This is a genomic window from Lactobacillus sp. UMNPBX19, from assembly GCF_002553805.1.
GTDB lineage: Bacteria > Bacillota > Bacilli > Lactobacillales > Lactobacillaceae > Lactobacillus.
Map to the genome: position 1 here is coordinate 1 of NZ_PCYR01000007.1, position 57,671 is coordinate 57,671.

A 57,671-nucleotide genomic window follows, 5' to 3' on the forward strand; every position below is an offset into this window, starting at 1 on the left:
AAAAAAATACCTCATAATTATTAGATTTTATGTCTAACAATTATGAGGCACTTCATTCATACAAACATTAACTATTATGCGCTTTTTGTTAAATTAATACAAAATAGATTAAAAATAAGCAAAACAAAAAGGAACTCGATTGAGCTCCTTTCAAGCATTAAGCACCATGGTATTTCACTAGTGAATATATGTCTAAATCTGGGAATTGTTCTCTTCCCTTAAGATCAGTTAATTCAATATAAAATGCTGCCCCTACTACTTCTCCGCCTAAGTTTTCGATTAATTCCTTAGCTGCGTGAAGAGTACCAGCAGTTGCCATCAAGTCATCACAGATTACAACTTTTTGACCTGGCTTAATTGCATCTTTATGCATTTCTAAGACATTAGAACCATATTCTAAATCATAAGAAGCACTTTCTACTTCGCGTGGCAACTTATGAGGCTTACGAGCTGGTACAAAACCAACTCCTAATTCTGTTGCAACAGGACAGCCAACAATAAATCCACGGGCTTCTGGTCCAACAATTACTTCTGCTCCACGACTTTTAGCATAATCAGCTAATTCATGAGTAGCAGCGCGATATAATTTCCCATCTTGCAAAATTGGGGTGATATCGCGAAAGACAATCCCCTTATTTGGAAAATCCTGTACACTTGCAATGTGTTCTTTAAAATCAATTGCCATTTAAAGAGAAACCTCCATTTTAGACTCTCATTGAAAAATTAGACCCAGCGGTCTTTGACTTGTATATTTTACCAAATTTTTGCTTTAAAATCAGGCTTAAACCGAACTTTTTAATAATTTATAACTAGTAATGATCACTTCAAATATTGTTTAACATAATTAATCAATTGATTTGATGGCATAGTTCTTAACTGATTAGTAAATTTTATCTGAGCGGCTATACTATTAAAATATTTTGAAGCAGTTAGTTTTTTACTTTCAGGGTTCTTATTTCCGATAATTTTTCCATCAGTAAATGAAACAAAATTCAATTCAAAAAATACACGTAAAATAAATAAAACAGCTTGATAATCTAAGCCAAGATAAGAAGATACAGCCTGGTAATCATCAATACTTAAGTTTGGATGTGTATAGATATATTTTAAAGTTGCACCAAAAGCATCCCTACTTGGCAAAGTATTGATTGGTAATTGATCAAATAAAAAGCGTAAATAAAGCTGCTGATACTTTTTCTCCAAAGCAATATTTAGCTCCATTTGATTGCGTGGTGTATCTAGTAAAGCCACTACTTCAGAATCTCCATTGTAATCTTTTGCTAGACTAATCTTTTCTTCTGGGATCCCTAATCCATTCCTAGCCCACGGAATAATCTTTTTATCAAAAATCAAATACTTATCAGCAAATCCCATCACATAGTCTTCTTGCCGCATATCAATTACTTGATCAAAAACAGCTAATTTTGGAGCTCCATATTCAATCCCCGCTAGCATCCCTTGAACATTCGAAATATTTTTCCAACTATTAAGAGAAAGAGTAACGTAAAGTTTTTTAATAAAAGGAAGTAATGTTTGATTTAAAAATCCCTTGTTAAAACCGACAATTGTAAGCTTCCCCGTATTTTTTTCTGCTGTAAACTTTACATGATTTTTATCTTTTCCCATTTTAAATAGACTCTTAATGTGGGGCTCACTAATACTAAAAATTGGTTCAGGATTACCTGTTCCAAATGGACCAACCAGATTAATCTCAGCTATGGTATCAGGCGTTATCTCTTTTAAGTTTAATTCGAAGTCAAAATCTTTTACTTCAAGATCAGTACTTGGTTTAAAACTATCCTCAAAGCGTACTCGTAATTCTTCGAGCTTGTCGGCTTTGAAAGATAAACCACAAGCAAAATCATGACCACCAAATTTATCTAAAAGATCCTCCTTCATTGGTTCTAACGCATTAAATAAATTAAATCCTTCGCTTGATCGGCCCGATCCCTTTAACTCACCAGCCTCATCCTTAGTAAGGACAAGAGTAGGTTTATGTAATTTTTCAACCACTTTATTTGCTACAAGCCCTAAAACACCTTCATGAAAATCGGGATTATAAATAACTAGAGTATTTCGATGCTGCCAGCCATTCTTTTCAACTTGAGCTAAACAATCCTCATAAACTTTACTTGTAAGTTCTTTTCTCTCATTATTTAATTCTTCAATCTTAGTAGCTATTTTTTCAGCTTGTTCCTCATCATCGCTTAAAAGTAATTCTACAGCCAAACTAGCATTTGACAAACGTCCCACAGCATTTAATCTTGGTGCAATATTAAAGCCAACATCTGTTGCCGTAATTTGTCCCATAATTAGACCCGCTTGTTTAATTAGAGCGCGTAATCCTGGTCGTTCAGTTTGGTTCAGAATATCTAATCCCCGTTTAACAACAATATGGCCTTCACCAGTAACTTTTACCATATCACCAATTGTTCCAATCATGGCTAAATCTAACAACTCAGGCATCGTATCTTGCATTAGTGCACGGCAAATTGTATATGCAACCCCTGCTCCACAATAATCATCAAATGGATATTTCTGGCCAGGATAATTACAGTGAACAGTACTGAAAGCTGCTGGTTTTTGATCTTGAAAAGTATGATGATCAGTTAAAATTACATCGACACCATGTTCTTGGGCGTACTTTATTTCTTCTACACCAGTTACACCATTGTCAACAGTAATAATTAATTTAGTTCCATCTTCTACTATCTCTTGATAGCGAGTCATGTTCGGTCCATAACCATCTTTAAATCTATCGGGAATAAAAAAATGAACATCGGCACCCAAAATTTCCAAAGTATCCATCATGATACTAGTTGCTGTGATCCCATCCGCATCATAATCACCATAGATGGTTATTTTTTCACCATTATCAATTGCTTGATTAATTCGATCAATTGTCTTTTCCATATCATGCATTAAAAAAGGATCAGCTAGGTCATTTTCATCTGCATTTAACCAAAAATCTATTTTTTCTGCAGTATTTATCCCTCTTAAAGCAAAAAGTTTAGCTTGAATATCAGTTAAACCATAATCCTTAATTAATCCTTCATCTAAATTATTTGCTTGTCTTTGTTGCCATTTCATTATTTTCTAGTTCACCTAAATCATCTATAAACATCTAAGTTTCTATTATAGCAAAAGTTAAAAAGGATTTACTTCCTTTCATTAAGAAGTAAATCCCTTTATTTAAGCTTGAAAACTTGAAGATTTTTGTCCGTTGCTGGTTTTTCTGCAATTAATTTTCCTCTAATTGCCCAACGATTAACCCCACCATCAGCACAGGTAATTAAAGTAACAATATTTTGCTTAGTATTATCCACTAGCCAAACTGCTGTTGGATCAACAATTTTTTTCATATATATTCGATAGACATAAATTTTATCTAGATTAGTCAAATATACTTTTTCGCCTATTTTAGTGTTTTCTAGTGGTGAAAATAATACTCCCTTAGCAGTCATATAGTGTCCAGCTAACGGATAGTTTCCCTTTCCCATCACTTGATCAGGTCTCATCGTTCCTCCACCAGTTGACATGGCATCGTCGCTTAACCCTTTCATAATTGGTAAGTACATGTTTACGCTGGGAACCGCAATCGCACCAATTGCATCCGCTGTATTATTGACACGCGATTTTGTTACTTGACCAAAGTCTATTTCCTCTACCTTAGAAAAATCAAACATTCCTTTTTTCTTTTGATTCTTTTTAACAGTTTCTTTATTCAACTTTTTTAAGGCAGTCGTTTGATTTTGTCTAACCATCATATCTCGGATCTGACTATTGAAAATCATCCCTAATCCGATAATTAATAAAATAATTGCAGCAATTCTAATGATCCAAGTTTTCTTGGAATTATTTTTCTTCGTTTGTGCCATTTTTCTATTCCTTAATTAATTGATACTGTTATAAATTCTAACACAAATTTAGAAAAAGAATATCAATTACCTTAGCGATAGATTTTACGTAGACTTTAGGTAGATTTATATTTTAATCAAAAAAAGACGCACCAAAAGCCTTGGTACGTCTATAAAGTCATGTTATTTATTTACCTTTAATGTCGTCATCGTTCATTTTTAAAACAGCCATAAATGCATCTTGAGGCACTTCTACTCTACCAACTGCTTTCATTCTCTTTTTACCACGACGCTGTTTCTCAAGCAATTTTGCACGTCGATCAGGGTCACCGGTATGAATCTTCCAAGTAACATCTTTACGATATGGTTTAATTGTTGCACGAGAAATAATTTTAGCTCCAATGGCCCCTTGAATATCAACTTCAAAGTTCTGACGCGGAATCAGTTTCTTAAGCATTGTCGTCATTTGACGAGCACGATTTTGTGCTTCTTCACGGTGTGCAATAAAGCTGAGGGCATCGATAGGTTCCTTATTAAGAAGCATATCAATCTTAACTAAGTCCGTTGCACGATAACCGGTTATTTCATAATCAAGGGATGCATAGCCCTTAGTTGAAGATTTTAATTCATCAAAGAAATCATAAATAATTTCGGCTAATGGCATATTGTAAATAACATTTACTCGATACTTATCTAAGTAATCCATAGTTACAAATTCGCCGCGCTTTCGCTGACATAATTCCATTACTGGTCCCACAAAATCATTTGGCACCATAATTTCTGCTTTAACATAAGGCTCTTGAACTTCCTTATATTCACCAGCATCAGGCAAATCAGCTGGGTTATCAATCAACTTAGTTGATCCGTCGTTCATAATAGCATGATAGTCTACACTTGGTGCGGTCATGATTAAATCCATGCCAAACTCCTGCTCGAGTCGTTCTTGAACAACGTCCATATGAAGCAATCCTAAAAATCCACACCGGAAACCAAAGCCCAAAGCTTGAGATGTTTCAGGTTCAAATTCTAAGGCAGCATCATTCAATTGTAACTTTTGAAGCGCTTCTTTCAAATCATCATACTTTTGATTGTCAACTGGATACATACCAGAGTAAACCATTGGTGGAATTTGACGATAACCTGGAAGTGGCTTTTCAGTTGGATTTTCAGCACTAGTAATGGTATCACCAACACGAGTTTCACGAACTGATTTGATGTTAGCAGTTAAATATCCTACGTCCCCAGCAATAAGCATATCTTTTTTAACTGGATGTGGGCTTGAAACACCTACTTCTGTTACTTCAAACTCTTTTCCAGTATTCATAATACGAATTTTATCGCCTGGTTTAACTGTTCCCTCTTCAATTCGAACAGATAAAACAACACCGCGATAATCATCATATTTTGAATCAAAAATCAAAGCCTTTAATGGGGCATTGAGGTCACCGTCAGGTGCAGGTACTTTTTTCACAATTTCTTCTAGTAATTCAGGAATACCTTGACCTGTTTTTCCTGACACTTCTACTGCATCCGAGGCATCAAGACCAATCATCTCTTCAATTTCGTTTTTACACATCTCGGGATCAGCTGATGGTAAATCGATCTTATTAATAACTGGTAAAATTTCCAAGTCATCATCAATAGCTAAATAAGTATTAGCCAAAGTTTGTGCTTGTACACCTTGAGTGGCATCCACTACTAACAGTGCCCCCTCACAGGCCGCTAAAGATCTTGAAACTTCATATGAAAAGTCTACGTGACCCGGGGTATCAATTAAGTGAAAGATATATGTTTCACCATCTTTAGCGTGGTATTTTACTTCTACAGAATTTAGCTTAATAGTTATACCACGTTGCCGTTCTAGTGGCATATCGTCAAGTAATTGATTTTTCATTTGACGTTCAGAAACAGTATCTGTTAATTCTAAAATACGATCTGCAATCGTTGATTTTCCATGATCAATATGGGCAACAATTGAAAAATTTCGAATATGTTTTTGATAATCTTGTAATTTTTTTATATCCATGTTCTCACCCTTTTCGCTTTATTAATTATATCAAAGGCCTACGACTAGATAAAATTCTTAATGCAACATTTTTATTGAAGTAATTATTTATTACAAAAATAAAACGCATACCTCAAGACTTATAGAGATATACGTTTTCACTTTTATTCTCCGTTTAACTTATCTTTTAAACGTTCGAAGAAATTCTTTTCTTGTGGGGAAATATTACCGCCACCAGCTTTAACGTAATCAACCAAAGCTTCCTTCTGCTTATCATTAATCTTCTTTGGAATAACTACTTTAACTGTTACTTCTTGGTCTCCATTGCCTGTACCATTTATCTTTGGTACACCTTGACCACGTAATTTAAAGTTAGTATTAGGTTGAGTTCCTGCCGGAATAGTTAAATCAACTGGACCATGAACTGTATTTACACGAATTTTATCCCCTAAAGCCGCTTGAGCAAATGAAATTGGAGCTTCAGTATAGATAGTTGTACCATTTCTTCTAAACTCTTTGCTTGGTTTAACTCTAAATACAATGTACAAGTCACCGTAAGGACCACCATTTTTTCCAGCTTCGCCTTGACCACTTAAACGAATCTGTTGTCCATTATCAATACCAGCTGGAACAGTAACTTGAAGAGTCTGCTTTTTGTCGACGGTGCCCTGACCATGGCAAGTTTGACATGGATGTTCAATAATTGTTCCGCGTCCTCCGCACTTGTCACAAGTAGTTTGTTGTTGAATAACACCAAGTGGTGTTTGACGAGTTACCGTCATTACTCCACTGCCATGACATTTATCACATGTAATTGGATGAGTACCTTTTTCAGCACCAGAGCCGTCACAAGTAGGACAAACTTCACTTCTAGTATAGGTAATATCTGTCTTTTTACCCTTGATTGCATCCATAAAGTCAATCGTCATTGTATAATCTAAATCTTGACCTTTTTGCGGTGCAGTTGGATCTACACGACTTCTGCCTCCGCCAAATGCTGAGCCAAAGATATCACCGAAAATATCGCCAAAATCACCAAAACCCTGGGATGAGTATCCACCTTGGCCACCAAAACCGCCAAAACCTTGACCACCAAAGCCACCTTGACCATTTACGCCTGCTTGGCCAAATTGATCATATTGAGCTCTTTTTTGTTTATCATGGAGAACCTCATATGCTTCGTTTACTTCTTTGTATTTTTCTTCAGCACCAGGTTCATGGTTTAAGTCTGGGTGATACTTTTTTGCTAGCTTACGATATGCCTTACTAATATCACTTTCACTAGCATTTTTATCAACACCCAGCACATCATAATAATCACGTTGTGCCATCTGAAAACTCCTTTATTCATAAAAGAAAAGAACCACAATCACGCAGTTCTTTTCTTGTTTGATTTAATTATAAAACTTTTTACTTATCAGGGTCTACCTTATGAAAGTCTCCATCAACAGTTGAACCACCTTGACCGTTGTCTGAGCCATTATCATTATTTGGTTGACCACCATTTTGTTGGCCTTGAGGGCCAGCTTGACCAGCTGCACCTTGAGCACCACCATTTTGTTGGTAAAGCTTAACAGCTAAATCTTGAGCAGCCTTTGATAAAGCTTCTTTCTTTTCTTTCATTTCATCCAAGTTATTGTCTTTTTGAGCCTTCTTCAAAGCATCTAAAGCATCTTGAACATTCTTAGTTTCAGTTTCAGGAACTTTACCCTTAGTTTCCTTTAAAGTCTTTTCAGTAGTAAAGATTAATTGATCTACTTCGTTACGTAAATCAACTTCTTCTTTACGCTTTTTATCTTCTTCAGCATGCTCTTCAGCATCCTTTTGCATCTTCTTGATTTCTTCATCTGATAAACCAGAAGAACTCTTAATAGTAATCTTCTGTTCCTTACCAGTACCCATATCCTTAGCAGATACGTTTACAATACCGTTCTTATCGATATCGAAAGTAACTTGAATTTGTGGAACACCACGTGGTGCTGGTGGAATATCAGTTAATTCAAAGCGTCCTAACGTCTTGTCATCAGCTGCCATTGGACGTTCACCTTGTAAAACATGAACATCTACTGCTGGTTGGTTATCAGCTGCAGTTGAGAAGATTTGGCTCTTTGAAGTTGGAATAGTAGTGTTTCTGTCAATTAACTTAGTGAAGACACCCCCCATAGTTTCAATACCAAGTGACAATGGGGTAACATCAAGTAAAACAATGTCCTTAACATCACCTGAGATAACACCACCTTGAATTGCTGCACCTAAAGCAACAGCTTCATCAGGGTTAATTGAGTGGTCAGGTTCTTTTCCAGCCCAATCCTTAACAGCCTTTTGAACTGCAGGAATACGAGTTGAACCACCATTTAAAATAACTTTATCAATATCATTTACAGTCAAACCTGCATCACTTAAAGCATTATCAAATGCTACCTTAGTCTTTTGAACTAAATCATCAGTTAATTCATCAAACTTAGCACGAGTTAAATCAGCTTCAAGGTGAAGTGGACCAGCTTCTCCAGCAGAAATAAATGGAAGTGAAATATGAGTTGAGGAAACACCAGATAAGTCTTTCTTAGCCTTTTCTGCAGCATCCTTTAAACGTTGTAATGCCATCTTATCGTTAGATAAGTCAACACCATTTTCTTCCTTAAAGTTTTGGATTAACCAATCCATAATTCTTTGGTCAAAGTCGTCACCACCAAGGTGAGTATCACCATTAGTTGACAATACTTGGAAGACTCCATCACCTAATTGCAAGATAGAAACATCGAAAGTACCACCACCAAGGTCGTATACTAATACTTTTTCATCATTTTCATCTTTATCAAGACCATATGCTAAAGCTGAAGCAGTTGGTTCATTGATAATTCTTTGAACATTTAAGCCAGCAATTTTACCAGCATCTTTAGTAGCTTGACGTTGTGCGTCATTGAAATAAGCAGGAACAGTAATAACCGCGTCAGTTACCTTTTCACCCAAATAATCTTCAGAGAACTTCTTAATGTATTGCAAAATGAAAGCTGAAATTTCTTGTGGAGTGTATTCCTTATCGCCAACTTTAACTTTGTAGCCTTCTTCACCCATATGACTCTTGATTGAAACAATAGTGTTAGGGTTAGTGATTGCTTGACGCTTAGCTACTTCTCCAACTTGAATTTCACCATTTTTAAAAGCAACTACAGAAGGAGTTGTACGGTTACCTTCTGGGTTAGTAATAATTTTAGGTTCTTTACCTTCAAGTACGGCAACAGCAGAGTTAGTCGTACCTAAGTCAATACCAATAACTTTTGACATATATGGAACTTCCTTTCTTATTGAGCCACTACAACCATTGCTGGTCTTAATGTTCTATCTTTATATTGATATCCTTTTTGTAAAACTTTAACTACGCGATCTTTTTGTTCATCATTTTCTGCTGCTACAGTTTGAACAGCTTGATGAAGAGAAGGATCAAAAGTTTCGCCCTCGGCTTTAATTTCAGTAATTCCTTGATCTTTCATTGATTTAACTAATGAATCAAGAGTCATCTGCACGCCCTTTTGGAGTTGCTTAGCAGCTTCATCATCGGCTTTAACAGCTAATGCTCGCTCCAAGTTATCCATTGCTGGCAAAACTTCTTTAGCTAAGCTTTGAGACTCATATTTTATTAACTGAGCACGTTCTTTTGCATAGCGTGCTTGCATATTTTGAATCTCAGCTTCACTACGTAAGTATTTATCTTCAAGATCCTTATTTTTAGCAGTTAATTCAGCAATTTCTTTTTCATAATTCTCTACTGGATTTTCCTTAACTTCCTCTTTCGGAGCTGCTTTTGGATCTTTTTTTGGTGCCTTATCTGGGGTCACCTCGTCCTTTAAATCTTTTTCATGCGGAAACTCTTCTTTACTCACAGCTAACCTCCTTACTTAAATCTACCATAATAATCTAACAATTTCTTTGCTAGTTCATTCCTAAAATACTCGAGTAATCCGATCATCTGCGAGTATGGCATGTTTGTTGGCCCTAGTAGTGCAATTGTTCCTTTACCATATTTACCAACACTATATTGTGCAGTTAACAAACTATAATTTTCAAGTAAATCAGATGGTAATTCTGAACCTAATTTAACCTGAACTTTAGAACTAGAATCATTTTTCAGTTCATCTTCAGGATTAAAACCAATTAAACTTGAAAGTGCATCATTTTGATCAATTAACTTATAAAGTGATTTTATCTTGGTTAAATCATCATTTTCATAATTACTCAAAAGATTAATTTGACCATCAACATACATTTGCTCACTAGCCGCATCTTTAATGACATCTTGTAAGAGATCTAATATTTCCGGTGCAGATCCTCGAGCAATAAGATGATCAGCAATTCGCTTGAGTAATACTTCATTAATTGAACTAAGTGATTTTCCAACTAATTGATCATTAATCAATCGAACAGCTTTTTCAATTTCTTCCCCGTTAGTGTGGTGAGGCAAAGTATAAATTTGATTCTTTACATTACCATCATCAGTTACTAAAATGGCCATTACTTGATGACTAGATAGAGGAACAATTCTAAAACCTGTAACTTTTACAGAATGGGTTTCAGGTCCTGCTGCAAAAGCTGTATAGTTAGTCAAATCAGATAAAATCTTTGCAGCTTCCTGCACAATTTCATTAACTTGTTGAAAGGGTTGGTCTAACTGGTAAACAATTCGATTATAGACAGATGCTGGTATTTTTACTGGATTAATTAAATGATCCAAGTAGTATCGATAGCCAGCAGTAGAAGGAATTCGTCCACTTGAAGAGTGTGTCTTTTCAAGTAGCCCTTTCTCTTCCAAAACCGCCATTTCATTTCGAACCGTTGCACTTGAGACCTTGACAGGCAGTTGATTCATCACGGTCTTGGAACCTACTGGCTCATGTGTCTGAGTAAAGTCCATAATAATAGTCTTTAAAATAAGTTCTTGCCGTTCAGTCAACATTTTCTCGCCCCCATCATTAGCACTCTTCTTTCTTCTGTGCTAACAATTTATATAATACCATATACTAGCAATTGTGCAAGTAGAGTGCTAAAACAATTTGATTTTTAACAAAAAAAGCAAGTACTAAGTACTTGCTCAAATTTATTTAATCGGTAGTCTGATTACAGTTTTTACACGATCTACTCTAGTTCTTCGCGGATCACTTAAATATATTTCATGATGATAGCGTGGATTTTTTATATCAATTTGATAATTTTCTGACTTAACAAATTTATGCATATTTTCAATTGTCATCGGTTCATCATCATAACTACCAATATGCATTTGCTGGACACATAGTCCTTCGTTATATTTGAAAAATTTTACTTTCGAGAAATCTTTTTTATTCTTTTCACTAGCGATTTTAACTGCCCAATCCAACTCTTTAGGAGTAACAAAGTCGGGTAAATGAATCATTGAAATCCAAGAAAAGTTTTCTTTATGAGAGTAGTCGATTTTGGAATCACCTTTCATCCACCAGAGACCTTCAAGAGGTGGAACAACAAAATCAAAATAACCTGGGATTTTGTGTTCTCCCTTTTTATTCATTTTAATTGTATAAGCGACACTATACAGCATTTCTAGAGCATTTTTATATGTTCCATCTTCTTTATTTGGATCCCCACTTCCTGAAACTGCTAGATAATTCATTTCAGGAACAGTTATTAATTCAGGTTTCTTTTTTGGGAAATATAAATCTTTATATTCTTTTTTATAATAAAATACCAGTTTTTTCCTTTAATTATTTTGCTTTTACATCTCCTAATTTTATTCGTTTATCTGCAACCTGACTAATAAAATACTTATCATGTTCAATTAAGAGCATGGCTGGTTGTTCTTTTCTTAACATGCTAATTAACTGATCCTGGTTAAACACGTCTAAATAATTAGCTGGCTCATCCCATAAATATATATCTGCTTCTTCCACCAATGATTTGGCAATCGCCACTCTTTTTTGCTGTCCCATACTCATTTCTTCAATTTTTGTGGCAAAGCTTTCTCTCGGAAAACCCATTTTTCTAAGAATATTTAATAGATTTTCATAAGATATTTTTTCTTTTTCTGCAAACTGAGATAAAGTACCAGAATATTCAATAAAATTTTGTGATAAATATGATATCTTTAAGCCTTTAACAATATCAAGTTTTCCTTGAGAAATCACATTTTTATCTGGTTTTAAAATATTTTTCAAAAATGTAGACTTTCCAGATCCATTTTTTCCTTCTAGCGCTACAATCCCATGATTTTTAATAGTTAAATTTAAATCTTCAAACAATTTCTTATTTTGAACTGTAAGATCTAAATGCTGCGCTTCTAATAGAGTTCCATGATAGTTGGGATGAAAGTTCATTTCTAATTCAGGAATAGACTCAATATTTGTCATTAAGCCTTTTTTATCTTGAATACTCTTATCCATTCTTCTTTCAAGATTCTTCGATCTTTTCATTATTTTAGCCGCTTTATGACCAAAGAATCCCTTATCAATATTTGCATGCATTTCATTTTTATGAGCGCTTGCTTTTTTATTGTTTTCTGATTGAAGAGAATATCCTTTTACTCGCTTTCTACTTTCGTTCAAACTTCTAATTTGACCTTGAAGTTTTTCATTCTTATCTTGATTAAACTTATCTCGCTTTGTCTTTGTATCTTCATAACTGGCAAAATTTCCTTGATACAAATGAATTTCGGTATTTTCAATTGCTAAGATATGATTTGTTACTTGATTTAAGAAAGCACGATCGTGACTCACCACAATGTAGCCATTAGAATGTTGTTGTAAATAAGCTATAACCTGCATTCTGGAATCTTCATCTAAATGATTAGTTGGCTCATCGATTAAAGGAAAACCATTTTTATTAATAAAAGATAGTGCCAACAAAATTTTAGTCTGTTCTCCGCCACTTAAAGAATCAAAAGGCTGCCAAATAAGTTCAGAATCAACTTTCATTAAATTTAATTCACGTTCAAGCTCCCACTGTTCAAATGAAATTTGTTCTTGCAGCGCATATAAAGTTAATTTTTTTTTATCATTAACAGTAAGCGGAAAATAGTTAAAATCAAGTTTAGCTTGTATCTTTCCTGTTCCCCTTAAATTACCTCGTAAAAGATTTAAGAAGGTTGTCTTTCCCCTTCCGTTTCTTCCTACTAAACCTAATTTCCAACTACTATCCAAGTCTAAATTTAAATTATTAAATATATTATCTGAGCTATCTGGATATCTAAAAGAAAGATTTGAAATATTAATATTACTCATATTAATCACCTCACGAAAAAAGCCTACACTTTTGACAAGTGTAGACTTTATCCTAGTTAGGCAAAAAAAGGAAGATCCCCGTCTACGTTCCATCTTGTCAAAAGTGCACAGTTGTTCTTATAAAAGAAAAATAATTATTAAAATTCAACTATGCTATTTTGCAAGATTAAAAACGCAATGGCGTAACCTTCTTTCAAATATTAAATTTCAATTGATAAAAATATTCTATCACATAGATTATATAAAAACAAGCCTAATATTAGTTTTCTAACTCATAAAAATATTGTTTAATATCACGCTTATCCTGATCTAATTGATGTGAAAGTTCTTCTATACCAGAAAACTTTTTATTTTTACGAATAAATTTATACCAGGCTAAAGTTAGCGGCTCACCATAGGCTTCTTCATCAAAATCAAAAATATTAGTTTCAATTGTCAAACCATGATTTGTTTTGAAAGTTTCATTATAGCCAACGCTAGTCATAGCATCATGCCATTTTCCATTTATCTTTGCTCTAGTTGCATAAACTCCCTCAGCTGGTAAAACTTTAGAGCCAGAGATTTCAAGATTAGCAGTTGGAAAGCCAATTTTATGTCCACGTCTGAAGCCGTGAACAATAACACCAGAAGTTTCATAAGGCTGGCCAAGTAACTCAGCTGCTAGTTCTACATTTCCATGCTGAATAGCTTTTCTAATATAAGTAGATCCCACTTTTATTTTATCTATTGCTTGTTTTGGCTCCACTACAATTTTAAATCTATCTTTAGCAAATTGAGGTAGATTTTCTACATTAGCAATATCTTTGGGGCCATAAGTATAATCAAAACCAACTACTACTGTATTAGCTTTGAGTTTTATTACCACCTGATCAACAAAATCTTGAGGTGTAAGCTGGCTAAATTCTTTAGTAAATTTAATAATCACTAAGTAATCTACTCCCAGCTTCTCCATTTTACGCTCTTTTTCTTGCTCAGTTTCTAAATAGACAAATTTATGATCGTTTTTATAAATTTCTTTAGGATGTTTATCAAAAGTCATTACCATTAATGGTAAGTTCTTTTGTTCCGCTATTAGTTTAGCATCTTTAATGAGTTTTTGATGTCCAATATGCACCCCATCAAAAAAACCTAGCGTTAAGATTACCTTTTTAGTCGTGATAGGTGCAGAAATAGGATAATCTAAGGTTATTACTTTCATTTTTTACTCTCACTATTCATTTTTTAAAAGCATCATTTCAGGACGATAAATTTTACCTTGTCGTTGATAAATAGCTTTTATATGTCCATTATAAACCAAAGCTACCTTAGCATAAGTGGTATTCAATTTAATGCTTGCTCCATTTGAAACTCTTTTAAACTGATCTGGTGATATTTGAAGTTGGGGTAAATCTACGAAAAAGCTATCAATTGGTTGAAGCCATTTTTCAGGATAATCTATTTCTTTTTCAATAGTTTCTAGATTCACCGCTTGACTTAAATCAAAACCTGAACTGCTAGTTCTAGTAAGACTGGTCATTACAGCTGGCACTCCCAATTCCTCTCCCAAATCATTTACTAGGGATCGTACATAGGTTCCTTTAGAACAGCGAATAGCAAAATTAAAACTTTCAGTTTTTTCTAGTGGATCATATTCTGGATCTTGAGTTAATTCATAACTATAAATGTTTACTTTTCTTTTCGGACGTTCTACTGGGATATTTTCTCGAGCATATTCATAAAGTCTTTTACCATTAACACGGACCGCAGAATATATTGGAGGAACTTGATCAATCATTCCAGTAAGTTTCTTCATTCCACTAATAATTTCATCACTTGTAAATGGAGTAACTATCTTTTCTTCTGCAGTGGTTGTTCCATCTAAATCATAGCTATCAGTTGCTTTACCAAACATTCCACTTCCAATATATGACTTTGGTTTTTCATGCATCAATTCAATTAGCTTTGTGGCTTGGCCAATTGCAATCGGTAATACCCCATTTACTTCTGGATCCAGCGTACCTGCATGTCCAATTTTTCTAATTTGTAAAATTTTTCGTAATTTATAAACACAGTCACTACTGGTTACTCCGCGTGGCTTATTTACTACTACAATTCCATTTAGCATTATTTAATCTCCAAAATAAAAGACGCCTTTCGGCGTCTTTTTCATTTATTTATTTTTATTCTCGCGTTCTTGATCTTGCTTCTTGACTTGATTAATTAACTTATCAATCTTAGAACCATAAGCAACAGAAGTATCACGCTTAAAAATCAACTCAGGAACCTTGTAAACAGTTAAAGTTTGACCAAGCAAGTGACGCATCATACCTTTTGCTTTATCAAGTCCTTCAGCTACTTCTTTTTCCTTTGCTGGATCATCTGTCAACATACTGTAGTAAACAGTCGCATATGATAAATCATTTGTACATTCTACAGCTGTGATAGTGACATCATTTAAACGTGGATCACGAATATCTTTACGTAATATCTTTGTCAATTCACGTAAAATTTCGCCTTCTACACGACCAATTCTATGTTTCATAATTAAGCTCCTTTTTGTGAAAAAAGATGCCTATTTAACAGGTACCTCTTGCATCTCGTAGGCCTCAAGTTGATCGTCAACTTTAATGTCATTAAAGTTTTCAATTGTGATACCACAATCAAATCCTTGCTTAACTTCCTTAACGTCATCCTTGAAACGCTTTAGAGACGCAACTTTTCCATCATATTTAACAATACCATCACGAATTACACGAATACCTGAATCTCTAGTAACATATCCGTTATCAACAAAGGCACCAGCAATTGTACCAATCTTAGATACCTTCCAAGTTTCACGAACAGTTAAGTTACCAGTAACTTTTTCTTCGTATGTAGGTTCAAGCATACCCTTCATTGCAGCTTCTACATCATCCATAACCTTGTAAATAATGTTATATAGACGAATATCTACACCTTCAGAATCTGCTTGACTCTTAGCAGTATTAGTTGGTCGAACATTGAAACCAACAATAAATGCATTTGAAGCACCAGCTAAAGTAACATCAGATTCATTAATGGCACCAACACCAGAGTGAATAATGTTAACTCTTACACCTTCAACTTCGATCTTTTCAAGAGATTGTTGCAATGCTTCTGCTGAACCTTGAACGTCAGCCTTAAGAACAATGTCAACTTCCTTCATGTTCTCTTTCTTCATTGTATCAAACAAGTTGTCTAAAGTAACATGTTGGACATTTTCACGTTGTTTTTCTAAGGCATTCTTAGCACGTTGTTCACCAACGCTTCTAGCAGTCTTTTCATCATCAAAGACAACCAATTTATCAGCTGCTTCTGGAACATCATTTAAACCGGTAATTTCTACAGGAGTAGATGGGGTAGCCTCCTTCACTCTACGGCCCTTATCATTAGTCATAACACGAACACGGCCAAATGTATCACCAACAACAATTGGATCTCCAACCTTTAATGTACCTTGTTGAACTAAAATATCTGCTACTGAACCACGGCCCTTATCAAGACGAGCTTCAACTACAGTACCAATTGCCTTTTGATCTGGATCAGCCTTAAGTTCCATGACATCAGCTTGAAGTAAAATCATTTGCAAGAGCTCTTCAACATTTTTCCCAGTCTTAGCAGAGATCTTAACAAAGATTGTATCTCCACCCCAATCTTCAGGAACTAAACCATATTTCATCAGTTGTTCCATAACATGATCAGGATTTGCGCCTGGCTTATCAATCTTATTTACAGCAACAATAATCGGAACACCGGCACTCTTAGCATGGTCAATAGCTTCAACTGTTTGTGGCATTACACCATCATCAGCTGCCACTACTAAAATAACGATGTCAGTAATTTCAGCACCACGTGCACGCATATTTGAGAAAGCGGCATGTCCTGGAGTATCTAAGAAAGTAATTAAACGATCATCGATTCTTACTTGATAAGCACCTATTCTCTGAGTAATACCACCGGCTTCGTGTTCAGAAACGTTAGTGTGACGTAATCTATCAAGTAAAGTAGTCTTACCGTGGTCAACGTGACCCATAATTGTTACAACTGGTGGACGTTTTTCTTGATGCTTAGAAGCTTTAGATTCTTCCATTTCCTTAGTGTATAAAGTATCAATATCAGAGATATCTTCATGCACTTTTTCTTCAGCTTCAATACCATATTCAGCTGCTAAAAGCTCAATAGTATCCTTATCTAAAGATTGGTTTTGGTTAGTCATAACGCCTAACATAAATAGCTTCTTAACAATTTCTGCAGGCTCTCTATGAAGAAGTTTTCCTAAATCTTGAGCATTCATGCCTTCTTCATAAACTAATGTTTCTGGCAATGGACGTTCCTTTCTTTGAGTTGGTTGCTTCTTGACCTCTTTACTCTGATTGATACGCTTGTTCTTTTTATTTCTACGACGACGTGCTTTATCTGAATGTTCGCTTCTTTCACGTTCATAATCTGGCACTTCACGTTTCTTACGAGTAAAGTCTTTCTTACGAGTTGGCTTTGTTTCTTCTTTTTGAGGAGCAGGTACAACTGGAGCGATAGGTTCTACCTTTTTTACAGTAGGTCTCTTAGCCTTATTTCTAGCCGGCGATGGTTTAATAATCTTTGGACCAACTGGTTTTTGTGAAGCTTGAACACGAGCTTTTACAGCTGCAGCTCCTTCGAGTTTTTCTTCTTTTGGCTTACGAGTATTTTCCACTTTTTTAACCTTTGATCTCTGAGGATTTTGTTCTTGATGCCATTTACGGCGGGAAGCCTCAGTCTGAGCATTTAATTCACTAGCTTCGGCTCTTTGTTTTTTCTTAAATTTATTTAATAAATCACGTGCTGCTGGTTTAGCAGAAGTTGTCTTTTTATCTTCATTCTCACGTCGATTATTTTGTTGTTTTTTAAAGTTATTATTTCTGTGCTTATTATTTCCGTGACGATTATCATGTTCATTTTTATTATCACGACGACGAATTGCACCCACAGAAACTTTTATTTTAGATTTTTCTTTACGACTTGAATTTTTAGAATCCTTTTCAGTAGATGGCGTAGTATTAGTAGACTTCAAACTATCTACTAACTTAGAAACTTGCTTATCATCTAGGGAGGACATGTGGCTCTTTACATCAAAACCCAAATCTTGTGCCTTTTTTACAACAATTTTGTTTTCAATGTCTAATTCTTTCGCTACTTCATAAATACGTTTTTTAGCCATCAAATCACACTCCTTCGTTTAAATTCTTTATCATTGCTTTGCTGAAACCGGAATCCGTAACAGAAACTAATTTTCTTTCTTTTCCAAGGGCCTGTGTTATCTCAGCACTAGAAAAAGTGTCTACTAGTTTGACATCTTTTTTTCTTATAAGGAAATTCAGTTTATCTTTAGTATTTTGACTTACATCATTTCCAATAAAAATTAATTTTGCTTGATTTTTGCTTAAAGATATTTTTACTGCATCAAATCCCGTTGCTAACTTTCCAGCTTTTTGCGCTAATCCAAGTAAATTTAAAGTTTTTTGTTTGTTTTGCAAAATTACTTATCACCAAACAATTCTTTTCTTGCTTTTTGATGATCAACATATGCATAAAGATCATCATAAAAATCAGCTGAAACTTTAACACCTAAGCTTTTTTCTAAAACTTGATTTTTTTGTGCTTCAGCAATTTTATCAGGTTCTAAGGATACATATGCACCTCTACCTGATTTCTTTCCAGTCGGATCAACCGAAATATTTTTATCCTTATCAACAACTACTCGCACCAATTCCTTTTTTGGTTGCATAGTATTTGTTAACAAGTCTTTACGCATTGGAATTTTTCTTTTCTTCAAAGAAAGTCACCTATTCCTCATCTTTATCTGCATCATCAGTTAATGCTTAATTAACGTCTTCTCCATTTGGAAACTTATCGCTTGGATCGTCTTCAATTTGTTCAGCAATAGATTCTGGTGTTTCTTCATTTGAGACATTATCATTTGTAGTCTCTTGATCTGCTTCAACATCATCACCTTCAGAATCAACAAATTCAACTTGTGATTCAGGTTTAATGTCAATCTTATAGCCAGTTAAGCGAGCAGCAAGGCGTACATTTTGACCACGTTTACCAATGGCCAGTGACAATTGGTAATCAGGTACAATTACCAAAGCATTCTTATCATCTTCATCCCCGCTAAATTGAACTGCAATTACTTCTGCTGGATTCAAAGCATTGGCAATAAAATCAGATGGATTATCTTCATATTTTACAACATCAATATTTTCTCCACCCAATTCATTAACGATGTTTTGAACACGAGCTCCCTTTGGTCCTACTAAGGTACCGACTGGATCGATATCAGAATCATTACTCTTAACTGCAATCTTGGTTCTATCGCCTGCTTCACGAGCAATGGATACAATCTCAACAGTTCCATCATAAACTTCTGGTACTTCTTGTTCAAAAAGACGTTTTACTAAATCAGGTGCTGTTCTAGAAACTGTTATTTGTGCTCCCTTTGAATCAGACCCTACTCTAGTCACCAAGACACGAACTTTATCTTGAGGATTGTAAGTTTCACCTGGTAGTTGATCATTATGCGGCATTACAGCCTCTACATTTCCAATCTTCACATAAACGAAGCGATTGTCACGTCTTTCAACTGTACCAGTAACAATTTCATCTTTATATTGAGAGTACTCACTAATAATATGTTCTCTTTCAGCTTCGCGTAAACGTTGCATAATAACTTGCTTAGCAGTTTGAGCAGCTAAACGTCCGAAGTCTTTAGGAGTTACTTCAAAACGAATTTCGTCACCAACTTCGTAAGCACGGTTAATTTCAAGAGCATCTTTCAAACTTACTTCGAGACGACTATCTTGAACTTCATCAACTACAGTCTTAATTGCATTAACTTTGAAGTTGCCTTTCTTTTCATCAAAAACAACTTCTACATTTTGAGCTTGGTTATAATTTTTCTTATATGCAGCTACTAAAGCAGCCTTAATCGCATCAACAATAACTTCTTGTTTAATGCCTTTTTCTTTTTCTAAGGTTGCAAAGGCTTCCACCATTTCTTTAGACATAAGTTTTTGATCATCCTTTCTAAAATTCAACTGCAAAGCGACTAGAAGCAATCACCTTTCTAGGGATTGTGATGTCTTTGCGTCGTGTTTTGATCTTTACTTCTAAGACGATCTGATCTTGATTGAGATCTTTTAAAGTACCTTCAAAAGTCTTTTCACCATCAATTTTTTGATAAAGACTAACATGAATGTAGGATCCCTTGGCACGTTCCCAATCTTTTTCATTCTTAATTGGACGCTCTAAACCAGGAGATGAAAGCTCTAAAATATACGGTTCAGGAAAAGGATCAGGATCTAATTTATCTAGTTTTTCTGATACCAATTCACTTAAATTTGCGATCTCTTCAATATCAATTCCGCCTGGGCGACGATCAACATAAATGCGAAGATAATATTGCTTCTTTTCCTTTACATATTCAACATCGACCAGTTCATCGCCTCTTGCTTCGGCTAAAGGCGTAACTACGTCTGCCACCAATTCGGTAACTTTTGTCAAATCTCTTCCTCCGTAATAAAAAGAGTGAGCATTACTGCTCACTCGAATTTGCTATTCGAACTCCGTTTTTAGAATAGCATATTTACTGCAATTTGTAAATTATCCCACTAAAATAGTGACAATTGATTCTGATCAGGCATTCCTTCAAGAACACCATTATTTTCAAAATACTCCATAATTGTTTGTGATACTTTGCCGCGAGTGGCAAGATCTTCTTTTGAAAGAAATTTCTGTTCCGCACGTGCAGCTACAATTTGCTTTGCAGCATTGTCACCTAACCCAGGAACAGCATTAAATGGTGCTAAAATTGTATGGTCATCAATAATCTTAAAGTCTGTGGCTTCAGATTCGTTTACATCTACCATCTTAATCTTTATTCCACGCTCTAAACATTCATTTGCAATTTCAAGTACAGTAAGTAATGACTTATCTTTTGCAGAAACATCCATTCCCTTATCCTGAATTTCTTTCATTGCAGCTTTAACTGTATTCTTGCCGTGACTCATTGCTACCAAATCAAACAAATCAGCACGAACAGAGAAGTAAGAAGCATAATAAATTACTGGATAATATACTTTAAACCAAGCAATTCTAAGTGCCATCAGGATATAGGCTGTAGCATGGGCTTTAGGGAACATATACTTAATCTTAAGACATGAAGGAATGTACCAATCAGGAATCTTATCGTTCTTTTTCAAGATTTCCATATTTTCATCGCTAATTCCTCTACCATGTCGTACAGATTCCATTGTAAAGAAAGCAACTTCTGGTTTTACACCCCAGTGAATCAAGTCCATCATGATATTGTCACGACAACCAATTACATTCTTCAACTTACAAGTCCCATTATTAATTAAGTCTTCTGCATTTCCTAACCATACATCAGTACCGTGAGATAAACCTGAAATTTGCAATAATTCTGAGAAAGTAGTTGGTTTTGTTTCTTCAAGCATCCCTCTAACAAACTTTGTACCGAATTCTGGTACACCAAGTGTTCCCGTTTTTGATTGGATTTGTTCAGGGGTAACACCTAAAATTTCAGGACTTGAGAAGAGAGACATTACTCCCGGATCATCAGGAGGAATAGTTAACGGATCAACTCCGGATAGATCCTGTAGCATTCTGATCATGGTAGGATCATCGTGACCCAGAATATCAAATTTCAAAATATTATCATGGATAGAATGGAAATCAAAGTGAGTTGTAAGCCAAGCTGCACTTAAATCATCTGCTGGATATTGGACTGGAGTAAAGTCATAAATATCCATGTCATCGGGTACTACAACAATACCTGCTGGGTGTTGTCCAGTTGTTCTTTTTACTCCAGAAGCACCGGCTGCTAGACGATCAAGCTCGGCATTTCTTAAATGTAGTTCATTTTCATCTTCATAATGCTTAACATACCCATAAGCAGTCTTATCAGCAACGGTCGCAATCGTCCCCGCTCTAAATGAATTGTCTGGACCAAACATAACTCGAATGTAGTTATGAGCTACTGGTTGATAGTCTCCAGAGAAGTTTAAATCGATATCCGGCACCTTATCTCCATGGAATCCTAAGAAAGTAGCAAACGGAATATCTTGCCCATCTTTAACTAATAGAGTTCCACATTTTGGACACTCTTTGTCAGGTAAATCATAGCCTGACCCATATTCTCCATTCTCAAAGAATTTAGAATACTTACAATTCGGACAACGATAGTGAGGAGCCAAAGGATTTACTTCAGTAATTCCAGACATCGTCGCTACTAAACTAGAACCAACTGACCCACGTGACCCTACTAAATATCCGTCTTTATTTGATTTGGCAACAAGCCTTTGAGAAATTAAGTAAATAACTGCATATCCGTTTGAAATAATAGAATTCAATTCAAGCTCAATTCTATCTTCTACAATCTTTGGTAAAGGTTTTCCGTATAATTCGTAAGCTTTATTATAGGTTAAATCCTTCATTTCTTGATCCGCATTTTCAATATGCGGTGGATATAGTCCACTTTTAATCGGAGCAATTTCCTCAATTTGATCGGCTAATTTATTGGTATTATCAATTACAATTTCTTTAGCTACATCTTCACCCAAAAAGCTAAATGCATCAAGCATTTCCTGCGTTGAATAAAAATGTAAATCCGGTAAATTCTTATTGCGATTAGGATTTCCCTTTTGAGCCGCTAATAAAATTTTACGATAAATTGCTTCATGCGGTTCAACATAGTGCGAGTCACTAGTAGCTACGACTGGTTTATTTAGCTCTTTACCTAATTTATAAATATTTTGAATAATTTCATGCAGCTCGTCTTCATCTTTAATTAGATCATCTTCAATTAAGGTTTGATAAGCTGCTGGCGGTTGGACTTCAAGATAATCATAAAAACGTGCTTTTTCACGAGCTTCATCATATCCTTTTTGCATCATTGAAATGAATACATCGCCTTGCCAGCATCCACTACCAAATAATAAACCTTTATGATATTTTCTTAATTCCGACTTTGGAGTACGTGGAATACGATAGAAATATTTAGTACTTGCAAGCGATACAAGCTTGTACATATTTTTTAGCCCTTCTTGATTTAGAGCAAGAACACTCATATGACTTGGCTTAGCTCGCTTATAAACTTGCCCATATTTAGCATAGTCATTCATTTTGCCTAAATCTGCTTCATGAAAACGTTCATTAAAAGCATCTAGCAATTTAAACATTAAATATCCTGTAGCTTCGGCATCTTGATTAGCGCGGTGGTGATGTTCAAGAACAACATTGTATTTCTTAGCTAAAGAATCAAGAGTGTGGCGAGTTTGTTCAGGATGCAAAAGTCTTGAAACTTCAAGCGTGTCAACAACAGGTTGCGTAATTTCTTCTAGACCTGCACGGCGTAAAGCCGCATTTACAAACCCAACATCAAATTGAACATTATGTCCACAGAGAGGACAATCACCATAAAATTCTTTAAATTTCTTAATTACATCTTTTTCATCATCAGCTGCACCAACCATTTCATCAGTAATTGATGTTAAGTTAATCGTTGTATCACTTAAGGGATGGTGGGGATTGATAAACTCATCGAATCTTTCCAGTACTTCTCCATTTTTCATTTTTACCGCACCGATTTCAATAATGGTGTCGTAAACAGAAGATAGTCCTGTTGTTTCAACGTCGAAAATCACATATTCACGATCTCGATAATCCATTTCAGTAGGATTAAGGACAAGCAAAGCATGATCATCAATCATATTGGCCTCATAGCCATATAAAATTTTCATTTTTTCGCTTGCACCAGTATGATAAGCTTCTGGGAAAGATTGCACATCTGCATGATCCGTAATTGCAATTGCCTTTTGACCAAATTTTTTGGCAGTTTTGATAAAGTCACTAGCCGTACTAGTTGCGTCCAATTGACTCATATTTGTATGAAGATGCAATTCTACACGCTTTTTCTCTCCTTCATACTTTTCTTCTCGACCCTTATGTTCAATTAATTCTAGGTTTCGAATATTAAAAACAACGTCATGTTGATATTGATCATCAGCTGCATAACCTTGCATTCTAGCCCAAACACCAGGTTTAATTCCCTTTAGATAATCAATTTGATCTTTGTCAGAAACAAATTTTTTAAAGCTAATTGAATCTGTATAGTCAGTAATCTCACCAGTAAAAATTATACTTCCAGATTTTAATTCATGAATATCAGTATTAAAAATATGGCCTTCAATAGCTACGTTTCCACTGCCATCTTCCAAGTCTTTAATTTGAATAAATTTAGCTTTTTTATCGACCTTTTTGTTGCCCATTCTTGTGCTCTTAACAGGCATTTTTTTCTTAGGTTCTGCCGGTTGTTTTTCATAGAATTCTTGCATAGCAGACTCATGCTGAGCCTGCTCTTGTTCTAGACTTCTTAAATTTTCATCAATATTAGTTTCATCAACTTTCGTTGTAAACTTAATATTGAAGAAACCATAGCGTCTGAATTCTTTATTTAGTTCTGCTAAAACTTGTTCTGAAAGCAAGCCATTTACTACTTGGTTTTGAGTTGGAATTAGCCATTTTTCTTTTTCTAAATGAGGAGCTTGTCCTTGTAAAAATTCCCGAACAGCTGGTTTTAGGTTAGTTGAATTCTGAATGGCATAAGTCCAATAGGCCGGTAGTTTTTTACTACTTCCATCGCGTGTTTGAACTAATAATTCAACATTCACAAATGGTTCAAAAGTCTCATGAATAAGTTCATTAAGAGAGCGATAAGTTTCAAAATCTAATGGTGTATCAAAAAAAACGTGGATTTTCCACTTTCTTTCATTAGCGTATACATCCACGTTTTCAATTTCACCATTTTGGACAATATCGTTATCTTCAAACTTATCAGGAAACTTGATTTGATCTAATAGTTTTTTGAAAAGTTCGTTCTTTTTTGTCACAAAAATTATCCTAACTCTTTTGTAATCACAGCATCCAAATCAGAAATATTAACTTCAGTAGCCTTTTCATCCATTGGACGCTTTACTTCTACAATACCATCTTTTGCTTTTCGACCGATTGTAATTCTTAATGGTGCTCCGACTAAATCAGCATCATTAAATTTAACACCTGGTCGTTCATTTCTATCATCGTATAAAACATCATACTTGGCTGAAAGTTCTTTTTCAAGTTTTTCAGCTAATTCAGTTTGAGTTTCATCCTTCATTTTCATTTGAATTAAATGAATGGCAAATGGAGCAATTTCTTTTGGCCATGCGATTCCATTTTCAGTTAAGTGTTGTTCAACTGCAGCTGACAGCATTCTGGTTACCCCAATTCCATAGGAGCCCATGATTACTGGCTTAGCTTTACCATTATTATCTAAGAAATCAGCACCCATAGTATCAGTATAGTAAGTACCTAATTTAAAGATATGACCAACTTCAATACTAGTAGTAAATTTCAATGGTAAATGATCAACTGGATCTGGTTCTCCTTCGTTTGCCGTACGAATATCCGCAAATTCGTCAACTTTAAAGTCGCGATCTAAATTAGCATTTTGATATTGATAGTCGGTTTCATTTGCACCTACAACTACATTGTACAAATCTTTAACTGTTTCATCCGCAATAATCTTATCAGCCCAGTCAGCATTGATTGGTCCAACGCCGCCCTTTTCTGAACCAGTAATTTCTACTAATTCATCAGCATTTGCAGTTCTAACTTCATCTGCATCTAAGATATGACCTAATTTAACTTCGTTAATTTCCTTATCACCACGGATAAGAACTAAGACCTTTTGGTCATCTGCAATGTATAAGATACTCTTAACAATTCTAGTTGAAGGAACTTTAAGAAAATCAGCTAACTTTTCAATTGTATCCATTCCTGGAGTAGCTACTTTAGCCAGGTCTTTTGCTTCTTCTGGTTCTTGTTTAAAAGTATCAATACTTTTAGCCATTTCAAGATTAGCAGCGTAAGTGCCTTTTTCATTAGTAGCAATTGTATCTTCACCAATTGCAGCAGGAGCTTGAAATTCAGTTGAGTTCTTTCCACCCATTGTACCTGAATCTGCAATAACCGGGTGAACAGTAACACCAGCACGATTAAAGATCTTTAAATATGCGGATTTTTGATCATCGAATTGTTCATCTAATTGTTCACGAGTTGCTGCAAAGCTGTAGCCATCTAACATGACAAATTCTCTACCACGAAGCAAACCGAAACGTGGACGATTTTCATCACGGAATTTAGTTTGAATTTGATATAGAGCAAGTGGCATTTGCTTGTAACTCTTTAAGTTCTTAGCAACAATTTCAGTGAAGGTTTCCTCATGTGTTGGTCCAAGCAAACTTTCACGTCCATGTCGGTCTTGAAGCTTAAACATTTCTGCGCCATATTTTTTATAACGACCAGATTCTTGCCAAAGGGTTGCAGGCAAGAGATGAGGCATGATCATTTCAGGTACATTAATATTATCCATTTCTTCTTCAATAATATTTTCCGCCTTACGTAGGACGCGGTAACCCAAAGGTAAGTATGCATAAACCCCGGCAGTTACTTGACGGATATAGCCACCTCTAAGCATTAATTGGTGACTTTTTGCTACAGCATCAGAAGGTGCCTCTTTTAACGTTGGCATAAAAAATTTTGATTGACGCATTTATTCCTCCAAAAATTTACTTAATAAAATAGCGATAAATATCATTTCCAGTTACTGCAACGATTAACAGTAAGAGAATGACAAAACCGATTACATCTACAATTGCTTCCTTATCTTCAGGAATTGGTTTTCGAATAATGAGCTGAATCAGGTTAAGTAATAATTTTCCACCATCTAATCCAGGGATTGGAATCAAATTTACAATTCCCAAATTAATAGAAATCATTGCTAAAAATGCTAGCAAGTATGTAAAGCCCATGTTTGAAACTTGAACGGTTTGCGAATAAATCCCTACCGGTCCAGAAAGTTTGTTCAAACTAAAATGTCTAAACAAATTGCCTACGGCATTAAAGATTAAACCAGTTGTACTAATACTTGTATTCCATCCACGGCTAATTTTTGCACCAAGACTATTATCAGGCTTTCCATAAAAACCAAGTTGATAGACTTTTTGACCATCTATCTTATTAACTTTAGGCTTTATGGAGAAATTTTTAACCTTATTATCTCTTTTTACCTTTACTTCAACAGTCTTACCTTTACTTTCAGCCAGTTCAGCAGCAATTTGATTGAAATTACTAATTTTTTTATTATTAATCGCGATAATTTCATCATTAGATTTGATCCCAGCTACTTGAGCAGGTTGATGAGCAATAGTGCTACCTACCGTTGTAGTCGGTGCACCAGGAGCTGCTAATGACCAAATAATAAATACAACAAATCCTAAGACAATATTCATGAATGGACCAGCAAAATTAGTAACTAGTTTTTTACCAACACTGGCCTCTTGAAATTGTGTATCCCGGGGTGCAATTAACAATTCAGTTCCATTTTGTTCAATGATTGTGGCATCATGATCAACAGAATAAGTTTTTAGTTGATCTTCATCACCATTTTCATATCCTTGAATAGTTAATGCATCTACTAAATCAGCGGCATTGACTTGTACTGGAATTCCTTCAATTGGCATTTGAGATCCTGAGGCATCAATTCGTTTAACTTTATTTTGATCATCTAACTGCAATACTACTGTAGTACCAGGATCAATCTTTGCGGCATCATCAGGTCCCGCTAAGCGCACATATCCCCCTAAAGGAAGCCATCTAATAGTATATGTGGTTTTAGCACGCATCTTTTGAAACAATTTTGGCCCCATACCAATTGAAAATTCACGAACTAAAATACCGCACTTTTTTGCAATAATAAAATGTCCAAATTCATGAACAAAAACAAGTATCCCAAAAACAACTAGAAAGATTAAAATACCTTTCATTCAGTAGCTCTCCTATAAAATACCCATAAATGCAACAACAGGCAAAACGAAAAGCATGCTATCAAATCGATCTAAAATTCCTCCATGACCAGGCAAGATCTTACCTGAATCTTTCACACCATAAAAGCGTTTATAAGCTGATTCAACTAAATCTCCCATCTGACCAACAATTGATAAGAAGAAGGCTAGAACAATCATCATAGCATTATTCCGACCAGTAGGAACTAAGGTAACATAAATTGCTGCGATAATTACTGCACAAATTACTGCTCCAATAGATCCTTCCCATGTTTTATTAGGACTAATAACTGGCCATAATTTATGCTTTCCAATCTTACGTCCCACCATATACGCTGCAATATCAGTTGACCAAACAACTGCAAATACATAGCCTAAAATTGCTAATCCAAGATGGGCATTTCTAATAGCGGCCATGAAGTGAAAGCCAGTTCCGATGTATAAAGCAGCCAAAGTATAAACTCCGGCATCATCAAATGTAACCTTATTCTTAGACAAAACCGTTCTTACGAGCATCAACATTACGAAGATATAAAAAATATCATACTTATTTAAAAACGCAGGTAAAAATTTAAAGAATGAATCAGGAACTGCCATAGTCAAGGTTGCTAATAAGGCCAAGATAAAATCCCAAGAAACAATAATTTGCTTCTTCATAATAAAAATTTCGCTAATTCCAACTGCTGCAAACGCACAAACTAGGACATCAATCCAAATGCCGCCCATTAAAACAATCGGAATAAATAAAATTAAAGCTACAATAGCTGTTATTACACGTTGTTTCATTTAAAATTCTACAGTTCTAATTAAAATTATACTTTTCCAAAACGACGATTACGTCCTTGATAATCTTTAACTAATTCTTCTAAATCAGTTTTATCAAAATCTGGCCATAATTTATCTGAAAAACTAAATTCAGTATAGGCCATTTGCCACAATAAGAAATTTGATAAACGTTCTTCTCCAGACGTTCTAATTAATAAATCAGGGTCTTCATATGGAGCTAAAGAATGAGTCAGCAAATGATCTGAGACCATTTTTTCACTAATATCATCAATATCAATTTCTCCGACTTTTACCTTACGGGCAATTTCTTGTACTCCAGCCGTTATTTCTCTACGCGATCCATAGTTAAAGGCAAAATTCAATACCATCCCTGTATTATTAGCTGTTTCTGCCATGGCTTTTTGGGTTACTAAATATGTCTTCTCAGGTAATTCGTCTACAAATCCCATGATATTAACCCGAACGTTATTTTCCATTAGTTCCGGCATAAACTTATCAAAAAAGTCAATTGGTAAACGCATCAAATAGTTTACTTCGTCAGTCGGACGAGCCCAATTTTCAGTTGAAAAAGCATAAAGTGTTAAAACTTTTATTCCTAATTTATTGGCGGCAAGAGCAATATTTCGAATATTATCCATACCATGACGATGTCCGACAAAACGTGGTAAATGTCTTTTTTTTGCCCATCTACCATTTCCATCCATAATTATGGCTAAATGATTAAGTGGTTTTTTTGATTCTGACATATCTTATCAAGTCCTAAACTAACCTTGAGTAATTTCTTGACTCTTTTGATCTGCTAATTTATCAATTTCTTTAGTAGCATCGTCAGTTACTTTTTGAACTTGTTTTTCTAAACTACGTTGTTCATCTTCAGTAATATCGCCATCTTTTTCTTGACGCTTCAAAGTATCCATTGCATCTCGACGAACATTGCGGACAGCAATCTTACCTTTTTCAGCAAGCTTGCCTACTTGCTTAGCAATTTCTTGACGACGTTCACCGGTTAATTGTGGAATAACAATTCTAATTACAGTACCATCATTAGCTGGAGTAATTCCAAGATCAGAAGCTAAGATAGCATGTTCAATGTCATCTAAAGTTGATTTATCATAAGGCGTTACCATTAAAACACGAGCTTCAGGAATACTTACACTAGACATTTGTGTAAGTGGAGTTGGAACACCGTAGTAGTTCACCTTAATTCCATCCAATAAGCTTGCATTTGCAACACCGGCACGAATACCGCCTAATTCCTTTTGGAATACAGCGATAGACTTTTTCATATTATCTTTTGCTTTTTCAATTACTTCATTAGCCATTATTTATCACCTTTGATTACAGTACCAATATTTTCACCCATAACAACTTTCTTAATGTTACCAGGCTTATTTACATTAAAGACAACTAGTGGAATATTATTATCCATAGACAATGAACTAGCTGTACTATCCATTACCTTTAAGTTCTTTGAAATCAAATCAAGTTGAGTTAATTCAGAGTATTTCTTAGCATTTGGATCAACTTTAGGATCAGCTGAGTAAACGCCGTCAACTCCATTTTTAGCCATCAAAATTACATCTGCATTAATTTCAGCTGCTCTTAAAGCTGCAGTAGTATCGGTTGAGAAGTAAGGATTACCGGTACCACCACCAAAAATAACAACACGGTCCTTTTCTAAATGACGAATGGCTTTACGACGAATATATGGTTCCGCAATTTGACGCATTTCAATTGATGTTTGTACTCGTGTTGGAACGCCTAAGTTTTCTAATCCATCTTGTAATGCTAGACCATTCATAATCGTTGCTAGCATTCCCATATAGTCTGCTTGAGCTCTTTCCATACCCAGATTTGCACCAGTTTCACCACGCCACATATTTCCACCGCCACAAACAATACCGATTTCAACACCCATATCGTGAACAGACTTAATTTCTTCAGCTAGATGCTTAATAACCTCTGGGTTAATACCAGTACCTTTTTCACCAGCAAGAGCCTCACCAGAAACTTTTAAAATAATACGTTTATACTTAACTTGACTCATAAATTTACCTCCTCATTGCTGTTATCATTTTACCATAAAATCACTGCAATATATTATACCGAAAAAAAGGAGCAACGCCTAAGCGTTACTCCCATTTTTAAGTAAATAATTACTTCATTTGTTCACGTACTTCGGCAGCAAAGTCTTCTTGCTTCTTTTCAATACCTTCGCCAACTTCGTAACGTTGGAAAGCAACTAACTTAGCTCCCTTTTCCTTTAAGAATTCGCCAACAGTCTTGCTGTCGTCCATAATGTAGTTTTGTGATAAAACTGCAAATTGCTTATCAACTTGAGTATTATCATCAATAAAGCGTTGCATCTTACCAGGAATAATCTTATCCCAAATCTTTTCAGGCTTGCCTTCTTCTTTAAGTTCAGCCTTAATATCTTCTTTAGCCTTAGCTAAGATATCATCGCTTAATTGTTTTTCTGAACCATAAACAAGGTGTGGCAATGGTTTCTTATTTACCAAAGCACGACTTTCGTTATCTTGATCAATCTTGTGGTTCATAACAGCTAATTGATCAGTGATGAATTCATCATCTAATTCATCAGGTGAGATAACTTTAGGACTCATAGCAGCAATGTGCATAGCTAAATGCTTAGCAGTAGCTTCATCAGCACCTTCTAAAACAGTGATAACACCAATTTGGCCACCATTGTGTTGGTATGCGCCAAATTCTTGGTCATCAGTTTTTTCTTCTAAAGCGAAACGACGTAAAACGATCTTTTCACCAATAGTAGCAGTTGCATCTACGAATGACTGACCCAAAGTAGTACCATCAGCCATCTTTAATTCTTCAGCTGCTTCCATGTCAGCAGGTTTACCTTCAGCAATAGTTTTAGTAGCTTCATTAACTAATTTAACAAACTTATCGTTTGAAGAAACGAAGTCAGTTTCTGAGTTAACTTCAGTAATAGCTGCAACATTACCATCAACGTAAACGCCAGTTAAACCTTCAGCTGCAACACGATCAGCTTTCTTAGCAGCCTTTGCCATACCTTTATCACGAAGATATTGAACTGCCTTATCCATGTCACCGTCAACTTCTACTAATGCTTTCTTGGCATCCATAACACCAGCACCAGTACGTTCACGTAATTCTTTAACTAATTGAGCAGTAATTTTTGCCATTAATATGTCCTCCTACAGAACTAACAGTAAAAACAAATTAGTCTTCTGATTTTTCAACAACTACTTCGATGGATTCTTCTTCATCGTCTTCAGCTGCTGCTTTATCAGCCATTTCTTTTTCAACATTTTCGCTGTCATCTTGGCCTTGCTTACCTTCAATAATTGCATCAGCCATAGCACCTGAAATCAAACGAATTGCACGAATTGCGTCATCGTTTGCTGGGATAACAACGTCGATTGGATCTGGATCAGTGTTAGTATCAACCATAGCTACTACAGGGATACCTAAAATGTTTGCTTCGTGAACAGCGATCTTTTCTTTCTTAGGATCAACAACAAACATAACATCTGGGATTCTTGGCATATCTTCAATACCACCTAAGAATCTTTCAAGTTTTTCCATTTCCTTAGTCAAAAGTGCAACTTCCTTCTTTGGTAATACATCGAAAGTGCCATCTTCTGACATTTGCTTTAATTCCTTTAATCTCTTAACACGGCTTTGGATAGTAGTCCAGTTAGTCAAAGTACCACCTAACCAACGTTGGTTAACGTAGTATTGACCTGCACGTGTAGCTTCTTCTTTAACAGCGTCTTGTGCTTGTTTCTTAGTACCAACAAACAAGAATACGCCACCGTCTTGAGCAACTGCCTTAACGTAGTTGTAAGCGTCATCTAACATCTTAATAGTCTTTTGTAAGTCAATGATGTAGATTCCGTTTCTTTGAGTGAAAATGTAAGGAGCCATCTTTGGATCCCATCTTCTAGTTTGGTGACCGAAGTGGACACCTGCTTCAAGCAATTGCTTCATAGTAACAACTGTCATAAAAAATTCCTCCTGGTTAATTCCTCTCAAGAGGTCGTATTAAATTCTGACCATAAATGGCACCTAGGAATTTAATCGCTCTTGATGTGATATAAATTTAATATGCGAAACGCATACTTGAACATTGTAACTAATTAATTTTATAAATGCAATTAAAATTTTACATTATGTTCTTTTAAAAAATTCTCTTTCCATTTTCTTGAATGGTGTTTGAACCAATATTCTCTCTTTAAGGCCAGTTTTTTATCATCAAATTCTTCATGATAAATCATTTTTACTGGTCGACGTGTTTTTGTGTATTTAGCCCCTTTTCCTTCATTGTGCATCTTTAATCGATGAGCTAAGTCATTTGTAAAACCACCATAGAAACTTCCATCATTACACAATAAGCAGTAAAAATAATATTTTTCTTTTTTAGGCCCTTCTTCCTTATTTTCAGTGATAACTTTTTTTATTTCAGGTGTAAAGGATCCGTCTTGATTATGAACAACAATGGCATCCCTCAAAACTAGACCATCACTCGCAGTATTTCTAATTGCTTCTACCACAACTAAATTAGCATCTGCCACTCTCTTAGAGACAAATGGTTGCACCCACTTTACACTCAGTTGATTTTCTAAACAATAGTGCATAATTTCACCCAAACGCTCAGGCCGATGAACCATAAACATTTTGCCTTTCATCTTCAGCATATCACTTGATACTTTAATTATTTGCTCAAGGTTAATTGCTAGTTCATGTCTTGCTAAGGCCTTTTTTTCATCTGGATTAACAATATGACCTTTAGGAACTTTGAAATAAGGAGGATTAACAACAACTACATCATACTTATCTTTACCTAATTTTTTCGGGGCATCTAATGCATTCAGACAATGGACTTCTATCCGATTTTCTAATTTATTCAATTTAATACTTCGTCTTGCCTGATCAGCTATTTCTTTTTGAATCTCCACTGCATCATAATGTGCCCGGTTAAAATAGGACATGTAGATACTAGCAGCCCCATTACCACTGCATAAATCAACAACTTTATAATTATCATGTATTTTATTTTGCGCAAAATATCCAAGAAGAAGCGTATCTAAAGAAAAAGAAAACGCATCTTTTTCTTGGATGATTTGTAGGTCATCATTGTACATATAATCAATTCGTTCATTAGGTTTCAATAGCTCCATTTTCTATACCCTTCTAAAAATTCTTTGCTGTATTGTATAATACTATAGATAAAATTGGAGGAAAGATCATGTTTTATAAAATTATTCGCCCAATCGCCCGATTTATTGTCTGGGTACTTAATGGACATTTACATGTTCATCATAAAGACCGTATACCAAAAGGTAACTATATTTTAGTAGCCCCTCATCGAACTTGGTGGGAACCAATTCTTTTTGCCTTGGCTGCAAGTCCAATGGAATTTATGTTTATGGCAAAAAAAGAACTTTTTAAAAATCCTATTTTGAGATTTATTTTAGTGCATGCACATGCTTTTTCAGTAGATCGCGATAATCCTGGTCCTTCTGCAATTAAGATTCCTGTTAAAGGATTACGCAAAGGTGATCTATCGTTGATTATTTTTCCTTCCGGAACTCGTCATTCTGAAGAGCTTAAAAGCGGCGCATTTGTTATTGCCAAAATGGCTAATAAGCCTTTAGTGCCAGTTGTTTATCAAGGACCGTTGACCTTTAAAGGTTTCCTAAAAAGAAAATCTTTAGACATTTGTTTTGGTGATCCAATCTATATTCCACGCCGCGAAAAGATTAATAAAGAAACTACACCTGCTCTATACCAGCAATTGGAAGAAGCTTGGGACAAGTTAGATAAAGAACAAAATCCTGACTTTCACTATATCGCAAAATAATTTTTTTATTATTCAAGATTTTTAGTGTTAAAATGACATAGTCTAGCGTGGAAAAGGAGAATCAATAATGTTAGAAAAACCTTTGTATAAAATGATGCTTAGTCATTCATTTAATATCCCTGTAAAAGTTACGTACTGGGATGGAAAATCAGAAATTTATGGAAATGGCACACCGGAAGTGGAGGTTATTTTTAACAAAAAGATTCCTTTTAAAGAAATAACAAGTAACGCCTCTTTAGCTTTGGGTGAAGCTTATATGGATAAGGATCTTGAAATTAAGGGCAGTATCCAAAAATTAATTGAAGCAGCATATGAAAGTAGTGAATCATTTATGCGTGCTTCAAAATTTAGAAAATTTTTACCTAAGCAAAAGCATACTGAGAAAAAAAGTCAAGAAGATGTTCAAAGTCACTATGATATCGGTAACGATTTTTATAAACTATGGCTTGATCCAACTATGACATACTCATGTGCTTACTTCACTAATGGTAATAAAGAGGATCTTGAAGTTGCTCAAATCGCTAAAGTTCATCATATTCTTCAAAAATTAGATCCTAAACCAGGTAAGACTTTACTAGATATTGGTTGTGGCTGGGGAACATTAATGCTAACTGCAGCTAAAGAATATGGACTTAAAGTTACCGGAGTTACTTTAAGCCAAGAACAATTTGATTTAGTCAACCAAAAGATCAAAGACATGGGTCTTGAAAATCAAGCCGAAGTTTTACTTGAAGATTACCGTGAATTAGGTAATCGTGATTTTGATTATGTTACTTCTGTAGGTATGTTTGAGCACGTTGGTTCAGAAAACCTAGGAGAATACTTCAAAGACGTTGCTAAATACTTAAAGCCACACGGTGTTGCTTTAATTCATGGTATTACTCGTCAACAAGGCGGGGCTACCAATGCTTGGATTAACAAATATATCTTCCCAGGTGGCTACATTCCTGGCCTAGTAGAAATTGTCTCAAGAATTGAAGAAGCTAACTTACAAATTGCTGACATGGAAATGCTTCGTCGCCACTATCAAAGAACTCTTGAAATTTGGGATAAAAACTTTAACGACCATCGTTCAGAGGTTGAAGGAATGATGGGCGAACGCTTTGTAAGAATGTGGGATATGTATCTTCAAGCTTGTGCAGCTTCCTTTGAATCAGGAAACATTGATGTTATTCAATACCTATTAACAAAAGGCCCATCTGGTAAAACCTTACCAATGACTCGTCAATACATGCTGAATGATAAATAAAATATAATTCAAATAAAAGCTCGGTCTTAAACGACCGAGCTTTTATTTATCGCTATTTTGTTGAAGCTTATAAAGATTGTAGTAATACCCTTTCTTCTTCAATAGTTCCTCATGTGTACCACGTTCAACAATTCTTCCTTTATCCAAAACAATAATCTGGTCCGCATCTGCAATTGTTGAAAGACGGTGCGCAATTGCCAAAGTCGTTCTTCCTTGACGAAGCTTCTTTAATCCCTCTTGAATTAAATTTTCGGTTTCTGTATCAACATTAGCCGTTGCTTCATCTAGAACTAAAATTTTAGGATCAGTTACTAAGGTTCGTGCAAATGAAATTAATTGTCGTTGTCCTTGACTAAGTTCTGATCCACCTTCAATCACTTTTGCATGATATTTACCAGGCATCTTTTCAATAAATGAATCTGCTTGTACGGTTTTAGCAGCATCTTTAATTTGTTGATCTGTAATTTTGTCATTATACAAGCGAATATTTGAAGAAATGTCCCCATAGAACATAAAGGGTTCTTGTAAAACTAATCCTAGTTTTTTACGTAATTCTTTCTTCGGAAACTTCCTAATATCAATGCCATCAATAAGTACTTCCCCACTACCAAATTCATAAAATCTCATCATTACATTGATAATTGAACTCTTTCCTGATCCAGTATGACCAACAATTCCTAAAGTTTCACCTGGATTAACTACAAAAGATACATCATGTAAGATTTCATTCTCTCCATCATAAGAAAAGCTGACATTTTTAAATTCAATCTTTCCTTTTGAAATAGCTGCTCTTTTATCATTTTCTTGTCGCGGTTCGTATTCTTTTTCATCCATAATTCTAAAAATACGTTTACCTGCCACAATTCCATCTTGAAAAGAAGTCATTCGATCCATCATAGTAGAAATAGGATTAAAAAATTGTTGTACATATTGAGAAAAAGCATATACAATTCCGGCAGGAACAAAAGTCTTTTGCAATGGAAAACCAAAATACATTAACACTAGTGCAAGAGCCAATGAATAAAGCAAACTAGTCATTGGCGATAATAAAAGCGAGTTAACTCGAATCAAGTTAAAACGTGTTCTCATTAAAGTACCATTCTCATTTTCAAAATGGTTTGTCATTCTTTTTTCCTGCTTAAATTGCTGAATTAGAGAAACTCCTTCAATAGATTCATTTAAGTTAGTATTAATTCGACTAAGCCGTTCCCTAAAAGCACGATACAATCTAGAACTCTTTTGTGTATAAATCCAGAAAATAAAACCTAAAATTGGTAAAAACAGCAAGACAATTAACGCCGCAAATTTATTAGTTACATACATCGCTATAAAAGCAGTTACTAAAGAAAATACTCCAATGACTACTTGACAAAGTACTCCTAAAAAGTCGCTTAGAGTCATTGTATCATTAGTGACTCTTGATACAATTGAACCTGCTGGCGTCTGGTCAAAATAGCGCATCCCTAAACTATGAAGTTTTCGATATAAATCTTTTCTTACACTTTCAAGTGTCTTTTCAGCGCCAAGTGCATATAAATATTGATATACAAACTGGAGAATTGCCTTAATAATTGTTCCAAGCCCATATAATAGTCCAGCCCAAATTATAATCTGTACTGTCGCTTTTTGTTTGATCAAATAATTATCTAAGAAAAACTGTAGTCCTCTTGGTAAAAGCATATTAATTACACTTACTAAGAAAGCTCCAAAAATTGCAATTCCCATTTCCACTTTAAAAGGCTTTACGTATTTTAAAACTCTTTTAAATATTTGAACTTGTTCTTTAAATGGGATAGCCTTAGACCAAACTGATTTGCTTTCTTCATTATTGTCCATCTACTTCACCCACCTTTGCTTGTAGTTCTTGTTTACGCCACATTTCAGCATACCAACCATTTTGAGCTAAAAGATCAGCATGTTTTCCTCTTTCAACAATCTTCCCCTCTTTTAGAACTAAGATGAGATCAGCATCCATTACTGAGGTCAAACGATGAGCTGCAATCAAGGTCTTTTTTCCTTTTCTTTCCGATTTAAGTGAATCCAAAATAGAGGTCTCTGTCTTTGCATCTACCGCTGAAAGAGCGTCATCTAATATCAAAATAGGACTTTCTTTTAACAAGGCTCGTGCAATTGATAATCTTTGTTTTTGTCCCCCAGACAAAGACACTCCATTCTCACCTACCAATGTTTTATATCCGGCTGGCATTTGTAAAATATCATCATGCAAATCACTCTTTTGAGCCGCAGATTCAATTTTATCTTTCTCCACATTTTCATCAGAAAAAGCAATATTTTTTTCAATAGAAGTAGAAAATAAAAAATTATTTTGCGGAACATACGAAATTTCACTTAAAAGTAATTTTAAAGGGATATTCCTAATATCATGACCACCTAAGCTTATTCTTCCTTGGTATTGATCAAATTCTCTTAATAAAAGCTCAATAATAGTGGTCTTTCCGGATCCAACTTTTCCCACTAAACCTAATGTTTGTCCTGGTTTTAATGTAAAATTAATATTTTGCAAAACTGGTATTTCTTTTTCATCAGGATAGGCAAAGGATTTAATTTCATATTTTAAATCACCTTGAATATCTGTAGTTGTTAAGCTTTGATCAGCGTTTTCATCAGTAATTTGAGGTTTTTCATATAATAGACGTTCAACACGATCATAAGAGGCTGATCCACGCTCTAAAATATTGAATAAATAACCAATTGCAAACATCGGCCATACCATATTAGAAATATAAGCAATAAAGGAAACCAATTGACCAACTGATAAAGTACGATTTGATACCAGTAACCCACCATAGATAATTGTAATTACATAAGTTGCTCCAATAATTAATGTCCCTAATGGATCAAACATTGAATCCCATTTAAAAACTTTCTTATTGATTTGAATGGTATCATCTACCATCTTATTAAAGGCAGCTGAATCCTGCTCACTTTCACCAAAGGCTTTTAATACTTTAATTCCGGAAACTGATTCTTGAGTTTTATTATTTAAACGTGAAAATGCAGCTTGTGATTTGTCAAAACTATAATGAAGCTTAGCTCCTAACTTCCAAGCACCTAAAGCAAGAAAAGGAAGTGGTAAAAGGGCAATAATAGTTAACCTAAAATCGGTAAAAATAATCATCGCAATCATTGTAGTTCCACCAGTAACCAAAGAGTCAACTAAAGTCAAAACTCCATCTCCAGCTACATTTTGAATGGAATTGATATCATTAGTCGCATGTGCCATTAAATCCCCGGTGCGGTGCCTTTGATAAAAAGTTTTATCCATTATCATAAAATGCTTGAATAAGCGGGATCGCATTTGTCTTTCTAACTCTGCTGCTCCACCCCAAATTTGCTTACGCCAAAAGTAGCGCAATAAATATAAGACTATGGCTGCAGCAATGACAGCTAAAATTAAGGCACCATACTCACCCCAGCTAATTGACCCTTTATCTAGCTGGTCAGCCATCAGCCCCAAAATTCTAGGTGGGACTAAATTGGCAATTGAAGTTAAAGCTAAAAAACTAATACCAATAATATATCTTTTCTTCTCTTGCTTAAAAAACCACCCTAATTTGCTAAAAATATTCATTTTTCACCCCACCATATACAAAAAACAGAGGAATACGATCCTCTGTCTATTACCAAATATTAGTAAAGTAAGCTACTATTTTTGTTGTTGATGCTTCATCATATTCATAACTTGATTAAGCTTCTTAGCAGATGGTTTTTGTCCCATTTGCGCCATCATAGCTGCAATCATATCTTCACTAATAGGAGGATTGTCTTGGAAATACTTCTTCATGTATGCGCGAGCACCATAAAATCCGCCAACAAGACCGATTAATAATGCGATAATAATAAGAAAAATTGCTAAACCTAAATTCATTTCCCAAAAACCTCCAAAAATTAATGTACTTTTTCAGCATACCAAAAAAATAGTATTTTTTAAAGTAAAATATTAATCTTTTCTTAATCCTTTACGACGTTGTGCCTCTTTAGCTTTTTCTGAGGTTACTTCTTTACCATCTTTGTCAATGACTACAGTATCCTCTAATTGTTGTCTAAATCCAGCACGGAAGTTTTCTAGAAAAACAGATCTTAATTTTTTACGTTCCTCTAACTCATCAGGAGTTAATTCACGTTCTCTACTAATTTTAGTTAATTCATTGATTCGCTTGATTAATTTTTCTTCTTCTTTTTTGTCCATAATAAACACCTCACTAAGCAATGTTAGTTTACCTTAATTATACCAATAAAAAAAGACTCAACTACTAAGAACGCCTGTTTGCCGAGATAATATTTTTTTGTTAGAATACTAATAAGTAAGTAAATGGAGAAAAAATTATGACTGAACCACATGCAAATAAACAACTAGAAATTTTACGTTTTATTTACGATACTGTTGAAGAACGAGCTTTTCCTCCTACAGTGCGAGAAATCTGTAGCGCAGTGGATCTTTCTTCTACTTCAACCGTTCACGGTCACTTAGCACGCCTAGAAAAGAAAGGGTATATTTTAAAAGATGCCACTAAACCAAGAGCAATCGAAGTAACTGAAAAAGGTCGAGAAGCTCTGGGAATTAAACCTAAAGATATTCCTGTTGTTGGCGTAGTTACTGCCGGTCAACCTATCTTAGCCGTTCAGGACATAGATGAGTATTTCCCTCTTCCTCCTGATCTCGAAAATGACGCTGGCGAGCTTTTCATGTTACGTGTGCATGGCGAATCAATGATTAATGCTGGAATTTTAAATGGTGATCATGTCATTGTTCGTAAACAATCTAGTGCTAATAATGGTGAAATTGTTGTCGCTATGACTGAAGATAACGAAGCAACTGTCAAAAGATTTTTCAAAGAAGACGGTTATTACCGTCTGCAGCCAGAAAACGATACAATGGATCCAATTATTTTACCTGTGGTTCAAATTTTAGGTAAAGTTGTAGGTCTATATCGTAATAATATTGATTAAAAAATGGTAGGAAGTGTCATTCCTACCATTTTTTGCTATTTAATTAGCGGTTTTACATTTAACCAGTCTTGCGCGATTACTTCAGCTAATTTTCTATTATAAAAAACTGCTGCAGGATGGTATTGTGGTACAACGATATACTTTTCTTTAGACCAGATATAACCATCTTTTTTATCGTTTAATTCTAAAATTGGGGTATTTTCAATAATTTTTCCATGCACATTACTAATTTCATATTTATCATCTAGCAATCTTGTTAGAGCCGTAGTACCCACTGTTACAATGATTTTAGGTTTAACACACTTAATTTCATAATCTAAAAATGGTGCATGTGCCAAAATTTCCTTTTTAGTCGGTTTTCGATTAGGATATTTGATTACTTCTTTATTTTCTTTTTTACTAAATGTGTGCTTAATACTATAAGGACGGCTTCTGACAGCACTAGTTATATACACATCTTCTCGTTTAAGATCGATTGAGGCTAAAGATTTCATTAATTCTTTTCCAGACGCACCGTGAAACGGGATTAGCGACTCTATCTCTTCTCTTCCTGGCGCTTCTCCTACAATCATAAGCTTGGGATGAACTGGACCAGCACCAAAATTAATTCCTTCTAATTTCATCCCCTTTGATCTTTCCTTAACTTCAGCTAAGAGTTTATCTGGATATTTCATTTTCAATATATTCCTGTGCCTTCTTCAATAATTCTTTCAATTCTTTATAATTTAAACAGTAATTAGCTTCTGCTAAAGTTGCCCATTTATAATCTCCAATTTCACTTTTTTGTAGTTCTATTTTTTGATCCGGGTTAAATCTACTCAAAAACAATGTTACAGTTTTTAATCGATCCCGGGCAATTTTATAAGTAATACTTTCCTCAAAATCATAATCATAATCTGGCTTTAGTCCCACTTCTTCATAGACCTCTCTTTGAGCGGCCTGTACATTATTTTCATCCTTTTCTAGATGCCCTTTTGGAAAGCCCCAAGTTCGGTTAAGTCTACTTTGGACAAGTAAAAATTCTATTTTATTATTTTTAATACGATAAACAATACTACCAGCTGAATACTCATGCATCTTTTTTACTCCCTTCTTATGATTGCTCTTGTTGTTTTCATTATAAGCTAAATTAAAATTTTCGACCTCTTCAAGACCTTTATCTCCTATTTAATTATATAAATTAAACTTAAAATTATTTTTCATCTTCTTTGTTTAATCGACAAAATGCTAATTTAAGGTTACACTTTATGTTGAAATAGATTAAACAAGGTGAAAAAATTGAAGAAACAAGAACAATCTGAAAGCTGGGGTCAGTGGATTCTCCAGGTACTAATCCTAGTAGCCATATTTTTTGGTATCTTCTTTGTACTAAATAAATATGTTTTTGCCAATTTAACTGTATCTGGAATTTCAATGCAACCTACTTTTGAAAATAACGATCGTGTAATTGCCCTTCGGCATGCTAAGATTAAAGAAGGTGACATTGTAATTGTGGATGCGCCTGACGAGCCAGGAGCCCTATATATTAAGAGAGTAATCGGGTTACCGGGAGATACCATTGTAAGTAAAAATAATCAAATTTATATTAATGGTAAAAAACTTAATCAACCATGGTTAAAGGCTGGGCAAAAATTAATTGACAATGGAGAGGACGGAATCTCAGGTATTAAATATACTAATACACAAAATTTCACTCTGAGTTCTCTAGCTAAAACTCAAAATTATCGTCAATTTTATACCTCAAAGCAACTAAAAGAAATGCAAAAGACTAATAAAGTTCCTGCTAATACTTATTTTGTAATGGGAGATCATAGAAGCGTTTCTAAAGACAGTCGCTATATTGGAACAATTCCACGAAGTAAAATTGTGGGAGTAGTAAAGATGCGCTACTGGCCACTAAATCACATTACATTTTATTAATCAAAAAGAGTTTCTTTTTTTGAAACTCTTTTTTTATCTACAAAAAAAAGCCATCTCTTTCGAGATGGCTTTTAATACTGTCTTGATTAATTGAATTAACCGCGACGCTTTTCAGCAATTCTAGCTGCTTTACCGTGACGTTCACGTAAGTAGTAAAGCTTAGCACGACGTACACGACCGTGACGAAGAACTTCAACCTTAGCAACACGTGGGTCATTTACTGGGAAAGTACGTTCAACACCAATACCTGATGACATCTTACGTACAGTGTAAGTTGCGCTGATACCAGCACCCTTACGCTTAATTACAACACCTTCGAACATCTGAATACGTTCGTGAGTACCTTCTACAACACGTACGTGAACACGAACAGTGTCACCTGCACGAAAGTCAGGCATATCATCGCGTAATTGTTCTTTAGTTAATTCTTGAATTAATGGATCCATTATTTTCTCTCCTTCTACGGCATTCATCAACACCTTGTGCCAGCGGAATACCCATAAATCAGTGGCTTATGCCACAACGACTAGTTTACCAAATAGAAAAATGCTTGTAAATACTAATTCTCTTTTTCACTTTTAATTTCTTCAAGCATTCTCTTTTCTTCATCTGTTAACTCACGGTCAGCTAACATATCAGGACGGTAGAGATATGTTGCTCGTAAGGCTTCCTTATGACGCCACTCAGCAATTTTTTGGTGATTACCCGATGTTAATACTTCAGGGACTTTCTGACCTTCAAAATCAGCAGGACGCGTATATTGCGGATATTCTAAAAGACCGTGTGAAAAACTTTCTTCTACTGGAGAAGCAGAATTTCCCAAAATCCCCGGTAAGAGACGAACAGTAGCATCAATCATACTCATTGTTGGTAATTCTCCACCAGTAAGGACGTAATCGCCAATTGATACTGTTTCATCAGCCAAATTATAGATTCTCTGATCAAAACCTTCATAGTGACCACAAATAAAAGTTAAATTTTCTTCTTTTGACCAATCTTGGGCCATTTTTTCATTGAAAGTTTTTCCTTGTGGAGCAGTAATAATTACTTTTCCTTTATTATTTAAAGAATCTAGAGCTTTTTTTATTGGCATAATTTGAAGTACCATCCCAGCTCCACCTCCATAAGGAGTATCATCGACATGATGATGTACGTCGCTAGTAAAGTCACGGAAATTAACTAAGTTTAATTCCCATTTTTTGTCTTCTAGACCTCTTCCCAACATTGATACCTGCAAAGGAGTAAACATATCTGGAAAAAGGGTTAAAACATTAATTTTCATCTCGTAATCCTTCAAGCAAAGTTACTTCTATTCTCTTATTGGCTAGATCAACTTTTTTAACTACTGATTCAATATTTGGAATCCAAAAACTCTTTCCTTTTTCTGGCTTTATCTCCCAAATATCATTAGCACCAGGAGTTTCAATATTTTCTAATACTCCTAGCTTTTCTCCAGTCTCAGCATCATAGACCGGGCAATTTAAGATGTCCTTAAAGTAATAGCTACCTTCAGGTAATTCTTGTTGATCTGTTTCTGCTACATATAATTCTTTACTGCAAATTTTTTCAGCTTGATCAATATCATCAATCTTTTCAAATTTAACTAAATAAAATTGTTTATGGCGTCGAGTATTTTCTACAATTAATTCTTCATACTGTTTATTATTCTTAATAAACAATCTACTTCCTGTAGCTAATCTTTCCTCTGGAAAATCAGTTGTTGCATTTACCTTAACTTCTCCCTTTAATCCATGAGGAGACAATATCTTTCCAACTTCAAAATATTCAGTCATAGAACTTATTCTTTCTAAATAAAAAAGTTTGGGAAGAGCTTTCCCAAACTTCTAATTGCAATAGTAAATTACTTACCGTACTTTGCGTCGTGGTATCTAGTCATCAAACCAGCTTTTGAAAGTAAGCTTCTTACAGTATCTGATGGTTGAGCACCTTTTTCAAGCCATTCAAAAATCTTGTCTTCTTCAAGCTTAACTTCATCAGAGTTAGTAAGTGGGTTGTAGTAACCAACTTCTTCGATGAAACGGCCATCACGTGGCATACGTGAATCAGCAACTACGATACGGTAAAAAGGTTTTCTCTTTGAGCCCATACGGCGCATACGAATCTTAACAGACATTAATTAATTCCTCCTAAATTTCTTGACTTAAATAATATAGCATATAGAAAAATATGTGTAAAGGGTTTTTCCTTAACAGTTGAAAATTATTTTGAACGATAACGCTTAATATTCTTCATCCGTTTCTTCTTATTTTTCTTAAAGCGCTTATTCATTGATCTCATCGCCATCTTACCCATTGGTGAATTCATTCCTGGTAAGTTAGCCAATTCACCCATATCACCTTTGGTCATCTTTTGCATCATTTCTTTTGATTGCTTAAATTGTTTAATCATTCGGTTAACTTCAGCGATCGATCTACCAGAACCGGCAGCAATTCTACGTCTTCTGGATGGATTAAGAATATCAGGATTTTCACGCTCTTCTGGGGTCATTGAATAAACAATAGCCTTAATGTGATCGATTTGTTTTTCCGGAATTTGAATATTTTTAAGAGCAGGATTATTACCCAATCCAGGGATCATTTTAATGATTTGATCTAGAGGACCCATTTTTTGAACTTGCTCCATTTGATCAATAAAGTCATTAAAATCAAAAGTATTTTCCCGCATCTTTTCAGCCATCTTTTCGGCTTCTTTAGCATCGTAATCTTGCTGAGCCTTTTCAATTAAGGTCAACATATCACCCATACCTAGGATACGTGAAGCCATTCGATCCGGATGGAAAGTAGAAAGATCCGTTAATTTTTCACCTTGACCGGTAAAGATAATTGGAAGACCAGTGACAGCACGAATAGAAAGTGCCGCACCACCACGAGTATCTCCATCAAGCTTAGTCAAAACAATTCCAGTTAGATCTAGGTCGTTATTAAATCCTTCTGCTACTTGTGTAGCTGCTTGACCTGTCATTGCATCAACAACTAATAAAGTATTATCAGGATGAGCAACTTCAGTTACACGTTTCAATTCGTCCATCAATTGCTCATCAATTTCAAGACGCCCAGCCGTATCAATCAAGACGTAGTCATTTTTATTTTTATCAGCTTCTTCAAGACCATGCTTTACAATTTCTGCTACATCTTGGTTATCTTCACTATAAACCGGTACGTCTAATTGTTGGCCAATTTGCTTTAACTGCTCCATAGCAGCTGGACGATAAATATCACCTGCAATTAACAATGGACGAGCTTTTTCGTTCTTCATTAAGTAATTTGCAAGTTTACCCACAGTAGTAGTTTTACCAGTACCCTGTAAACCGACCATCATAATGATTGTTGGAATATGCGGAGATTTATTAAGAGAAACAGCCTCTTCTCCCATCATTTTAGTTAACTCATCATCAACAATTTTGATGATTTGTTGTCCTGGATTTAAGCTATCTTGGACTTCTTTACCTAAAGCTTCCTTTTTTATTTTTTTAATAAAGTCTTTTACAACCTTAAAGTTAACGTCCGCTTCTAATAAAGCCAATCGAATTTCACGACTAGCGTCATTAATATCCGCTTCTGAGATCTTACCTTTACCGGTTAAATTTTTTAATGCTTTTTGAAGTCTTTCACTTAAATTTTCAAAAGCCATACTATTCTACTCCCATTTGTCTTAATAATTTCAAAAGTTCAATCTGAGCTCGATTAATTTTGCCATGTTCAAGGGCATATACTGCCTCAGTAATTTTTTCTTCTATTTGAGTATAATCACGTTTCATATGAAGTTTATCTTCATATTTTTCTAAAGCACGGCTGCTTCGTTTCAAATTATCATAAACAGCTTGTCGAGAGACATGGTGATTATCTGCAATTTCTCCTAAAGAAAGATCATTGTAATAATAATCCTCAAAATACTCTTGTTGTCCTTTTGTTAATAATGGACCGTAGTAGGCAAATAAATCGCCTAATCTTTCATTTTTTTCAAGTTCATCCATTTGTCTCACCTTGAACCAGTATAGCAAAAAAAATGTATTTCTAAAATAATAGCTATGTAGTTTTAAGAGACTTTTAGCTTAATTAATTTCAAAAAAGAAGGTTAGGCAATTTTTCCTAACCTTCTTGTATACGAATATTTTAATTAAAGATTTGGATCCATTTTAAATGTTAACTTAGACATCTTAATTGCATCAGTAAACATTTGACCCATTAATTCTTCACTATCTTTCTTAGTATGAGCAACAGTCTTTTGATTTTCACGAGTTAAGTAGTCGGTTAATTCTTCACCACTTAAATCTTTAGCATTTTCAATAATTTCTTCAACTCTACCGCGGTAGTATCTATTCAATTCTTCAAGATATTTAGTGTCAAGTTGCACAAATTGAGGATAATGACTTTCAACTAAAGCAGCAAGAGATTTATAGTACCACCATGCATCATCTTTATTATAGGTCATTGACGTATTGTTAAATGATGGATCAGTTTCATTCATATTAGCAAAGAATGGGATATATGGGGTAAATGTTGGTCCACCAATACATAACCACATAATACCAGCCATTTCTTCAGGAACATCGCTTCTAATTTGCAAAATATGTGAGTTCTGAGTTCTATTTAAACCAATTGGACGATAACGATGCTTCTCTTCCTCAGTTCCATGACCAAACGGATCAAATGGAGTATCTTGATAATGAGAACCAAGTGCAAATTCAATATCTTCCTTAGTCAATTTCTTAGAAGCTTTTCTAATGAAAGGAATATCTGGATCCTCAGGATCTTGTTCAATTTCTGGGTTGAAAAGTTTTTGGATATACCATTGACGACTAGTGTTGTAGTGACGATCTTGTTCAGTATAAGTTCCAAAAATGTGACGGAAATTCCAACCTACATGATCAGGATTTAAGTGATGTTCTTCAACGAATTCTTGAATTCCTTCACTCCACATAAAGTTATCTGGATCATCAAAGTTAACTTGTTGAATAGCAACACGGTTACCAGTTGCTGCATAACAGTCATCTGGAATGCGTTGAGCAACCCAGTGGTGTCCTGTAACAATTTCCATGTACCATACTTCGTCTTTGTCACCAAACAAAACTGAGTTTCCAGCAGGTGAACCATATTTTTTAATTAAGGAACCAAGACGTTTTACACCATCTCTTGCAGAATCAATATATGGCAAAACTACAGTCTGCATACAATCTTCATCTAAACCATCTTTAACCAATGGATCAAATGCTAATGTTCTTTCGTTACCATAAGTTGATTCAGTACATGACATAGCAACATTCTTTTGGTTGATACCACTTTCGTCATAATAACCTAACTTTTTATAGTCAACGTTTGGAACTGCTGGAACTCTTTGAGCATCTTCAGGAAGATCCATTTCAAACTTATTAAGCCAAGATTTAATTTTACGTCCTTTTTCACCATGAACAGCTGGCTCAATAATAAACTTTTGTGGCGTAATTGCACCTGCAGTATCGTCATTACGTGAAATCATTACTGATCCATCAATTGATGCTTTTTTTCCAACTAAAATAGTTGTACATGCACTTAAATGCTTCATTGTTTACTCCTTATATATTAATTGTAGCTTTGCCTATTATTAGATTAATCCTTGGAAGAGACCAATTGCAAATTTTTCTGCATCAAAGTTTGCTAAATCATCAACTTTTTCTCCAAGACCAACTAATTTAACCGGTAAATCCATTTCATTTCGAATTGCTAATACTACTCCACCTTTAGATGAGCCATCAAGCTTAGTTAAAACTAGCCCTGTAAGTTTAGTAGTTTTATCAAAGTCTTTTGCTTGTAGTAGGGCATTTTGACCTGTTGAGCCATCAAGGACTAAAAGGACTTCATTTGGTTGATCAGGCAGGATCTTTTTTATTGTTCGCTTAATTTTATCAAGCTCGCTCATTAAATTGACCTTATTTTGAAGACGACCAGCAGTATCCACTAATAAGAAATCAATTCCTCTCTCTTTAGCCTTTTTAACACCATCATAAACTACAGAAGCCGGATCAGCTTTTTCAGGACCAGTGATTACTTCAACCCCATCACGTCGACCCCATTCTACCAATTGTTCTACAGCACCTGCTCTAAAAGTATCGGCCGCTACCATCATGACAGACTTGCCCGAGTCTTTAATTCGCTTAGCTAATTTACCAATTGTTGTTGTTTTTCCAGCTCCATTAACACCAACAAAAAGATAAACATTAGGCTTTGCAGAAGGATCATCAGCTAATTTAGAATCTTCACCTTCCCCGCCTTTATCATAAATATCGACTAATTTTTCAACTATGACTTGCTTTAATGCATCATGGCTTTTTGCATTTTGGAGTTTGGCTTCATCCCTTAAAGAATCAGTTAATTCTTCAGCAGTTTCAAAACCGACGTCAGATTCAATTAATAAATCTTCAAGATCATCAAAAAAGTTTTCATCAACTGTTCTAAATTTAGCAAAAAATGCATTTAGACGTGCCCCAAAAGAATGATTGGTTTTTTCTAACCCTTTGTCATATCTTTCCTGTTCATCTTCTGTAGTTACTTCTTCAGAGCTCTCTTCAGAAGATTCAGTTTCTTCGGGCTTTTCCTCTTCTTTTTTTAAATTAGATGATTCTTGATCTTCTTGAAATTCTTCAGTTTCTTCAGTTTTTTCAGCTTCATCTTGTTTTTCTTCAAAAGCAGTTCCGGCATCACTCCAGCCTGGAGTCTCCTTAACTCCTTCATTTTCTTCTTCATGTTCATCTTCAGAAGATTCTGACTTAGGCTCTACAACCTCTTCATTTTTTTGAATATCTTCAGCTTCATTGGTTTCTTCAGGCTCTTGAAGTTCTTCATTTGAATTTTCAGTTAGTTCTTTTTTACTTTCTTCTTGTTCTTCATCTTTATGACCAAAAAGAGATTTCTTGATTTTATCAAATAATCCCACTACTAATTCACTTCTTTCTTAATTTCATTTAACGATACAGATAACACTTTTGAAATACCTGATTCTTGCATTACGATTCCATACAAATTATCTGCTTTCTGCATAGTTCCACGACGGTGTGTAATAACAATAAATTGAGTTTTCATATCATAATGATTCAAAAACTGAGCAAAACGATCAACGTTTGTTTCATCTAAAGCTGCTTCTACCTCGTCTAGAATACAGAATGGTACTGGGTTAACTTGAAGCATTGCAAACAATAAAGTAATTGCAGTTAATGCCCTTTCTCCACCAGAAAGAAGCGTTAACTTCTGGGACTTCTTACCCGGTGGCTGCGCAATAATTTCAATTCCAGTTTCAAGTAAGTTCTTTGGATCAGTTAACTCTAATCTAGCATGACCACCATCAAACATAATTGGAAAAATCTTTGCAAAGCTTCTTTCTATCTGGTGGAAGGTTGCGCTAAACCTACTCTTTACCTCATCATCTAGTTTAGACATTGACTCTTCGATATCTTTTCTAGCCTTTAGCAAGTCATTCTGTTGTCCATTTAAGAAATCATAACGCGTTTTAACATCTTCATACTCTTCAATAGAGTTCAAGTTAACCTCACCAATATCTTCTAAAGACATTTTATGTAGGTGAACTTCACGTTCTAATTTCTTACGCAAATCTGTTGTATTTTGTCCCTCAGATAATTGCAAAGCTGCTTCAAAAGTTAAGGAATATTCTTCACTTAAAATACCAAGTTTTTGATTAATCTGGGACTTAAGTTCTCCTAGCCTTGCAGAATACTCTTCTTGCTCCGCAGCAGTATTTTTACGCAAATTATAATTTCTCGTAGCAACTTGATCAAGATTATTTATTTGAGCATCAAATTTACCTAAATCTTTATTTATTTCAGCTAAAGCCTCTTGCATTTGTTTTTTCTGCTTGCTTAGCTTAGCAACTTGCTCTTCAATTTCTGACTCACTTTGTCCATTTTGAGACAATGACAAAGCTTTAATTTTTTCTTCAATATCCTTAAGTCTGGAATTGGTATTTTCAAGCTGTTCTTCCAATTCGGATTTCTTAGTAGTAATATTTTCTAATTTATTTTTTACTACCGCTAAGTCGGAATTTAAGTTACTTAATTCTGCTTGTAATTTTTGATAAGCTTCATCAAAATCGGTCAACTCAGTCTTTAATTGATCCATTTTTGCTCGTTGTGTTTGAGCAACTTCTTCAAGTTCCTTCTTTTTAGCCTGCTCTTTTTCAAGACGGCTAGTAAGTTCAGCTTCTTCTTGCTTCTTCTCAAGTTGAGCCTTTTGCTGTAAATCATTTAACTGAGTTAGCCTTTGAACTTCTTTTTCTTCATTTTCATACTTAATAGCTTGCTCACTAATTTTTTGATTTAAGGCAGTTAAATCAGTATTTTTAGCTTCTAGCTCTGTTTGTAACTCTGTTAATCTTTGATCTAATTCGTTTAGGGCTGTTTTTAGTTTAGTAAATTCTACATTCCCTATCTTAATTTGCCGGGTTAATTTATCAATCTCAGCATTTGTGGCCAGAGGAGAATTATTTCTTGTATTTCTAGTCCCACCAGTCATACTTCCTCCAGGACTAATAATATCTCCGTCCAGCGTCACAATTCGATAATATCGTCCAATTCTGCGTTGAACACGCAAAGCCGTATCAATAGTATCTACCACTAAAACATTTCCTAAAAGGTAAGAGATAGCATTAGAAATATCAGTCTCAGTTTTTGATGTTACTAAGTCTGCTGCCACGCCTTTAAATCCTTCAATACTTTGTAAGGATTTTAAAGTGGAGACAGCAATCTCATTATGACGTAATCCATCTAGAGGTAAAAAGGTAGCCCTACCTGTACGAGTTTGCTTCAACAAATTAATGGCATCCCTAGCACTACTTTGGTCAATAGTAACTAAGTCTTGAACGCCACCACCTAAAGCCGTTGACAAAGCGGCTTCTAATTCAGCTGGAAAAGAAATTAATTCCCCAATAACCCCTACAATTCCATGAAAATCACTTTGATGGTTTAAAACATATTTAACCCCATAATAGTATCCTTCATGTCTATCTCTAATTTTCTTTAAGCCTTCTACTTGTGCAGAAAGCTGTTGTAAATCATTTCTAGCCTTTACGTAAGCTTGTTCACTTTGGTCCTTAAGCTTACTCTCTTCAGCAATTTTTCTATCAAGAGTTGCAATAGTTTCATTTAATTGTTTTCTCTTTAAAACAAGGTCCTGACCTTGTTTTTTTAATTGTGCAAGAATTTTTTGAGCTTCACCTAATTGTTCTTCAACCTCTTGCTGGCGATTATCATTCGATTTTTTACTACGAGTTAGCTCATTTTTTAAATAGACAATCTCGTTATTATTACTCGTTTGATCCTGCAAAGTTTGAATATAATCAGAGCGAACCTTTTCTAATTGATTATTTAACTGCTCGGGACCTTGCTTAAGTTCCTGCTTTAAATTCTTTTGTTTCTTTACAAAATTAGCAAGGACTTGGTTTTGACTGTTTAGATCTTTTTCATTAGCTTCAAGCTGGCTCAATAAACGTTTTTTTCGCTCTTTTAGCTCCTTAGATTGTGCATTATATTCCTTTTGAGTAGCAACATCATATTCTCGAGATTGTTGATGCATTTGAAGATCAGTAGTCAGATTGGCAATTTTTTGTGTTAAAGATAATAAATCTTGCTGCTTTTCATCTTTTTCAGCATGGCGCTCATTTGATTGCTTACGTTTTTCTTCTAAATCAGCTTGGGATTGTTTAACCTCGTCATCAAGCTTATTTAAAATCCCTTGATTTGCTGCCGCCTTCTTAGCAATCGCCTTCTTCTCTTCATTTAGACTTTCAATCTCCAAGCCCAAAAGTTGTTTTAAATTATGATCAAGCTGTTCCTTCTGAAATTTATATTCTTTTGCTAAAGAACTCTGTTCATGTAACGGCTCGATTCTACCTTCCAATTCTTTAACCAAATCATTAATTCTAATTAAATTAGCATTAGTTTTGTCTAATTGCTTGAGTGCAATTTCTTTTTGCTGCTTAAAATGAAGGACGCCGGCAGCCTCTTCAAAAATTCCTCGACGCTGTTGTGGCTTAGAATTAAGAATTTCATCGACCTTCCCCTGAGAAATTATTCCCAAGCTATCAGATGACATCCCTGATTCAATAAACAGTGTCCTAACATCTTTCAATCTTACTGGATGATGATTTAAAAGATAATCACTTTCGCCGTTACGCAAAATCTTTCTCGTTACGACCACTTCATCATTATCATAAGCAAGTTGGTGATCACGATTATCAAAAACCAACTCAACCTCAGCATGATTCATTGGAGCTCTCATTTGACTACCAGCGAAAATAACATCTTTCATATTTTCACCACGTAAAGACTTGGCAGATCCTTCACCCATTACCCACCGAATTGCTTCAGTAATGTTACTTTTCCCACTACCATTTGGACCAACGATACCGGTAATACCATTATTAAATCTAATTGTCGTCTTATCAGCAAAAGACTTAAAACCATTTAAAACTAATTGTTGTAGTGGCACAGAATCACCTTTTCTTATTTATTTTTATCTAATGCAGCTTGAGCTGCTTGCTGCTCAGCAGCTTTTTTATTACGTCCTTGTCCCTCTGAAACTTTTTCACCATTTACAAGTAGCTGAACTTTAAAAGATGGCTTTGATTCATCTTCAGATATTATTTGATATTCAATTTTAACTGGTCCATTTACCTGCAAACGTTCCTGAAGTTCAGTTTTATAATCACGTGACGCATTAAAATCTCCTTCAGCAATTAATGGATACACTGTTAAATGCAAGAAGTGCTGTACTGCCGGCATTCCTTGATCTAAGAAAAGTGCACCATTGAAAGCTTCAAACACATCTTCAAGAAGTGTCTTCCGCTTCCTAGCGCCAGCTTTTTCTTCTCCTTTACCCAAATAAATTTCTTCTGGGAATCCACATTCAATGGCAAATTCAGAAAATCCTTCTGTTCTAACAATGTTAGATCGCATTCTTGTCAATTCCCCTTCATTTAATCTGGGAAAATGACGATACAGATAATCAGATACCGCTAATTCAAGAACAGCATCACCAAGAAACTCTAATTTTTCATAGTCCTTTCTTCCGGGATGCTCATTAGCGTAAGAAGAATGTGTAAATGCATCTTCAAGCAATTTTTCGTTATTAAATTTTATTCCGTATTTTTTCTTTAAATTTTGTTTAAAAGCTACTGAAACCATAGTTGCTTCCTTTCTTTAACCCTTTAATTATACCTATTTTAACCTATTAAAAAAAGATAAAGAAAAAGCGTGACCTACTATAAGTCGCACTTTTAAATAATTTTTATTTATTTTGCATAGCCAACGTAGTACCAGTTAGGGAATCCGCCACCCATACTCTTAGATGGCTCTAATGAATATCCAGTCAACTTATTGTTAATTGCGTAAATATTGTAGCTATTAGCAACTGGCACAACATAAGCTTCCTTATCCATGTAAGCTTGCCATTGGTGGAATTTCTTAACTCTGTAGCTATTATTAAAGGCCTTTTGTGAATCAATATCGTTTAACAAGTCAGTGTTTTCTTTAGTGACAAATCTACTGTAGTTAAATGGTGCCTTTGCGCCGTATAAGTCTTGAGGTGATGGTTCAGAAGAGAGTGACCATGCACCAATGAACATATCTACATCTTTAGAATCATTTTGAACCTTGTCGTAGAATGAATTCATTTCCATTAAACGGCCACCAGTTAACTTAACGTTCAAGCCCATTTTCTTCCATTGTTGAATATAATTTTGAATGATTGGCTCTTGAACTTTACTACCGCTCATGGCAGCTAAGTGAATAGTTAAAGGCTTACCATTTGGTTGAACACGGTAAGTTCCCTTCTTCTTATACCCTGCTTTATCTAATAGTTCATTACCCTTTTTAATGTTATAAGTGTAACCCTTAACATTCTTATCGAAGTAATCACCGAATTGCTTTGGAATTAAAGTTGGAATTCTAAATGAAAGACCTGATGAGTATCTCTTATAAACTTGGTCAACATTCATACCGTAGGCAATAGCTTGACGAAGAGAACGATTATTCATCTTTGCGTCCTTATTCATCACATTTTCGCCTTTGGCTGCATCCCATTTACCCACTTTAAAGCCTAAATAACTATATGAAAGTGGAATATTAGCAATAAAGTTTACTCCTTTAGCACCCTTAATATTTGACCATTGAGAATTACTTACTTGCGTTACATCAAATTTATTACTCTTAATTGATTGAGCAACTGAAGCTGGAGTAATTACTGAAGCAGTTATCTTCTTTAAGTGTGGTTTACCCTTATAGTAATGTTCATTTGGAACCCATGAAACTGATTGTCCACGAACCACTTTACTTACTTTATATGGACCATAGAACAATGGATTCTTACGGATCTTATTGCTTGAAATAAGTTTATCAAATGGAACATCTTTTAAGTAATGATATGGAGCTGCTGCTTCCCAAATATATCCATTACCACTTTGCGTCATACCCGGCTTCATTTCTTTAAAGTGGAGCACTACTGTACGACCATTTTCTCCATCTGGCATTTCAATACCTGAAATAGTATTAGAATTCCCATCATGGTATTCTTCTAATCCTTCAAGATTAGCTAAACTTTAAGTGTAACGCTGAGAATGTGTTGCCTTATTTGCAATAATTTCATAGGCGTATTCATAATCTTTTGCAACTAAAGGTTGTCCATCAGACCACTTAACTTTAGGATTAATGGTAATGGTTGCAGTTTTAGCATCTTTATTAATTTTAATATTTGCTGCTCCACCCTTAACGTATTTATAGGTATTATTTGTAGCAAATAATGATTCATCACCATATTGCATTACTTCTGAGTCTGTATTGTTAGTAGACAATTCATCATTAAAAATACCAGTAAACGGTGTATCAGTAACTACAGCAACGCTGACATTTCCACCATCCTTAATCGTCTTCTTAGGAGTTGACTCCTTGAAATTAGGATGACTAGTATTATTGCTATTACTATTACCACAGGCTGCTAAAGTTAGAGCTACACCTGAAAGCAAAGTTAATGTACCAATTAATTTGCCTTTCTTCATTAATTTTTCCTCCAATAATATTGGACAAGTTGATATGTTTAATTTTAGCACTGAAAACGATTAAAACAACTTAAATAAAAAAAAGACCGTCACTTAAGACGATCTTTATAAAGAAATTTATCTAATATTATTTTGCAATTCCTACGTTATACCATAAGCTGTTTGCTGCTGATGGTTTAGATGAATAACCTGTAATCTTGCTGTTAACTGCATCAATACTATAACTGTTAGATACTGGAACAACGTAGGCTTCATCATCCATATATTTTTGCCATTCATGGAATTTCTTAACACGGTAATTAGTATTAAATGACTTTTGTGAATCCATTTCTTGAAGTAACTTAGTGTTCTTAGCAGTTACAAAACGACTAAAGTTGTATGGTGCTTTTGCATTGTATAAGTCATTTGGTGATGGTTCTGAAGATAATGACCATGCACCCATGAACATATCTACGTCTTTAGAATCATTTTGGACCTTGTCATAGAAGGAGTTCATTTCCATCAAACGACCACCAGTTAACTTAACATTCAAACCTAATTTCTTCCATTGTTGGATATAGTTTTGAATAATTGGTTCTTGAGTAGAGTCAACACTCATAGCTGCAAAATGAATAGTTAAAGGCTTACCGTTTGGTTGAACACGGTACTTACCCTTCTTCTTATATCCAGCTTTATCAAGAATTTCATTCCCCTTCTTGATATTGTAATCGTAGCCCTTAACATTTTTATCAAAGTACTTACCAAATTGTGCTGGAACTAAAGTTGGAACATGGAAAGTCAAACCGTTGGTATAACGTTTGTTTACAGCGGAGATATTCATACCATAAGCAATAGCTTGACGTAATGCTTTATTATTCATTTTTGCATTCTTATCCATTACGTTTTCGCCTTTAGCTGCATCCCACTTACCTACCTTAAAACCTAGGTAACTATAAGACAAAGGAATATGAGCGATCCAGTTAACATTGTCAGTATTGGCAACGTTCTTCCATTGAGTATTAATTACACCGGCAATATCATACTTATGACTCTTAATAGCTTGAGAAGCTGAGTTAGGGTTCAAAACTTGAATTGTTACTTTATCTAATTTTGGTGTACCTCTCCAGTAGTACTTGTTAGGAACAAATGTTACTGCTTGACCACGTACAACCTTACTCATCTTATATGGACCAAAGAATAGTGGCTTCTTTCTTACTTGATCAGATGATTGTAGTTTATCAAATGGAACATCCTTCAAGTAGTGATATGGAGCTGCAGCTTCCCAGAAGTAGCCGTTACCACTGAACTTCATACCTGGCTTCATTTCTTTGAAGTGAATAACAACGGTTCTTCCATTTTCACCATCCGGCATTTCAATACCAGAAATAGTGTTAGATTTACCATCGTGGTATTCACTCATACCAACAATATTTTGAAGTGAGTCAGTATAACGTGATGACTTAGTTGCCTTGTTAGCAATAATTTCGTAAGAATATTCAACATCCTTAGCAGTTACTTGCTTACCATCTGACCACTTAACACCATTTTTAATTTTAATAGTAGCAGTTTTGTTATCATTATCTAATTTTAATGTAGCTGGTCCTTTGTCATTAATTTGATAAATATCATCAGTATCAAATAACGCTTCATTAGCAGGTGCCATAGCATCAGAGTCATTCTGAGTATCAGAAAGTTCATTTAAAAAGATACCAGTAAATGGTGTATCAGATTCAAGTGCAACACTTACCGTACCACCCTTTTTAACAGCTTTCTTTGGAGTAGCTGACTTAAAGTTCTTAGTTGGG

Annotated in this window: 49 protein-coding genes and 1 pseudogene (1 of these 50 running past the window's edge); 4 read left to right on the plus strand and 46 right to left on the minus strand. The window is 34.9% G+C overall.

All coding sequences use genetic code 11. The annotated features are described in order from the left end of the window. Window positions 1–157: 157 nt before the first annotated feature. The 28 genes from CP370_RS03215 to CP370_RS03350 form a co-directional block, all read right to left on the minus strand. On the minus strand, window positions 158–685 hold the full coding sequence (locus tag CP370_RS03215) for an adenine phosphoribosyltransferase (protein WP_087284661.1): 528 nt from the start codon (window positions 683–685) through the stop codon (window positions 158–160). A gap of 134 nt (window positions 686–819) precedes the next feature. Continuing rightward, window positions 820–3,090 (minus strand): single-stranded-DNA-specific exonuclease RecJ, encoded by a 2,271-nt coding sequence (gene recJ / locus CP370_RS03220; protein WP_087713085.1) that lies wholly within the window; start codon window positions 3,088–3,090, stop codon window positions 820–822. A 98-nt stretch (window positions 3,091–3,188) separates the two neighbouring features. Then, window positions 3,189–3,878, minus strand: coding sequence for a class A sortase (locus tag CP370_RS03225; protein WP_087284665.1), 690 nt, complete (start codon window positions 3,876–3,878; stop codon window positions 3,189–3,191). Between the two features lie 166 nt (window positions 3,879–4,044). Then, entirely contained in the window at window positions 4,045–5,883 is a 1,839-nt protein-coding gene (gene lepA / locus CP370_RS03230; RefSeq protein ID WP_087713086.1) for a translation elongation factor 4, read from the minus strand. Window positions 5,884–6,026: 143 nt separating this feature from the next. Continuing rightward, window positions 6,027–7,193, minus strand: a complete 1,167-nt coding sequence (gene dnaJ, locus CP370_RS03235; protein ID WP_004897148.1) for a molecular chaperone DnaJ — start codon at window positions 7,191–7,193, stop codon at window positions 6,027–6,029. A gap of 79 nt (window positions 7,194–7,272) precedes the next feature. Further along, on the minus strand, window positions 7,273–9,147 hold the full coding sequence (gene dnaK / locus CP370_RS03240; protein ID WP_087713087.1) for a molecular chaperone DnaK: 1,875 nt from the start codon (window positions 9,145–9,147) through the stop codon (window positions 7,273–7,275). Window positions 9,148–9,164: 17 nt separating this feature from the next. Beyond that, window positions 9,165–9,743, minus strand: coding sequence for a nucleotide exchange factor GrpE (gene grpE, locus CP370_RS03245; protein WP_086875012.1), 579 nt, complete (start codon window positions 9,741–9,743; stop codon window positions 9,165–9,167). Between the two features lie 11 nt (window positions 9,744–9,754). Continuing rightward, on the minus strand, window positions 9,755–10,813 hold the full coding sequence (gene hrcA / locus CP370_RS03250; protein WP_012845970.1) for a heat-inducible transcriptional repressor HrcA: 1,059 nt from the start codon (window positions 10,811–10,813) through the stop codon (window positions 9,755–9,757). Between the two features lie 141 nt (window positions 10,814–10,954). Further along, window positions 10,955–11,581 (minus strand): GyrI-like domain-containing protein, encoded by a 627-nt coding sequence (locus CP370_RS03255; protein WP_087713088.1) that lies wholly within the window; start codon window positions 11,579–11,581, stop codon window positions 10,955–10,957. 13 nt (window positions 11,582–11,594) lie between these two features. Beyond that, window positions 11,595–13,106, minus strand: coding sequence for a ribosomal protection-like ABC-F family protein (gene abc-f, locus CP370_RS03260; RefSeq protein ID WP_087713089.1), 1,512 nt, complete (start codon window positions 13,104–13,106; stop codon window positions 11,595–11,597). 259 nt (window positions 13,107–13,365) lie between these two features. Continuing rightward, on the minus strand, window positions 13,366–14,304 hold the full coding sequence (gene ribF, locus CP370_RS03265) for a riboflavin biosynthesis protein RibF (protein WP_087713090.1): 939 nt from the start codon (window positions 14,302–14,304) through the stop codon (window positions 13,366–13,368). 12 nt (window positions 14,305–14,316) lie between these two features. Beyond that, on the minus strand, window positions 14,317–15,210 hold the full coding sequence (truB, locus tag CP370_RS03270) for a tRNA pseudouridine(55) synthase TruB (RefSeq protein ID WP_087713091.1): 894 nt from the start codon (window positions 15,208–15,210) through the stop codon (window positions 14,317–14,319). A 45-nt stretch (window positions 15,211–15,255) separates the two neighbouring features. Next, window positions 15,256–15,627, minus strand: a complete 372-nt coding sequence (locus tag CP370_RS03275; RefSeq protein ID WP_004895256.1) for a ribosome-binding factor A — start codon at window positions 15,625–15,627, stop codon at window positions 15,256–15,258. A gap of 30 nt (window positions 15,628–15,657) precedes the next feature. Then, a complete protein-coding gene (gene infB / locus CP370_RS03280) occupies window positions 15,658–18,300 on the minus strand; it encodes a translation initiation factor IF-2 (RefSeq protein WP_012845964.1) in 2,643 nt (880 codons plus the stop codon). A 4-nt stretch (window positions 18,301–18,304) separates the two neighbouring features. Continuing rightward, window positions 18,305–18,616 (minus strand): ribosomal L7Ae/L30e/S12e/Gadd45 family protein, encoded by a 312-nt coding sequence (locus CP370_RS03285; protein WP_004897130.1) that lies wholly within the window; start codon window positions 18,614–18,616, stop codon window positions 18,305–18,307. A gap of 2 nt (window positions 18,617–18,618) precedes the next feature. Next, entirely contained in the window at window positions 18,619–18,915 is a 297-nt protein-coding gene (gene rnpM / locus CP370_RS03290; protein WP_003649028.1) for an RNase P modulator RnpM, read from the minus strand. Window positions 18,916–18,961: 46 nt separating this feature from the next. Continuing rightward, a complete protein-coding gene (nusA, locus tag CP370_RS03295; RefSeq protein ID WP_087284753.1) occupies window positions 18,962–20,146 on the minus strand; it encodes a transcription termination factor NusA in 1,185 nt (394 codons plus the stop codon). Between the two features lie 19 nt (window positions 20,147–20,165). Continuing rightward, window positions 20,166–20,642, minus strand: coding sequence for a ribosome maturation factor RimP (gene rimP, locus CP370_RS03300; RefSeq protein ID WP_087284674.1), 477 nt, complete (start codon window positions 20,640–20,642; stop codon window positions 20,166–20,168). A gap of 107 nt (window positions 20,643–20,749) precedes the next feature. Further along, complete coding sequence (locus tag CP370_RS03305) at window positions 20,750–25,048, minus strand: PolC-type DNA polymerase III (protein WP_087713092.1); 4,299 nt, start codon at window positions 25,046–25,048, stop codon at window positions 20,750–20,752. A 5-nt stretch (window positions 25,049–25,053) separates the two neighbouring features. Beyond that, on the minus strand, window positions 25,054–26,751 hold the full coding sequence (locus CP370_RS03310) for a proline--tRNA ligase (protein ID WP_014567311.1): 1,698 nt from the start codon (window positions 26,749–26,751) through the stop codon (window positions 25,054–25,056). A 16-nt stretch (window positions 26,752–26,767) separates the two neighbouring features. After that, complete coding sequence (gene rseP / locus CP370_RS03315; RefSeq protein WP_087713093.1) at window positions 26,768–28,024, minus strand: RIP metalloprotease RseP; 1,257 nt, start codon at window positions 28,022–28,024, stop codon at window positions 26,768–26,770. A gap of 12 nt (window positions 28,025–28,036) precedes the next feature. Further along, the gene (locus CP370_RS03320) at window positions 28,037–28,828 is read right to left on the minus strand and encodes a phosphatidate cytidylyltransferase (RefSeq protein ID WP_004897124.1); all 792 of its coding nucleotides are present in this window, start codon (window positions 28,826–28,828) and stop codon (window positions 28,037–28,039) included. Window positions 28,829–28,854: 26 nt separating this feature from the next. Then, the gene (locus CP370_RS03325) at window positions 28,855–29,574 is read right to left on the minus strand and encodes an isoprenyl transferase (protein ID WP_004897123.1); all 720 of its coding nucleotides are present in this window, start codon (window positions 29,572–29,574) and stop codon (window positions 28,855–28,857) included. Window positions 29,575–29,592: 18 nt separating this feature from the next. Next, the gene (gene frr / locus CP370_RS03330) at window positions 29,593–30,150 is read right to left on the minus strand and encodes a ribosome recycling factor (protein WP_004895267.1); all 558 of its coding nucleotides are present in this window, start codon (window positions 30,148–30,150) and stop codon (window positions 29,593–29,595) included. Further along, a complete protein-coding gene (gene pyrH / locus CP370_RS03335; protein WP_087713094.1) occupies window positions 30,150–30,875 on the minus strand; it encodes a UMP kinase in 726 nt (241 codons plus the stop codon). The genes frr and pyrH overlap by 1 nt, the downstream gene beginning before the upstream one ends. 109 nt (window positions 30,876–30,984) lie before the next feature. Further along, entirely contained in the window at window positions 30,985–32,010 is a 1,026-nt protein-coding gene (gene tsf / locus CP370_RS03340) for a translation elongation factor Ts (RefSeq protein ID WP_087713095.1), read from the minus strand. A 37-nt stretch (window positions 32,011–32,047) separates the two neighbouring features. Then, window positions 32,048–32,833, minus strand: a complete 786-nt coding sequence (rpsB, locus tag CP370_RS03345; RefSeq protein ID WP_012845955.1) for a 30S ribosomal protein S2 — start codon at window positions 32,831–32,833, stop codon at window positions 32,048–32,050. A gap of 152 nt (window positions 32,834–32,985) precedes the next feature. Then, a complete protein-coding gene (locus CP370_RS03350; RefSeq protein ID WP_087284682.1) occupies window positions 32,986–34,008 on the minus strand; it encodes a GIY-YIG nuclease family protein in 1,023 nt (340 codons plus the stop codon). Window positions 34,009–34,076: 68 nt separating this feature from the next. Here CP370_RS03350 and CP370_RS03355 point away from each other — a divergent pair, with 68 nt between their 5' ends. Together CP370_RS03355 and CP370_RS03360 are read left to right on the plus strand one after the other, a co-directional pair. Next, complete coding sequence (locus tag CP370_RS03355) at window positions 34,077–34,691, plus strand: 1-acyl-sn-glycerol-3-phosphate acyltransferase (RefSeq protein ID WP_004897119.1); 615 nt, start codon at window positions 34,077–34,079, stop codon at window positions 34,689–34,691. Between the two features lie 67 nt (window positions 34,692–34,758). Beyond that, the gene (locus CP370_RS03360; RefSeq protein WP_087713096.1) at window positions 34,759–35,940 is read left to right on the plus strand and encodes a cyclopropane-fatty-acyl-phospholipid synthase family protein; all 1,182 of its coding nucleotides are present in this window, start codon (window positions 34,759–34,761) and stop codon (window positions 35,938–35,940) included. A 42-nt stretch (window positions 35,941–35,982) separates the two neighbouring features. Here CP370_RS03360 and CP370_RS03365 read toward each other — a convergent pair whose 3' ends face one another. From CP370_RS03365 to CP370_RS03380, 4 genes are all read right to left on the minus strand, one after another. Next, a complete protein-coding gene (locus tag CP370_RS03365) occupies window positions 35,983–37,776 on the minus strand; it encodes an ABC transporter ATP-binding protein (protein ID WP_087713097.1) in 1,794 nt (597 codons plus the stop codon). Continuing rightward, window positions 37,766–39,532, minus strand: a complete 1,767-nt coding sequence (locus CP370_RS03370; protein ID WP_012845951.1) for an ABC transporter ATP-binding protein — start codon at window positions 39,530–39,532, stop codon at window positions 37,766–37,768. The genes CP370_RS03365 and CP370_RS03370 overlap by 11 nt, the downstream gene beginning before the upstream one ends. Before the next feature lie 75 nt (window positions 39,533–39,607). Further along, window positions 39,608–39,829, minus strand: coding sequence for a YneF family protein (locus tag CP370_RS03375; protein ID WP_003649044.1), 222 nt, complete (start codon window positions 39,827–39,829; stop codon window positions 39,608–39,610). Window positions 39,830–39,901: 72 nt separating this feature from the next. Continuing rightward, window positions 39,902–40,150: a DUF896 domain-containing protein gene (locus CP370_RS03380; protein WP_087284686.1), complete on the minus strand. Its 249-nt coding sequence runs from the start codon at window positions 40,148–40,150 to the stop codon at window positions 39,902–39,904. Window positions 40,151–40,287: 137 nt separating this feature from the next. Here CP370_RS03380 and lexA point away from each other — a divergent pair, with 137 nt between their 5' ends. Beyond that, window positions 40,288–40,911: a transcriptional repressor LexA gene (lexA, locus tag CP370_RS03385; RefSeq protein WP_011162245.1), complete on the plus strand. Its 624-nt coding sequence runs from the start codon at window positions 40,288–40,290 to the stop codon at window positions 40,909–40,911. A gap of 35 nt (window positions 40,912–40,946) precedes the next feature. Here lexA and CP370_RS03390 read toward each other — a convergent pair whose 3' ends face one another. Beyond that, entirely contained in the window at window positions 40,947–41,585 is a 639-nt protein-coding gene (locus CP370_RS03390; RefSeq protein WP_012845949.1) for a uracil-DNA glycosylase, read from the minus strand. After that, a complete protein-coding gene (locus CP370_RS03395) occupies window positions 41,569–41,988 on the minus strand; it encodes a bis(5'-nucleosyl)-tetraphosphatase (protein ID WP_012845948.1) in 420 nt (139 codons plus the stop codon). Before CP370_RS03395 ends, CP370_RS03390 begins: the two co-directional genes overlap by 17 nt. A gap of 201 nt (window positions 41,989–42,189) precedes the next feature. Between CP370_RS03395 and lepB the strand changes: the two genes are divergently transcribed. Further along, window positions 42,190–42,831 carry a signal peptidase I gene (gene lepB, locus CP370_RS03400; protein ID WP_012845947.1) on the plus strand — a complete coding sequence of 214 codons (642 nt, stop codon included), beginning with the start codon at window positions 42,190–42,192 and terminating at the stop codon, window positions 42,829–42,831. A gap of 95 nt (window positions 42,832–42,926) precedes the next feature. Here the strand turns inward: lepB and rplS are convergent, their stop codons facing one another. The 12 genes and pseudogenes from rplS to CP370_RS03460 all read right to left on the minus strand — a co-directional run. Next, entirely contained in the window at window positions 42,927–43,277 is a 351-nt protein-coding gene (rplS, locus tag CP370_RS03405) for a 50S ribosomal protein L19 (RefSeq protein ID WP_003647502.1), read from the minus strand. Between the two features lie 113 nt (window positions 43,278–43,390). Next, window positions 43,391–44,113: a tRNA (guanosine(37)-N1)-methyltransferase TrmD gene (gene trmD / locus CP370_RS03410; protein WP_012845946.1), complete on the minus strand. Its 723-nt coding sequence runs from the start codon at window positions 44,111–44,113 to the stop codon at window positions 43,391–43,393. Further along, on the minus strand, window positions 44,103–44,624 hold the full coding sequence (gene rimM, locus CP370_RS03415) for a ribosome maturation factor RimM (protein WP_004895297.1): 522 nt from the start codon (window positions 44,622–44,624) through the stop codon (window positions 44,103–44,105). The genes trmD and rimM overlap by 11 nt, the downstream gene beginning before the upstream one ends. 68 nt (window positions 44,625–44,692) lie before the next feature. Beyond that, window positions 44,693–44,965, minus strand: a complete 273-nt coding sequence (gene rpsP / locus CP370_RS03420; RefSeq protein ID WP_004897108.1) for a 30S ribosomal protein S16 — start codon at window positions 44,963–44,965, stop codon at window positions 44,693–44,695. A gap of 86 nt (window positions 44,966–45,051) precedes the next feature. After that, window positions 45,052–46,482 (minus strand): signal recognition particle protein, encoded by a 1,431-nt coding sequence (gene ffh / locus CP370_RS03425; RefSeq protein WP_004895299.1) that lies wholly within the window; start codon window positions 46,480–46,482, stop codon window positions 45,052–45,054. 1 nt (window position 46,483) lies between these two features. Next, window positions 46,484–46,825 (minus strand): YlxM family DNA-binding protein, encoded by a 342-nt coding sequence (gene ylxM / locus CP370_RS03430; RefSeq protein ID WP_004895302.1) that lies wholly within the window; start codon window positions 46,823–46,825, stop codon window positions 46,484–46,486. Window positions 46,826–46,968: 143 nt separating this feature from the next. Then, window positions 46,969–48,393 (minus strand): C69 family dipeptidase, encoded by a 1,425-nt coding sequence (locus CP370_RS03435; protein ID WP_012845943.1) that lies wholly within the window; start codon window positions 48,391–48,393, stop codon window positions 46,969–46,971. A gap of 39 nt (window positions 48,394–48,432) precedes the next feature. Continuing rightward, on the minus strand, window positions 48,433–49,761 hold the full coding sequence (gene ftsY, locus CP370_RS03440) for a signal recognition particle-docking protein FtsY (protein ID WP_087713098.1): 1,329 nt from the start codon (window positions 49,759–49,761) through the stop codon (window positions 48,433–48,435). 2 nt (window positions 49,762–49,763) lie between these two features. After that, a complete protein-coding gene (smc, locus tag CP370_RS03445) occupies window positions 49,764–53,324 on the minus strand; it encodes a chromosome segregation protein SMC (RefSeq protein ID WP_087713099.1) in 3,561 nt (1,186 codons plus the stop codon). Window positions 53,325–53,338: 14 nt separating this feature from the next. Further along, window positions 53,339–54,019, minus strand: a complete 681-nt coding sequence (gene rnc, locus CP370_RS03450; RefSeq protein ID WP_087713100.1) for a ribonuclease III — start codon at window positions 54,017–54,019, stop codon at window positions 53,339–53,341. A gap of 107 nt (window positions 54,020–54,126) precedes the next feature. After that, window positions 54,127–55,887: pseudogene (locus CP370_RS03455) on the minus strand (oligopeptide ABC transporter substrate-binding protein). 127 nt (window positions 55,888–56,014) lie between these two features. Beyond that, window positions 56,015–57,671 carry the 3' portion of an oligopeptide ABC transporter substrate-binding protein gene (locus CP370_RS03460; protein ID WP_087713101.1) on the minus strand. Its footprint extends 98 nt past the window's final position, so only the last 1,657 of its 1,755 coding nucleotides appear in the window; the start codon falls outside the window, past its right edge — the gene reads right to left on this strand; its stop codon occupies window positions 56,015–56,017.

Coding starts and splice junctions, on each gene's coding strand:
- CP370_RS03215 (WP_087284661.1), bottom strand. CDS start 685: ATGGCAATTGATTTTAAAGAACACATTGCAAGTGTACAGGATTTTCCA.
- CP370_RS03275 (WP_004895256.1), bottom strand. CDS start 15,627: ATGAAACATAGAATTGGTCGTGTAGAAGGCGAAATTTTACGTGAATTG.
- ffh (WP_004895299.1), bottom strand. CDS start 46,482: ATGGCTTTTGAAAATTTAAGTGAAAGACTTCAAAAAGCATTAAAAAAT.
- CP370_RS03360 (WP_087713096.1), top strand. CDS start 34,759: ATGTTAGAAAAACCTTTGTATAAAATGATGCTTAGTCATTCATTTAAT.
- CP370_RS03380 (WP_087284686.1), bottom strand. CDS start 40,150: ATGGACAAAAAAGAAGAAGAAAAATTAATCAAGCGAATCAATGAATTA.
- CP370_RS03350 (WP_087284682.1), bottom strand. CDS start 34,008: ATGGAGCTATTGAAACCTAATGAACGAATTGATTATATGTACAATGAT.
- dnaK (WP_087713087.1), bottom strand. CDS start 9,147: ATGTCAAAAGTTATTGGTATTGACTTAGGTACGACTAACTCTGCTGTT.
- trmD (WP_012845946.1), bottom strand. CDS start 44,113: ATGAAAATTAATGTTTTAACCCTTTTTCCAGATATGTTTACTCCTTTG.
- CP370_RS03310 (WP_014567311.1), bottom strand. CDS start 26,751: ATGCGTCAATCAAAATTTTTTATGCCAACGTTAAAAGAGGCACCTTCT.
- lexA (WP_011162245.1), top strand. CDS start 40,288: ATGACTGAACCACATGCAAATAAACAACTAGAAATTTTACGTTTTATT.
- CP370_RS03365 (WP_087713097.1), bottom strand. CDS start 37,776: ATGGACAATAATGAAGAAAGCAAATCAGTTTGGTCTAAGGCTATCCCA.
- CP370_RS03370 (WP_012845951.1), bottom strand. CDS start 39,532: ATGAATATTTTTAGCAAATTAGGGTGGTTTTTTAAGCAAGAGAAGAAA.
- infB (WP_012845964.1), bottom strand. CDS start 18,300: ATGGCTAAAAAACGTATTTATGAAGTAGCGAAAGAATTAGACATTGAA.
- recJ (WP_087713085.1), bottom strand. CDS start 3,090: ATGAAATGGCAACAAAGACAAGCAAATAATTTAGATGAAGGATTAATT.
- CP370_RS03225 (WP_087284665.1), bottom strand. CDS start 3,878: ATGGCACAAACGAAGAAAAATAATTCCAAGAAAACTTGGATCATTAGA.
- ribF (WP_087713090.1), bottom strand. CDS start 14,304: ATGAAAGTAATAACCTTAGATTATCCTATTTCTGCACCTATCACGACT.
- rseP (WP_087713093.1), bottom strand. CDS start 28,024: ATGAAAGGTATTTTAATCTTTCTAGTTGTTTTTGGGATACTTGTTTTT.
- lepA (WP_087713086.1), bottom strand. CDS start 5,883: ATGGATATAAAAAAATTACAAGATTATCAAAAACATATTCGAAATTTT.
- CP370_RS03325 (WP_004897123.1), bottom strand. CDS start 29,574: ATGTCAGAATCAAAAAAACCACTTAATCATTTAGCCATAATTATGGAT.
- CP370_RS03435 (WP_012845943.1), bottom strand. CDS start 48,393: ATGAAGCATTTAAGTGCATGTACAACTATTTTAGTTGGAAAAAAAGCA.
- rplS (WP_003647502.1), bottom strand. CDS start 43,277: ATGGATCCATTAATTCAAGAATTAACTAAAGAACAATTACGCGATGAT.
- truB (WP_087713091.1), bottom strand. CDS start 15,210: ATGCTAAATGGAATTGTAGTAGTAAATAAGCCACGCGGAGTAACCAGT.
- CP370_RS03355 (WP_004897119.1), top strand. CDS start 34,077: ATGTTTTATAAAATTATTCGCCCAATCGCCCGATTTATTGTCTGGGTA.
- nusA (WP_087284753.1), bottom strand. CDS start 20,146: ATGTCTAAAGAAATGGTGGAAGCCTTTGCAACCTTAGAAAAAGAAAAA.
- CP370_RS03320 (WP_004897124.1), bottom strand. CDS start 28,828: ATGAAACAACGTGTAATAACAGCTATTGTAGCTTTAATTTTATTTATT.
- CP370_RS03395 (WP_012845948.1), bottom strand. CDS start 41,988: ATGCATGAGTATTCAGCTGGTAGTATTGTTTATCGTATTAAAAATAAT.
- pyrH (WP_087713094.1), bottom strand. CDS start 30,875: ATGAGTCAAGTTAAGTATAAACGTATTATTTTAAAAGTTTCTGGTGAG.
- rpsP (WP_004897108.1), bottom strand. CDS start 44,965: ATGTCTGTTAAGATTCGTATGCGCCGTATGGGCTCAAAGAGAAAACCT.
- rimM (WP_004895297.1), bottom strand. CDS start 44,624: ATGACTGAATATTTTGAAGTTGGAAAGATATTGTCTCCTCATGGATTA.
- abc-f (WP_087713089.1), bottom strand. CDS start 13,106: ATGAGTAATATTAATATTTCAAATCTTTCTTTTAGATATCCAGATAGC.
- ylxM (WP_004895302.1), bottom strand. CDS start 46,825: ATGGATGAACTTGAAAAAAATGAAAGATTAGGCGATTTATTTGCCTAC.
- dnaJ (WP_004897148.1), bottom strand. CDS start 7,193: ATGGCACAACGTGATTATTATGATGTGCTGGGTGTTGATAAAAATGCT.
- frr (WP_004895267.1), bottom strand. CDS start 30,150: ATGGCTAATGAAGTAATTGAAAAAGCAAAAGATAATATGAAAAAGTCT.
- CP370_RS03375 (WP_003649044.1), bottom strand. CDS start 39,829: ATGAATTTAGGTTTAGCAATTTTTCTTATTATTATCGCATTATTAATC.
- CP370_RS03390 (WP_012845949.1), bottom strand. CDS start 41,585: ATGAAATATCCAGATAAACTCTTAGCTGAAGTTAAGGAAAGATCAAAG.
- hrcA (WP_012845970.1), bottom strand. CDS start 10,813: ATGTTGACTGAACGGCAAGAACTTATTTTAAAGACTATTATTATGGAC.
- tsf (WP_087713095.1), bottom strand. CDS start 32,010: ATGGCAAAAATTACTGCTCAATTAGTTAAAGAATTACGTGAACGTACT.
- rnc (WP_087713100.1), bottom strand. CDS start 54,019: ATGGTTTCAGTAGCTTTTAAACAAAATTTAAAGAAAAAATACGGAATA.
- rpsB (WP_012845955.1), bottom strand. CDS start 32,833: ATGACAGTTGTTACTATGAAGCAATTGCTTGAAGCAGGTGTCCACTTC.